Origin of the sequence: Bacillus sp. RC242, from assembly GCF_044908245.1 — a bacterium.
Taxonomy (GTDB): domain Bacteria; phylum Bacillota; class Bacilli; order Bacillales; family Bacillaceae_G; genus Bacillus_A; species Bacillus_A mycoides.
In genome coordinates this window covers 115,344-158,802 of record NZ_JBIYCZ010000014.1, presented here as the reverse complement: position 1 = coordinate 158,802, position 43,459 = coordinate 115,344, and the positions used below count along the sequence as shown (strand labels likewise).

The window sequence follows — 43,459 nt, the reverse complement described above, 5'->3', positions numbered from 1 at the left end:
GTCTTCAAACGAAAAACACCTCCATTGAATTTGCATACTTAGTATGCGAATTCAGGAGGTGTTTTTTTCATGTACCACTATTCGGGTTCACTTCAATATCGCTATAAGGGGTTTTTATTATATTTCGAATATTTATTCCTTCTCAATATTCATCTATATCTTTGTTATAATGGAAAAGTTATTTCTTTCGACTAATACACAAGGAGGATGTTATGGAACAATTTTATTACATTTTAAAATATTTAATTCTTGGTCTATTCCAAGGACTAACAGAACCAATTCCGATTTCTTCAAGCGGTCACCTCGTTTTAGCACAGCATTTGCTAGGACTAAAAATAGAAGGATTTAGCTTTGAGCTACTTGTTAATTCAGCTTCATTATTAGCTGTATTACTTATTTATAGAAATGACTTAATTCGTCTAACAAAGAATGGTCTATCTTATATATTCACAAGAGCAGAAGATGCAAAATCAGATTTTTTCTTTATTATTTACCTTGTTATTGCAACCATTCCAGCAGGTGTAATTGGAGTTTTATTTAAAGATTATATCGACCACTATTTAAAAGGTGTTAAAATGGTTGGGGTTTCCCTTCTTATTACTGCTATCGGCCTTTGGATTATTCGAAACTTGCGTGGACGTAAAAGTGATGGCGACCTTTCTATGAAAGATGCAATCATTATTGGTCTAGCACAAGCTTGCGCACTAATTCCTGGTATAAGCAGGTCAGGTGCTACAATCGTAGCAGCAATGTTACTTGGTATGAAGCAAGAAACCGCTCTTCGTTTCTCATTCTTACTATACATCCCTGTTAGCTTAGGTGGTTTATTGTTAAGTATTACAGACATTGCAAACGATCCAAATTTAGATACATTATTTGTACCTTATATTGTTGCTTTCATCGCAACATTTGTCATGACATATATTTCATTAAAATGGTTTATGAACATTATGGCGAAAGGAAATTTAAAATATTTCTCTTTCTACTGTATTATCGTAGGTGTGCTAACTATCATTTTCTTATAAAGTGAAACTTTAATCAGTGGGGGTTTTGTTCATCCCCCCTGATTATTAGCCCTCACCAATCGGGATTTTACGGGCAGCAGGGCTCCCACCTAACTTCTTTGCTCCGGCCGAATTTTGAGGTGGAAGTTTTACTGCCCACAAATAGCGGGATAAAAAAAGCCTCTTACTGCCCTCATACAGTAAGAGGTTTTTCCTTATGCATAAACTTTCTTTTCCTGACAATACAAGCGAATAACATGTGTATTTTTTTGAAACAAATCATGTGTTAAGCGAATAATAATAAAATTTCGTTTTGTATTATCATCATGAACAAAAATCTGTTCTCCCTCTTGAAAACGCCACGCGCTTTCAAAAGTTGTAATATGATCCCCACTTACAGAAAAAAGCTCATATCGCATGTCTTGTACCCTCTCTCAACTTATAATAATCATAATATCCTTATATTAAATTTAACATAACTTAATTTCGATAAAATTTGTAATTCTTTCTATTTCGAAATATTTTAACTTTGTTTTAAACTCCTTTTAGCGCTATAATGATAAACGAATTTTCATTGAAAGGAGTTTCATTTTGACTGCATATTTATTTCCAGTAAAAACAGCATTTATTTTATTTCCTATTTTAGCAATGTTTCTCTTAATCCCTTTTTTAATATTTAATTATCGAAAATACGGTTATTTAAATAAATGGCGTTCATTTATTTTGTATTCATTACTACTCTATTTATTAAATGCCTATTTTCTTGTTATTTTGCCGTTACCACAAACGTATGATACTTGTAGCCTACAACCCGCTAATACACAGCATATGCAACTCTCACCATTTTATTTCATACAAGAGATTAGTAATCATACATCGGCAATTTTAACGAAACCTACTACTTATTTCTTGTTATTAAAAGAATCTGCATTTTTACAAGTTGCTTTTAACGTTCTATTAACCGTTCCATTCGGTATTTACTTACGTTATTATTTCCGACGTAGTTTCTTCCAAACAGTGTGCATTTCTTTTTGCCTTTCACTGTTCTTTGAATTAACACAAGTAACTGGATTATATGGTATTTATAATTGTGCATATCGCTTATTCGATATCGACGATCTGTTTTTAAACACACTAGGCGGCGTAATCGGTTTTATCATTGCACCAATATTTACGTACTTCCTGCCAAAAACAAGCGAATTAGATAGTCATATTGATTTGGAAACGAAACCAGTCGGATTCGTTCGTCGTCTCCTCGCTATGCAAATTGATTGGATTTTCTTATCTATCGTTGTACCTTTCATTAAAAACAAAGGAAACTCACTATTTATTTCTAACATCCAATCTTATACAAATGTATACGAATTCCTTTTCATTACATGTTCAATCTTAATTTACTTTATTATCATCCCATATTTTACAAATGGAAGAACAATAGGGAAAGCGTTGCTTCGTATTTACATTAAAGGACAAGCAGAGCGTATTACACTAAAAGAATTATTCATTCGTTACGGTATATTCTATTTCATTTTAGGTGGAATCAATTACATTCTTTCTAGTAGCTCTATTTTAAATCATACAGAGCCTTTAGTATTACTAGTTATACTGTTATTCCAATTTGTAATTAACGGGCTATTTATTATTCATGTTTTATTACATGTATTTAGCAGTGATAAATTACTATTTTACGAGCGTATTAGTCATACAAGAAATGCAATTACACTTAAAAAAGCTGACAAATACTAATTTGTCAGCTTTTTTTCATAATCGTAAATAACTTTTCTGTATAAGGGCTTAAAAATATTCCTGTTTCATCTAGTGACTTCCTCACTTTTAGAAACGAATGCAATTCTGGATATATATTTTGCAATTTTTCGTACGTTAACGTATGCATTTTCCCCCAATGCGGGCGCCCTTCATACTTTAGAAAAATTTTCTCCACTTCACCAAAATAAGCGGCATACTTCATACCTTTATACATATGAACAGCTATATACGCTGAGTCTCTTCCATACGCTGGACTGAGCCATATATCATCATCTCTCACATACCGGCATTCAATCGGGAAGTGCACCTTATACTTTTTCTTTTCAATAAGATTTGAGATTTCTTCTACAACAGCCCTCATATACTTTGAAGGGACACTGTACTCCATTTCATAAAATGGAACTGTACGTGATGTAGCGAACACTTCATAGCTTGGTCCAATTATTTTCATGTTCGGTACAGCCTTAGCTGATAATCGGCTTACTCCTTTACTTATAGAAGGAAACCATTTACACCCTTTAGATAATAAAGAGAACATCTTATTTTCAAGTAACTCCACCTTTAGTTTATGCCATTTCAAATCACTTTCTTTACTCGTTGTTTCGTTTGTAAATTTCACTTGCACTTCATCTGAATAAGGAAAAACGAAAAATTCAAAATGACGATTCTTCTTATATTCTTCTATTTTGTTCATTACAGTAGACAATGATTGTTTTCCACTTTCATAAACGAGAGAATACGCTGGGATAACCTTCAATTTTATCTTTACAATGATACCTAGCATTCCAAGTGACAACTGAAATGCTTTCCAATATTCGGCGTTCTCGGTTTCTGAACAAACTATACTCTCACCTGTTGATAAAACTGCCGTGATCTCTATAACTTGTGTTGATAAACTCCCAAATGTAACACCCGTCCCATGAGTCCCCGTACTAATCGCTCCTGCAATAGATTGTGAATCAATATCCCCTAAATTTTCTTGCGCATAACCTTTTTCCTGAAGTAACTTCCCTAAATCATGTAGCTTTGTTCCCGCCCATACTTCGACAACCATCTTCTCTGCATCAATATTCCCAATGCCCTTCAATTCATCTAAAGAAACTAAAATTTCTTCCGTTTGCACAAGAGGTGTAAACGAATGCCCTGAACCGACAACACGAATTTTCTTTCCTTTTTTTCGTGCAAGCCCTACAACTTCTACTACATCTTGTATACTTTTTGGATACATCGTATAATGTGGCGTTCCTTCTACATTCCCTGTCCAATTTCTCCATTTTTGTCCCTTTATAGAAAGCATCGTCCATCCCCCCGATATGTTGAATACTCTCCAACAATTTCCCCTTGTTTAATGCGATACAAAATAGGAAAACGCTCACATAACTCCCCAGCTTTACTATGGCGAAACAAGATAGAATCTCCTATATCCACTCGTTCCTCGCCGTTATAAAAAATTGGCGTTTGCACTTCACCAGCACCTTCTAAAGCTAATAGTTTTGCACCATGCGGCATCCAAACCTCAGGCTCTTTATCTTTACCAACTGCACCTGAGGCAATATATCCGCCACCGAGGCAAGTATAAATAAAAGGATCCGGTTTACGTACAACTGGTAAAGCAAATCCGACAGCTGGCTGAAATTTTACTTCTTTATAATAATCAAATAGTTTCGGGGAATAAAAAGCAGAACCTATTGTAATCTCTGAAACTGAGTTATCTTGCTCAGTTGTTTTTATACTTCCTGTTCCTCCCCCATTTACAAATCTTAGTTTAATACCAAGGTTTTGTATTTCTTTTACGATACGTCCCCTTCTTTCTTTAACCTCTAATACTGATTTCTTCTTTAAATACGAAACCACTTTACTTTTCATCCATTGATTCGGTATATGATCCCCCACCCCGGCAATTTGAGCTTCATATCCCATTACACCATCTAGTATTAAATATGATGAGCCCTTCACCTTTTCTACTATTTTCAAAGCGCTCTGCACATCTTTTACCGGGGATCTTTTTACACCAAAATGAATTTTTAAAAAACGACTACTCATATCAATATCCAAACAAACGCGAAAACACCCTTTAGACTTCTCAGCAATCTTTTCTAAATAAGTAATATGGTCTTCACAATCCACCATACAAGTTATAATGTGCCCTTGCTTTGTTAGCAAACTAATTTCATGTAAAGCTCTTTCATCATAAACAGGATATCCGAGCAATAAATCATTAAATCCTTGTTCAATTAAAAACAAAGCTTCTCTAGGAGAAAAACACATAATACCTTGAAACCGATTATTTGCAGCTAAAATCTTTTTCATAACTGGAACAGAGCGTAATGATTTACTCGCTATACGAATTTTCTTATCTCCACTTAACTCTATAATCGATTGAATATTCCTCTCTAAAGCCACTTCATCTAAAAATGCACACGGTAATGGAACTTCCTTAAAAATTCCTCTATCCACATTTTTCTCTCCTCTTCTATATATGTCTTATACATATTGGAAAGAAAAAATGATTTTCCTGTTTTCAAATAAAAAAAGTTTCTTCTTCACGAAGAAACTTTTTTAAGACTACTCTATTTCATAGAAATAGTCGCCTCTACTGGATAATGATCAGAGTAATCATTATATGTATATTCTTTGAGCCATGACGTAACAGTCCATTGTGGCGATTTCGACTGTAACACCTTATTCTCTATATACGATGGATTAGCATGGTCCTTACTTGTAATAATATAATCTAAATACTCGGCAGGGCTATCGGGGAAGTTATATTTCGCAATACTGTTTGTCGTCGCATCCCAAGTTGCAGTATATCCAGTATAAGATGGAATAGAGGCGTGCAATGTTTTGAACATAGATGCGTACTCTGAGTCACTATTATTCTCAGCATTTATTTTATTTACATTCATATCACCACCAATTAACACATACTCGTTATTTGGTATATTTTTATTTTTAATAAACTCTTGAATTTCTTGTAGCTGTTTTGTACGTACAGATGCTGGCGAAGTATTTCCACACATACTATCTTCAGCTTGTAAATGAGTCCCAATCACATGTACAAAACGATCATTTTTCTTAACTTTTGTGTATACAAATCCTTTATTTGATAAGTTATCTGGTCCACAGCCTTTTTCAAATACATATTGAATCTTTTCAACAATTGGCCATTTACTCACAATCGCTACACCTCCATCTTCAGGAGTCGAAGATGAATAGTTTCCTAACGTCTTATCCCACTCGCTTCCACTACTACGACCTAATACTGCCGTTTGATTTGGATATTCTTTCTTCAAATTTCCTAATAAGCGATTTGAAGCACTATTATCAAACACTTCATTTAATATAACAACATCTTGATTCTTTATATAATCTGCTGCTCCAATTAAATCAGCACGCTCATTTTGTCCCCAGTTGGGATATAGGTTTGTTGATAGCATGTATACATTATGCGTCATAACTTTTAACGTATCATTTTGATTTGTGGACATTTCTGCTTGAACGGAAGATCCGCTATATAAAGCTGCTAGACCAATCCCAAAGCTTAGTACACCTTTTAGCAATTCACTTTTCACAATTCATATCCTCCGTTTACTGTATAGTGATAAAAAGGCCAAATACTCTATTCTGAGATTTGACCTTTCTCCAATACTTAACGATTTCCGTACGTATCAAACCAAAGCTGAATGTATCCAGCAGTTACACGTTGCGCTTCCATTAATCGCTTACCAGTCATTGGTGTAACTTCAGCGCGCCATTTGTCGGCATAACTTTGTGATACAGCAGCTTGCACGAACCAACTTTTCGTATTACTATTTACGATACCAGGGAAATCTTGTTTCGCAGCTACCGCAGCACCATGAATCCAATCTTCAGGGTTTATACCTTTCCAATTCCAATATCCATTTCCGTCCGTTACTTTGTAATTATCTTTAATCGTATCTACAAAGTTTTCATATTTAGAATGGAATCCTTGTGGATAAGAAATATTCGTAAAGTTTGCTGCATGCATCGGTTGATTTACATCACCTAAATAATGAAGAGATAACCCTAAATAGAAGAATGCTTGTTTCATATCTTTATTTTTATAAGATTCACCAGCTAATTTAAAATACTTAGCTCCAGTTTCCTTCGCTTGCTTTGCAAGTGGAATGTATGTACTTCCATCGTCTGGATCATAGAAATGTGACGCAAATGTACTATTGTCATAATAAGGATTTTCATAATCAGCAGAATAAATGCCATTTTCTAAATCTGTGCGCCATTCATTTAATAGTGCAACTTGATCTTGTTTTACAATTGTCGTATTACGGGACATAATATCAATAGCACGGTTTACAATCCATAAATGAGAATTTACACCTTCTGAGTGTTTATCTTCCGCAGACCAATACTGAGTAATAATCGCTCTACTTTCTTCATTCTTTTCATGTGCAAAAGCTACATTTTGTAATGGCGCTACTAACGTAATAGCTGCTGCTAAAGCAAGTACTTTCTTTTTCATCTGAAATCCTCCATTTTATAATAGAATTATTGTAAAGATTTTTGTTAGGATCCTACGATGTCTTACGGTTAACCTATGATTAGAATATCCCACCTTTCGTGAAAATTCTATCAATAAATTAAAATATGCAAATGTTCATATCACTATAACTTTATACATAGCGAACGTAATGAATGAATGCACTTACATTGTAATACAGTATTGTTAAGCTACTGCAAATACTTGTCTAAACTAATGTAAAAAAAGAGTAAAGCGATTAACCGCTTTACTCTTTTTTTCTTTTCGATAATACACTTGGCAGTTGCACATTAACTGCCAATTTATGAATAAATCCAAACACTAATCCAATCCCGATAAATATGTATAAGATCGTAAATACCTTTCCGAAATCAGTTTGCGGACTAAAATTCCCATCACCGACAGTCGTCAACGTAACCACACTAAAATATAGGGCGTCAAGAGGACGTAATCCTTCAACTGTACTATAAAAAATCGTACCAGATGTTAATGTTAAAAATGTTAATACGAATAATACTTGAAATTCTTTATCTTTCCACGCTCGTAAACAAGCTTTTAGCATCCGTTTCAATGTCAACATAAATGAAAGCATTAGACTTCCCCTTCCAAACAAAATACCTGTAGTTAAAGGAAAGTCTATCACCTTTCTGTATAGAAAAAAAGTAGCCCTCTTCTATTTCTAGAAAAGGGCTACTTTTTACTATTCTCTATTATTTAGGTGAAACAAGAATTTTCACTTGTGTTTTATCTTTTACAAGTGCTTCAAATCCTTCTTCAACAACTTGATCCACTGTGATTTTTTTCGTAATTAATTTCTCTGCTTGAATTTGGCCAGAGCTAATTAATTTAATAACAGCTGGGAAGATATGACGGTATCCAAGAATACCGATAACTTCTTTTTCTTTTAGTACAAGGTTGTTTGGCGTAATTGTCGCATCTTTTTCCCACACACTAACAATTACAGTTTGTCCTTCAAAACTTGTACTTTCAATCGCTTGACGAAGTACTACTTCGACACCTGTTACTTCAAAGCTCACATTTACACCTAAACCATTTGTTAAGTTACGAATTTCTGCTAGTACATCTTGAGTTGCTGGATTTAATACGTAATCAGCACCTGCTAATTTAGCTAGCTCTTGACGTTCTTTAGAAAGTTCCACTGCGATAACAGGAGTTGCTCCTGCTGCTTTTGCTGCTTGGATTACAAGAAGCCCAATCGGACCACAACCAAATACCGCTACAGCTTCTCCCTCTTTTAATTTACTTTGACGTACTGCATGAACTGCTACTGCTGCTGGTTCTACAAGCGCACCTTGCTCATACGTCATTTCGTCTGGAATATGATGAACCATATCTTCTGGTACTACTGTATATTCAGAAAAACCGCCGCCTTCTCCGCCAAGACCGTGGAAAACAAGTTGTTCACAAACATTGTAATGTCCGTGTTTACAAGCTTCACATTTACCACAAGAATAAATTGGTTCTACAACGACGCGATCTCCCACTTTATGAGAAGTAACGCCTTCACCGATTTCAACTACCTCACCACTAAACTCATGACCTAAAATAACCGGTGCTTTTACGTGTGTTAATGGGTGCTCTTCTGTTGGAATAAAAATAGGTCCTGCTAAATATTCATGCAAGTCTGTTCCGCAGATACCACACCATTTAACTTTAATCTTAACTGCTCCTGGTCTTACAGTTGGTTCTGGTACTTCTTCTACTCGTACATCACGTTGATTATGCCAAAGTAGTGCTTTCATTTTATACATCCCTCTCTACGTATATACTTAACCTGGTGAAGTTTGCAAATCTATTATAATACTTCCATCCATATATTTCAAAAAAACAATCTCATTTTCACTAATTTTTAACAAATAACGTTCAATATTTTGTCACTTTGTACTTTTTTCCACATCTGTTAATGCTAATTTCATTGCGGTTGAAATTAGCATTATGCCATAATAGCATAGGAGAGGTGAATATCGCTTGAAATATTTTATTTACTTTATTGTTATCGTAGCGTTTTTAGATACATTTTCACAATTACCTATTATGAGTACTTTCGCTCAAAGTCTTGGAGGAACCCCTCTTGTTATCGGGCTAGTTATCGGTATGTACTCATTCGCTAATATGATCGGTAATATTATCGCTGGAGCCGCTGTCGATAAATTTGGTGCAAAAAAAATCCTTTATATAAGCATGGGAATTACGAGTTTCATAGTCTTGTTATACACCGTTGTTCAAAGTGGTGAACAACTATTAGTTGTGCGCTTTATACACGGTTTTAGTGACGGATTTTTAATTCCTGCTGCCTTTACGTTTTTATCAAAGCAAACGAATTCAGCAAGGCAAGGTAAAGCAATGGCTCTATCTGGTGCCGCTGTTGGAACAGCTGCAATCGTAGGACCTGCTTTCAGCGGCATTATGAAAGCAACAGCTGGTATAGAGTGGGTGTTCATTACTATTTCTATTTTAATGGTCCTTGGTACAATCGTATCTCTATTCTTCTTACCAAATAACGTATCAAGAAAAGATACATCAAGAACACAAATGATGAACAAAGAAGATATGATTGAACTATTGAAATCAGAACCGTTATTACAAGCATATATTGGTGCTTTCACACTAATGTTTTCACAAGGGATTGTCACTTATATGTTACCAGTAAAAGTTGAGGCATTAGCACTTAAAGCATCTACAACAGGCATGATGTTAAGTGTATTCGGAATTACCGCTATCCTCTTCTTCTTACTGCCAACAAATCGCATTTACGATCGATTTAATCGTTCCAAACTAATGCTAATCGGGATTGCAGTAATGGCACTAGCGTTATCTTTACTCGGATTATTTGCAACAAAAGGCATGCTCTTTATCGTTATGATAATTTATGGAATTGGATTCGCTATCCTCTTCCCAGCAATTAATGCTTTACTTGTTGAAAATACAACAGATAGTAACCGAGGGAAAGCATTCGGATTGTTTTATGCATTCTTCTCGTTAGGAGTTGTTGCTGGCTCCTTTACAGTCGGAGCAATCGGGGCATCGCCTAGCGTCAGCTTCGTTATCGGAACTGCATTCTTGTTAACATTTGCTGGAATGATTTTTGTAAGAAGCAAAGTAAAAAAGACAATGATGGGTTAATTCCATCATTGTCTTTTTTTAAAATGCATATTGATATAATCCGTAATATAACGGAAAAGTTGGGATAATGCCAATTAATTTAAATACAAAAGGTAATGGCTCATCTTTCTCTTCATATAATCGTAAAACAAAAACTGCAGTTAAAGTCCAAATGATGCTAAATACGAAGATGCATTGCCAAACGATCGGCTTCAATATTTGTACATCAAAAACAAATCCAAATAGTCCTATCCATGTAATAATAGACACTACAAAATCAAACTTTTGAATCGGTGTTTGAAACATCCCTCTCACTAGCGAAGTAATAGCTAATATCGCTACAATTACCAAATAAATTTTCCACAACATAATGATAATCTCCTATTCAATTCAACTTTTAACTTTTAACTTTTAACTTTCAATAAACCATATTTAATGAATAATATGGCATTATATTTTTCATAGAAATAATACAACGGATAACAAAATAAGAAGAAAATAAGTACGGTTGGTACATTGTCTATAATAGAAAAATGTTTTACTAGCAATTCTTTAATACTCTCTCCAATAATAATAAACAGTGGGATAACACAGATTGCCGCTAATATTAAACATGGTGTTATCCTCATTTCTTTCAGCTTCACCTTACAATGCGGACACCTTAATGAAAAAGGATGTGGGATGTCGATAATATGTTGTGCAGTAATATTCTCTTCACATTGTGGACATGCAATTGTTTCTTTCATTTGTCCCCCCTCCTTTCTACTCATCAAAAAAGAGTTCTATTAAATAGAACTCTTTTTATTGCCTAATATATATTACTTTTGTATATAACCAAATATCAATGTAAATAAACTTACATATAAATGCAATACTACTTGCTCCTTTTAAAAAAGAAAATGAATAAATATCGACGATACTTCGACAATTTCCTCGGAAATATTTCTTTTCCACACATAATTTGATACACTACATATGGATAAACACTTGTATTACATAAGCTAAAATAATAACTTAATGTACAAATAAAAGAGCACACTCTTCATATGAAGAATGTGCTTTTATTTTATCCCGCATTAACGTCTAATCCAAACAGCACCTGCAGACTTATCATCTGCTTGTCCAACAACTTGGAATTTAAGGCCAAGGTTTGGAACTTTGCGTCCTGCGTCAGCAATTTGCTTATTACTGTATACCTTTGAATCATCAAACGTTGTAACACCTTGTAATCCAGTATAATTAAACTGTCCTCGTGTAAATGAATTTACACTCCATGAAGGTGTTTGATCAAATGAAAATGCAGCATCTGCAATTTGAATTCCAGTATTACCGTATGCTGGTTTCCCACCTAAATTTCCAACAATCGCTTCTGGATGAGAATCTACAACACCAAGGAAGCCTTCACCTGGATGTAACCCAACCCAGTTATCTTTGAAACTATCATCTGCATACCAAACGACAAGACCTGTATTATATACCGGACCTTTTCCCGCTTTTAATCCATTATCTGATCCAGCATAGTTTCTCCACTCTAGATAATAATAATGGGGTTTCTGTTCTGTCCCATCAGAAACAACGAATCCATTTAACTTCATTTTAGACTGTCCTTCTGCGTCATCTGAAAATACTACTTGTCCATCAACTGTTACATTTACATTATCCATTGCGAAACCTTTATATGTTAAAGCTGGATCTGTAATATAGTCGAATTGTAGTTTAACTTTCTTCCCTTTAAATTGACTTAAATCGTATGATTTATCAATCCATTTTCCATCTGTTGTATCTTTATCTTCTTGGACTATGTTTTCTCCCAATCTATCAATTAATGTTTTCGTTCCATCTTCAGTTACAGCATGTACTTCGATGAAATCACACTCTGCTTCTAGTTCATAATTCGCTTTATAATCAAATTTTGCATTTGTTCCTTTTGTTAAATCGAAGAATGGTGTTTCTAATGTCGTATGAATATCATCGCCTCTTGTACTATAGTATGCACGCTTTCCAAATCCAGGCTTAATTGTTTCAATACTCTTACCTGGTAAGTTGACACGTACGACACCTGGACGATTTGATTTTGTAACACTTTGATCAATATATGTAGGAACGCCTACACCACTCTTAATTTTATCGTAATCTACTTCTAAAATTTTCGCCCAGTTTCCACCCATATTCTTTTGTAAGAAATCTTTATTTTGTGGTGAAAAACTAGTTGGCTCTGTTCCTGCGATTTTTCCTGTCCAGCTACCTCCACTCATTAATGACCAAGCTTCGACAGGTGATCCCATTCCAGTATAATTCGTATCATACTCATCTGGTAAACCAAGGTCATGTCCAAATTCATGTGCAAACACACCTACTGCACCGTCTTCTGGTTCAATTGTGTAATCATGAGCCGCTACTTTTCCATCCCAATAAGGTACTTTAGCTGTTGTTCCTTCAATCGCTACTGGATCCCTTGCTAATTTAGATCGATGTGACCAAATTGCATCATCTCCTAATTTACCACCGCCAGCTTCTTGACCAACACCGGCATGAATTACCATTAAATGATCAATTACACCGTCCGGTTCATTAAGATTGCCATCGCCATTTGTATCATAACGGTCGAACTGATCGAATTGTGATAAATCTAATCCTTTATCCGCTGCAGCTTTTAATGCTTCTTTCACTAAATCACGCGCACCTTTTGGTCCTTTATTATCGTGACCGCTACTACCATCAGCACCGTAATCAGCAGCTTTTCCTGGCACAGTTAGCCACTCCGTTACATATCCGTCTGTCGTATAACTACCACCAGACTGCTCTTCATAATATTGTTTAAACGTTTTTACTTTCGAACCATCAAATAATGTGTACGGTTCATTACCAAATAACATTTTTTGATAATGCTCTCTACTAAAGTCATTCGAATACATATATCCTGGTGTTTGATCAATATTATTATGTTTATAATCACTAAATTCAACGAGTAATACTAATACTTTATCAGTTCGAACAGACCCTTTATACGGCGCTTGCTTTGCTTTAGAAGTTGGGACTTGTCCATTCAGTTGTTTTTTATTTGGTTCTGGCTTTTGCTCAGGACTCACATTTTTTTCAGGTTTCTTTACTTTCTCCTTTTCCTCCATTTTCTTCTCTTTTACTTTTTTCACGAAATCAGATGCCTCTTTAGCAGTATCCGCTGGAAGAATTTCTTTATTTGCCTGATCCCCTTGCTTCTTTTCAATATATTGCTCTACGGCCTTTTTTGTCTCTTCTTTAGACGATGCTGGATTAATTGTTCCTCTTTCTTTCAGCGCTTCCGCTAAACGATCTTCTTGAATTAAGTTATGATCAATTGGCGTTGTAGACACACCTTCTTTTGCTGACGTTTCTGCATATGCTAACGGAGCACTCATTACAGCTGAGCATCCGATGAGTGTTGCGATCGTTAATGATGACAACACTTTAAATGGCGCTTTTTTTCTCATTTTAATCATCCCCTTGTATCAATCTTAAACTTCAGATAAAAATATGTAATCTATCCTCCCTTGTATAATAAAAGACATGATTCTATAAGAAATAAGCTTTCTGTTATAGAATCATGCCCTCCAGTTTTCTGGTCAGACCCTCTATCTTTTTATGTCGAAATGTGAAAAATAAAGAGTGATTTGTATATATTAAATAGCTTATATTAAAAATTTAAAAGACAATATGCACAATTGCATGAAAATTCTTTCAAACAAAAAAAGAACCCAAGTTAATTAAACTTGGGTTCTCCATTTCGTATTATTTCTCTTGTGTTTTTTCCCAATCAGCTAAGAATTTCTCAATTCCTTGATCTGTTAATGGATGCTTCACTAATGAAGCGATTACGTTTGCTGGGATTGTTGCAATATGTGAACCGTTTAATGCTGCTTCTGTTACATGAACACTGTGACGGACAGATGCTGCAATGATTTCTGTTTCAATGCCGTGAATTGCAAAGATTTCTGCGATTTGGCGAATTAAGTCCATACCGTTATGACCGATATCATCTAGGCGACCTAAGAACGGTGAAACGTATGTCGCACCAGCGCGAGCTGCAAGTAATGCTTGCACTGCTGAGAATACTAATGTAACGTTTGTACGAATTCCTAAATCTGAGAATGCTTTTACTGCTTTTAAGCCTTCTGTTGTCATTGGAACTTTTACAACAACGTTTGGAGCGATTTTTGCTAACTCTTTTCCTTCTTCAATCATTTTATCAGCTTCTAAGCTAATTACTTCTGCGCTTACAGGTCCTTCAATAAAGCTGCAAATTTCACGAATACGCTCATGGAAATCTACGCCTTCTTTTGCTACAAGGGATGGATTTGTCGTTACTCCAGCTACTACACCTAATGCATTTGCCTCTTTAATTTCGTTAATGTTTGCTGTATCAATAAAAAATTTCATTTGTTATTCTTCCTTCCTAATTTTCATTTTATATTTATTTATTTTTTCTTAATAAGCTCTAATTCAATCGGAATAAATTTGTCCACTTTTTTACCTTGTGTTATCTCTTTCGCTGTTTCCATCGCCTTCTCTCCGATTAATTCTGGTTTTTGAGCGACTGTTGCTGCCATACGCCCATCTTTAACCGCTTTTACAGCATCATCTGTTGCATCAAATCCAACAACAACCACATCTGTTTTACCAGCAGATTTCAATGCCTCAATTGCGCCTAATGCCATTTCATCGTTATGAGCAAACACTGCTTTTATATCGCTATTTGCTTGCAAAATATTTTCCATAACGGATAATCCTTTTGCACGATCGAAATCAGCTGCTTGTTTTGCTACTACTTTTAAAGACTTATCAGCTACGTTATGGAATCCTTTCCCACGCTCACGAGCAGCAGACGATCCAGGGATTCCTTCTAACTCAGCAACATTTGTTCCTTCACCAACTAACTCCCGAATGTAATCACTAGCCATTTGACCACCTTCTATATTGTTGGAAGCAATATGAGAAACAACTTTACCTGAATTCGCAACCCGGTCTACTGTAATAACAGGAACATTGGCTGCATTAGCTGCACTTACCGCTGAAGCAACAGCATCTGAATCGGTTGGATTAATAACAATTACATCGACACCTTTTTGAATTAAATCTTCAACATCATTTGTTTGCTTCGCCGCATCATTTTGTGCATCAACAGCAATTAATTCAATGCCGCTATCTTTTGCCTTCTTTTCTGCACCTTTTTTCAACGTGACGAAAAATGGATTATTTAAAGTTGAAACAGAAAATCCAACTTTAATAGTTTTATTTCGACCTTTATCGCTAGAATCCTTTGCCCATTCTGGTGGTTCCATTGAACAACCAGCAGTAACTACCATGATGCATGCAACGAGTATCAGTAACCATTTTTTCATGAATTGCCCCTCCATTACGCTTCTTTTCGACGATCAATTAGTACAGCTAGTAAGATTACAAGTCCTTTTACAACTTGTTGGAAGAAAGAAGATACACCTAATAAATTTAAACCGTTATTTAGTACACCAATAATAAGCACACCGATGAATGTACCAACAATCCATCCTCTTCCACCTGAAAGACTCGTTCCTCCTAACACAACTGCAGCAATTGCATCCAATTCGTAAGAAGTACCAGCAGTCGGCTGTGCAGAATCTAACCTTGATGTTAAGACAATACCTGCAAGCGCTACCAAAATTCCGGAAAGACCGTAAATCATTACTTTAATTCTCGTAACATTAATACCTGATAAAGCTGCCGCTTCTTCATTTCCACCAATCGCAAACGTACGGCGACCAAACGTTGTTTTCTTTAAAATAAAGTACAGTACTGCAAAAGCGATCATCATTGTAACGGCTGGCACAGGAATACCAAGGAAATAACCACGGCCAAACATTTGGAACATTAAATGATCACCAAGACCGGTGATCGGACGTCCGTCCATATAAACAAGCGTCAACCCGCGAAAAATAGTCATTGTTGCTAAAGTTGCAATAAACGGAGCTACTTTTCCCTTCGCAATAATAATACCGTTTACAATCCCCATTGCAAGACCTGCTAATAATCCAACTACCATTGCAAGGAACGGATCCATGCCACTTGCCATCATTCCGGCAACAAGTGCACTTGATAATGCTAAAATAGAACCTACCGATAAGTCAATACCCCCTGTTAAAATAACGAAGGTCATTCCAAATGCAATGAGTGCATTAATCGATACTTGGCGCAGTATATTAAATAAATTTGGAATTTCAATAAATGCTGGATTTAAAGCTGTAATTACCACGATAATTAATACTAACCCAATTAAAGAACCAAGTTGTTGTAATACATTCCCCTTCTTAGCCATATCTTACTCTCCCCCTGTAGCTAGTGCCATAATAGACTCTTGCGATGCCTGATCTTTCTCTAAAATACCGCCGATTTTCCCTTCATGAATAACGAGAACACGATCACTCATTCCTAAAACTTCTGGAAGCTCAGACGATACCATAATAACGGCATCACCCTGCTCAGTAAGCTTATTCATAATAGAGTAAATTTCCTTTTTAGCCCCAACATCTACACCTCTCGTTGGCTCATCTAAAATGAGTAACTGCGGATGAATCCCTAGCCATTTTGCAATTACAATCTTTTGCTGATTTCCACCAGAAAGAGATTTTACAGCTTGCTCTCCGTTTGCTGCTTTCACATTAAGAAGCTTCATCATATCCTCTGTAAATTGCTGTTCTAAAGCTTTATTAACAACGCTTCCCTTTGAAAGACTTTCTAAATTTGGTAAAGCTAAATTTTCACGAATCGAAAAATCTAACACAAGCCCTTCAGATTTTCTATCCTCTGTAATAAAGGCAATTTGTTGTCTAATCGCATCAATTGGACTATCAATTTTTACTTCTTGTCCATTCATGAAAATTTTTCCTGAATCGAGCGGTTCATATCCAAATATTGCTTTCATAATATCCGTGCGACCAGCTCCCATCAAGCCCGCAACACCAAGGATTTCACCTTTTCTAACTTGAAACGAAACATTTTCAAATTTCCCCTTTTTCGTTCCGTTACGCATTTCAAAAATCACTTCGCCAATTTGACTATTTCGCTCTGGATAACGTTGACCAATACTGCGCCCCACCATCATGCTAACTACTTCATCAAATGATGTTTCTGGAATTAATCTCTTCCCTACATATTCTCCATCACGCAAAATCGTAATGGCATCACATATTGAAAAAATTTCTTCCATCCGGTGTGAAATATAAACGAATGAAACGCCCTCTTTACGTAATTTATTAATAACAATAAACAGCGTTTCAATTTCGCGATCTGTTAATGCTGCTGTAGGTTCATCCATAATAATAACGCTCGCCTTTGTCATTAATGCTTTAGCAATTTCAATAATTTGCTGTTGTCCAACTGATAATTCACCTGCTAGCATAGCACCTCTCACATGTAGACCAAGATCTGCTAATTGTTGCTGGGCAATCGCATTCATTTGACGCGTACGTAAAATGCCCGTTTTCCCATACATTAACTCTTTTCCAAGAAACATATTTTCAGCTACCGTTAAATTCGGTAATATGTTCAACTCTTGATGGATAAATGCAATACCATACTCTTCAGCTTCTTTCGCATTTTTAAAAGTTCGTTCTTTCCCATCAATCATGACTGTTCCACTGTCTTTTTTATATACACCTGTTAAAATCTTCATGAGCGTCGATTTCCCCGCTCCATTTTCCCCCATCAATGCATGGACTTCTCCTGTTTCAATCATAAACTGTGCGTTTTTTAGAACAGGATTACCACTGAACGCTTTTGAAATGTTCTTCATTTCAATATGCATTCTCATCACATCCCTCTATTAAAAAATCACGCCTGCATGTAAAATAACATTCGCATAAGGCGTTGCTTCTCCTGTACGAATAATCGCCTTCGCTCTCTTTGTATGCTCTTTAAATTCCTTATGAGACACATATTCAAATGCTGGCTCTATTAAACGCATCTCAACTTCTTTATTTACCACGTCATTATTCATAATGACTTCTTCTGCCAGCGTCACTTTTTCAATTGCCATATCATCAGCAACTACTTGTAATACGTCTAAAAAGCTAGGCTTTCCAATTTCAACTGCTAAATCAATTCGTTTTACTCCATCAGGAATCGGCAACCCGCAGTCTGCGATTACAATCGTATCTGTATGCCCAAGTGAAGCAAGGACTGCCGCGATTTCACTATTTAATACACCGTGTTTTTTCATCCAACAATCACCTGCACTTCACGTACTCTATCTCTCGTCGGCATACCGCCCTGTGCCCCAAGTTTCGTTACAGAAAGACCACCAGCAATATTAGCAAAACGAATAGCCTTTTGAAGTGTTTCTCCTTCAGAAAGCGCAACTGCTAACGCACCGTTAAATGTATCACCAGCTCCAGTCGTATCTACTACATCTACAGCAATACTTGGAACTTGAACAACTTCCGTTCCATTATGGAAACGAACACCATTAGACCCTTCTGTCATCAATAGCTTATTTGGATATTTAGCCAGTAACTCTTCAATTGGTGATGTGAAATCATTTAATACGATGCGACATTCATGTTCATTCGGCGTAATATAAGTCGCTTTTTCTAAAATATCTTCTGATAAAAATTGTGCTGGAGCTGGATTCAACATAACTGGAATTTTATGCTCCTCACAAATAGCTAGAACGTATTTTACTGTTTCAAGCGGAATCTCTAGTTGAAGAACAACCATATCTGCTTTTACAAGAAGGTCTTTTGAACGATCTACAATCGACTCATTTACAAGAGCATTTGCTCCTTGTACGACAACAATACTGTTATCCTCTTCTGCTAAAACGATATGAGCGATTCCTGTCGTCCTATCTGTAACCGGTACCACATAGTCGATAAAAATGCGTTCGTTCTCCAAATTTTTTCTAACTACTGTTCCGTAATCATCATTTCCTACTGCACCAACCATCGCTACATTTGCTCCTAATCTAGCTGCAGCAACTGCTTGGTTGGCCCCTTTTCCTCCTGGTATCGTATGAAACGCTTCACCAATTACTGTTTCTCCTGCTTTCGGCCGTATTTTTGAAACAGCCACTAAGTCCATTGAAATGCTACCTACTACTGCAATATTTGGCATCTGTCTCATCTCCTTACTTCGTTGTATTTCGTTCTATAATTTCAATCGGTAAACGATAATGTTTCTCTTCTAATGGATTTCCTTCCATCTGCTCTAACAACAATTCTGTTGCAATTTTCCCCATTTCATAAATTGGCTGTGCAACAGTCGTAATAGATGGATACATCATTTCAGTTAAAGAAATCCCATCGAATCCAATAATTTGTAAATCGTCTGGAATAGAAATTCCCTTTTGAAGTGCAGCCTTTACAACGCCGATTGCAATTAAATCATTCCCAGCAACAATTCCATCAATATGCGGATATTCTTCTAATAATTCCACCGCGACCTGTTCACTATTAGCTGGATCGAATGTACTCTCTGCAATCATATAAGAAAGATTATTTTGCGTAATAACGTCTACAAAACCTTCAAAACGTTCATTAGCTGTGCTCACATCACGCGGTCCGCGAATATGTGCAATATGTTTACACCCTTTGTCTATTAATAACTTTGTCGCCGCCTGGCTCCCTGCATAGTTATCTGCATATACAGTAGGAATGCGCTCATTAAACATACGGTCAATCGCAACAACTGGAATAGACAAATTCATGTAATTAACACTATTTTGTGGATTCGTTGCTACAATAAATCCGTCCACATTATTTTGTCTAAGCACATCAATGTATTGCTTCTCTTTTTCTAAATTTTCATCAGAGTTACAAAGTACAACTGTGTAACCTTGCTTATGTGCTACATCTTCTACAGCACGTGCAACTTCCGGAAAGAATGGATTCACGATATTTGGAACAACTAAGCCAATTAAACGAGACTTTTTATTATATAAAGAACGCGCTACTGTACTAGGTTTATAATCTAGCATTTCAATTGCTCGCTCTACTTTTTTTAATGTATCCTCATGAACATATCCATTTTTATTTAACACTCTGGAAACGGTCGCAACAGATACCCCTGCTAATTTTGCAACGTCTTTAATCGTACTCATTCTCTTTTCTCCTCACTTCATGTAACCGTTTACAGAAAATAATATAACGCATTTATAAAAATACGTCAATCATTTCTAACTAAAAAGCTTTTAAGGTTATACTCAAAAAAAGCATCGCCTTATGGCGATGCTTTTTTATTACGAATATGATACAGTTTTTTCCTTTTCTTCTACAGCAGGCTCTTCAGCACCTTTTTTACGATCAGACAGTTTAATTTTCTGTAAGAAAATCGTAAAGATAGCACCTACTACGATAAATACCAATCCTGTTAAGAATACAGTATGAAGTGAGTCCACTAAAGAGCTTTTCAAAATTGGTACGATGCTATTAGAAAATGCTTCTGGCATTTGTTTTAATGCCTCTGGACTAAATAGCATAGAATATAAACTTTGTGGATCGGTATGAATCATATCTTTAAATTTTGTTACCATTTGTCCCGCTTCTTTTGGGAATGTGTCTAATACAGGTACTAATTTATTTGTTAACGTTGTGCCTGAAGTGTTATTCATAATTGATCCTAAAATTGTAATCCCAAACGTTCCACCGATTTGACGGAAGAATTGACTTGATGATGTTACAACGCCAAGATCTTTTTTCGGGAAGCTTTCTTGTAATGCTAATGTTAATATCGGCATAACAAGACCCATTCCTAAACCGATAACCATCATATAAGAAGTAGCGGTAAGCTTAGTTGTGTGCATATCCATCGTTGTTAATAACCAGAAACCACTAGCCATAATAAGCATCCCTGTAATAATTTGTGGTTTCACACCAATTTTTAATACAAGCTGACCACCAATAATACTCATAACGATCATTGTAATCATCATCGGTGTCATAATCGTTCCTGATTCAGCAGCACTTACGCCTACAATTCCTTGCATAAAGAACGGTACGAACATAATTGCTCCAAACATTCCGATACTCATAAAGAAACCGATCGCATTCAGTAGTGTAAATGTGCGGTTTTTAAAGAAGTGCATCGGTAAAATTGGTTCTTCAGCCTTCGTTTCAACGATAATAAAGCTAACAATACCAATGGCAGCTAGTGCAAATAACCCGATAATTTGCCAAGAACCCCATGCATAATCTTTCCCGCCAAACGTTAACGCAAGTAATAAACTTACAACACCGAGAATCATCGTGAAGATTCCAGCGATATCAATTTTAATTGGTCCTGTTTGTTTATGTGCTTTTAATCCCATTGCAATAAAGATTGTCGCTAAAATACCAACTGGTAAGTTAATATAGAATACCCATCTCCAGTTCACTGCGTCTACAATCCAACCACCAACTTGTGGTCCAATTACAGAAGCAAGACCGTATAAAGCACCAAAAATCCCTTGCCATTTAGCACGTTCTTTTCCCGTGAACATATCTCCGATAATAATCATAGCCATTGGCATCATAATACCGCCACCAAGACCTTGAATACCACGGAAAATAATTAATTCTGTCATACCGTTGGCCATACCACATAACGCTGAACCAACCATAAAGATAATTAATCCTGCTATATATACGTTACGACGCCCAAGTAAATCCGCTAATTTACCTGCAATCGGTACAACCGTTGTTGATGTTAACATATAAGCTGTTGTTAACCATGTCATTAAACTTAATCCACCTAGTTCACCGACGATACGCGGCATTGCTGTACCAACGATTGTTCCGTCCAATGCAGCAAATAGCATTGCGATTACTAAACCGATTAACAACAACTTTCTATTCTGATTTTCTTGTTGCTCCATGTAATCTCCTCAATTCCTCTTAGTTTTTCTCTTTTTTCTCTTTTTTCTCTGGTTTCCCGCAAATAATTGTTTCTAGCTTTTCAAAGAGGCGCAACAAATCTTCCCTCTCTTGTAATTCTAAGTGTGAGAAGTATTTTGCAATATGCTCATTACGAGCCGCCATCGCTTCTTCTACTGTAGCTTTCCCCTTCTTCGTTAGCTCAATGACAACAACGCGGCGATCATTATCGTCGTGATAGCGCTCTACTAACCCATGATCAATTAAACGATCAGTCATTACTGTAATCGCGCTCGGTTTCACGTACATTTTCTCCGCCAATTGTGTCGCTCTTGAAGCTCCGTAATGATCTAAAATCTTTAAAATATAAAACTGCGGTGGTGTAAGTCCTGATGCTTGCATTTGTTCTAATAGCTCTGTTTGCATTTTCTTTCCTATAGCGAATGTAAGAGCTTGAATCTTATCAATATGAGTCATATCATTTGGCATGTTATCCACCTCTTATTTAAGCAATAAAATATTTAACGTATTTAAATATTAATCCCACAAACAAAATACGTCAACAACTTTCTTTATAAAAACGTTTACATTCTTGTCACAAAGTTGTATAATTTTCGTCGAAGTTAATATTGACAGTCACGGAGAATCGGAGTATATGGCTATGAATCATAAAGAAGGGAACTTTTTTATATTTCATAGCCTTTTTGTATTCTCTCTGTCTTAAAACGCTTCCAATTAATTAGGGGAGGATTTTCATTTTATGTTTTTCACACAATTATTTAAACCTGCGCCCCACGCAGAACGCTTACCAGCTGATCGCACTGATAGCGAATACCGCAAATTGCGTTTGCAAGTATTCTTAGGCATCTTCATCGGTTATGCGGGTTACTACTTTGTTCGAAAAAACTTTTCACTCGCAATGCCATACTTAATCGAACAAGGCTTTAGTAAAGGGGAACTTGGGGTTATCCTTTCAGCAGTATCTATCGCTTACGGATTAAGTAAATTTCTTATGGGTATCGTATCCGATCGTTGTAATCCTCGCTACTTTTTAGCAGCTGGGCTATTTTTATCCGGTATCATTAATATTATTTTCGGCTCATTTTCTTTCATTACAACGAGCATTATACTTATGTTTGTACTTCAGTTTTTAAATGGATGGGTACAAGGTATGGGATGGCCTCCTTGTGGTCGTACGATGGTTCACTGGTTCTCCATTAGTGAACGTGGTACAAAAATGTCTATTTGGAACGTCGCTCATAATGTCGGCGGCGCGCTTATGCCTTCTCTCGTTACATTAGGCTTATATTTCTTTGCAAATGACTGGAAAAGTATATTTTACTTCCCAGGTATTCTTTCAATTTTGGTGGGGATTTATGTATTAATTACGATGAGAGATACACCTCAATCTTGCGGATTACCTTCTATTGAAGAACATACTGGGGAATATCCATCAGATGAAAAAGTAGCGGACCGTGAACGCGAACTTTCGGTAAAGGAAATTTTATTTACATACATATTAAACAATAAGTTTTTATGGTACATCGCTATCGCTAATGTCTTTGTTTATTTCGTTCGTTACGGCGTTGTAGACTGGGCTCCTACTTATTTAGTAGAAGAAAAAAGCTTTACTCACAGTAGCTCACGTACAGCTTATGCTCTATACGAATGGGCTGGTATTCCAGGTACACTTCTTTGCGGATGGATGAGTGATAAACTATTTAAAGGGCGCCGCGCACCTGCTGGCATTCTATTTATGGTCGGTGTATTCATTGCCGTTCTTGTTTACTGGCTAAATCCTGCTGGGCATCCAATCATTGATAGTATCGCACTTGTTTCCATTGGATTTTTAATTTACGGACCTGTTATGCTAATTGGTCTTCACGCGCTTGACTTAGCACCCAAAAAAGCTGCTGGAACTGCCGCTGGGTTAACTGGGTTCTTCGGTTACCTAGGGGGAGCTACTTTTGCTAGCGCAGCTATGGGCTTTATTGTAGATGGATTCGGATGGAACGGCGGATTCATTTTGCTCCTTGCTTCTTGTGTGCTTGCAATGTTCTTCCTTGCTCTTACTTTAAATACAGGATCTGCTAAATCAAAAGAAGTTTAAACAAAATATAATGTGTAGAAAAATAAACATAAAAATAGCTCTTAGCATGTAAGTAAATGCTAAGAGCTATTTTTTATTTATCGTTCTTCTCTTGCTATTTATATTAATCATTTCCCTTCTATTCATGCGATTAAAACATTTGCTGAAACATCTTTATTAAAACAGCTAACATAACAGATCCAGCAAATCCACCTAAACAAATTAAACTTACCCCTTGGCTATAAGACAAATTTTGAAATGATTTCATACCTTCCATCCTCCCTATATCCCCATTGATATTCTTATTGTATCAATGGGGAAAATTTCATAACATCGATTTCGCTGACAGGTAACTTACAAATTTGTAAGTTAACATTTTTTTAAACTTATATATATTCTGTCCACATTCTCCCTCTTAATACATCAAAAAAGACCTCGAATTATATCAAGGTCCTGCTTACACTACAGAATATCTCACTTTATTTTATAATCATAACCGGGCATTTCACACGCTTTGCTATTTTATGACTTACACTACCAAGCACCATCTCTTGCAGTGTATTTAGCCCTCTACTCCCAGCAATAATAAGATCTATATCTCCTGTATTTACATATTGAACAATCGTATCTCCTGGATCGCCATGTAGAATCGTAATTTTGTAGGAAATGTTCTCTTTCTTTAATAAACCCTCAATCTCTTTTAATTTACCTTTTCGACTAGCTGATATTGTTTCTAAATCCGTTTGTCCTTGTATAATATCTGACTTTGCCGTTCTATTATCTACTACGTACACAACTTCAACATGTGTTTCTTCGTTAAATTTCGCAATATATGTTGCATGCTCGGCTGCTCGAAGTGCATGTTCAGAACCATCGCATGCTAATAAAATTTGTTTGTACATATGCTGAATCCCCTTTTCGTTATCCTACCCGTATTATATAATAAAGCCCCCTAAAAAGGAGGCTTCTAACTAGCAATTCTCTTATTATAAGTAGCTAAATTCGCAACGAGCTTCGAGCTACGTTCATTTAACCCTGTGATCCTTACTTTCACACCGTTCTGTTCATACTTCATTATAACTTTATCAATTGCCGCTACTGCTGAATCATCCCATACGTGTGCGTTAGTAAAGTTCATCTCAATTTCTTTCACATCTTCATTGTATGAAAAAGCATTTATATACTCTGCCGTAGATGCGAAGAATAGTTGGCCGTGAATTTCGTATATTTTCTTATTTTCAATATACAAATGTTTCACGTGAATCTTTGCCATATTGAATGCAAATAAAACTGCACTAATTATCGTTCCGATAATTACACCTAATCCTAAATTATGTGTAATTAGGACAATCACAACTGTTACGATCATAACAAATGCGTTTCCTTTTGGTACTTTATGAATCGTCGCTACAGAGTTCCAATCAAACGTCCCAATCGAAACCATAATCATAACTGCAACTAAAGCTGCCATCGGAATATGAACAACGTAATCACCTAAAACAAATAGCAATACGATTAAAAAACCACCGGCTACAAACGTCGATAATCTCCCGCGACCACCTGATTTAATGTTAATAACAGATTGTCCAATCATTGCACATCCTGCCATTCCTCCGAAGAAACCAGCAACAACGTTCGCAATCCCTTGTCCACGTGCCTCTTTATGCTTATTACTTTCCGTATGTGTCATATCGTCTAAAACCGACGCCGTTAATAATGACTCTAGTAAACCTATAACCGCTAGCATAACTGAATACGGTAAAATAATTGCTAATGTCTCAAGTGTAAATGGAACATCAGGAATACTAAAGAACGGTAATTCTTTCGGTAAGCTTCCCATATCCCCTACTGTTTTTAACTGTAATCCGCTCATAAGTGCAATGCTTGTCACAATAATAATTGAAATAAGTGTAGACGGAACAGCCGTCGTAATACGTGGAAATAAATATATAATTGCAAGTCCTAATGCGACAAGTGCATACATTTGCCAAGTTACATTTTTAAAATGTGGCAGTTGTGCTGTAAAAACTAAAATTCCAAGTGCGTTTAAAAAACCACTCATAACAGATTTAGGAACAAACTTCATAAATGAGCTAAGTTTGAACACTCCGAAAATAATTTGAACAATACCTGTTAATATTGTCGTAGCAAATAAATATTGCAAACCATGATCCTTTACAAGAGTGACCATTAATAACGCCATCGCACCCGTTGCCGCCGAGATCATCCCTGGTCTTCCGCCGACAAACGAAATTGTAACCGCAATACAAAAAGCGGCGTATAACCCAACGGTCGGATCTACACCTGCAATAACAGAAAAAGCTATCGCTTCAGGAATTAATGCTAAAGCAACAACAACCCCCGATAGCACGTCCCCTCTCATATTTGAGAACCATTCATTTTTTATAGTTTGAAACAAAGTAACACTCCTCTACTCTTTTATCATTTGATTTTCTCCATAAGAAAATCAGGGCCGACTGCACGAAGGCTATTATATAACGAGCAAAGGATGTTGTGCTATGTAAAAGTTTCCTAAAGAAAAGACGCTACCTTAGCAGCGTCTTTTCTCATTTCATTAATGTCCACCGTGACCTTGACCACTTTCCTGAACAATTTCTAACCTCTCATCCAATATACCTTGTGTTTCAAATGAAATATCACTACTACTTCCTAATAGGAAACCATGGTTATATGGTCCAAGTGTTGGATCATCTTTAAACTTCGGCTGAATAGTAGCAAGGAAGTCATAAACTGGTTGTGAAGCTTTTCCTTCCTCAAGCAAAACAACAGGGGCATGTTTACCCATATGTGAAAACGGTGCTCCCGCAATTGCTAAGTCTGGTGTTTTGCTTGAAACAAATGACAAACCGTGACCTGGTTTTGTGAATCCCCAGCCAAATTTCGTTTTTTCATCTTTAAATTTCGCAAATGCAACCGAATTTTCTGTTGGAGTCTCCCCACTAATACGGGTCACTTTTCCGTATTTATTTAACTCTTTTTCTACTTCTTTCGAAACGATTTTTTCTGGTCCTAACACATATATATTTGCTTTATCTTTTCTCATCTTTAATGCCTCTATTGTCGCTTCTGGCACTTTATTTTTTTCAGTATATAGAAGAGGTTCTGGCATATGAGAAATCCAATTTACAGCTGGTGTTGTATATAAACGTCCTTCTTCTTCAGACGAACCGATAATAACGCTATTTGGATAATTCCCTGTTATATCGGCATATTCTTTATCAACATCTTTAGCAAATTTAGCTGGGTCCGTTTCTTTTATTTGCTTTACTTTATATTCTTTTAATTGCTCTAGGCTAGATGCCCCTATATCCCCCATCACCATAATTTGCGTTCCATCTTTCGTTCCGAGCGGATTTAATCGTTTTATTTCTTTTAACGTCATTTCGGGTACCTTTTCTTTTTCTATAAATAAAATCGGTCCGTTATTCGGGTGATGAATAAGATCCGCACTTGCAATACCTAATTGCCACTCGTTCACTGGCACTAAAATAATAGCGCCTGGCTGATTCTCTTTATGCGTTGCTGGCCATATCGTTTGCGAAGTTAATACTGCCATTTGCAGAGGATCATTTGTATTTAATCTCGTTACATTTTTTAAACTTGTCGTTAATAAATCATTCGATGCACCTTGATTCATTTCTTTCGGCGCAGTTACCTCCTGATTCATTTTCATTTCCTTTTGCTCTGTTTTCTTCTCTTCTGTAGATTCATGATTTTTATGATCTGTACTCGTTTGTCCGCATGCCGCAAGACCGACTGCTGCAATTATTGTTATCCCCAAAATTCGGATCATCTTTTTCACTATATCGCCTCCGTATTATTCGTTTTCGAGCCAATATTATTACCTAAAATGGAATTTCAACTTTACAATAACAAGCAATTCTGAAGAAATTATGCAGATGCATTATAATCTGCACCATTTCTTCATGATTTTGACTTACAATTTAAGTAATAACTACAAATGCGGAGGTACTCTATGATCGATATACTACTCGTAGATGATGAACCGAGAATGCTTGAATTATTAACGCTTTATCTTACTCCAATCGGATATAACTGCGTATGTGCAGTATCCGGAGAAGAAGCTATTTCACATATAGAAAATCGAAACTTCAAATTTGTTTTACTCGATATTATGATGCCAAAGATGGATGGGTGGGAAACTTGCAAAAGAATTCGATCATTTAGTAACGTTCCTATCATTATGGTAACTGCTCGTGATCAAACGGTAGATGTCGTTCAAGGGTTAAAACTTGGAGCAGATGATTACGTGACGAAACCATTCCACGAAGAGGAGCTCTTCGCAAGAATTGAAGCTGTTTTACGCCGAACCAATCAACATGCACAAATCCAATATCACGGCATTTTATGGGATGAGGCCAAGCATTTCATTTCTGTCCATAATGAAGAACTTCTTCTCACCCCAATCGAATTCTCTTTACTCGGATTATTTTTACGTCATGTGAACTACGTATTAAGCCGTGATCAGCTCATTGAACGAATTTGGGGATTAAATACAAATACAGAAGATAGAACAGTCGATTCACATATTCGTAATTTACGTGATAAATTACGAAAAGTAAATTTCCCCATTGATCACCATTTAAAAACTGTTTACGGAGTAGGATATCGATGGATTGATATTGAAAACTAAGGAGCAAAACGATGAAGCGAATTTCTATTCAACTCGGATTTTATTTTCTAATTGTTACACTTTTAATCGAAAGTGTTCTATTTGTCTTGCTCTATTATAGCCTTGTAAACAATAGAGTGAATGAAGAAATGACTGCTTTATTAAAGCGTGGAAATAGTCACCGAGATGTCCTTGAAAAATATTTTGACAGGCAAACAATCTCCCATGTTGCTTTAATGGAATCCGAAGCTGAAACAACTGTTATTATTACAAATGCAAATAAGGAAATACTAGCTAAATCCAATGAAATAAATACTACTATAAAAAAACATATTGAAGGAATGCAAACACGAACAGATCATGATGGAGCAATTATAGAGAATCATTGGAAAACATCTAATTATATATGTACAGTTAGCCCAATTGTAGTGGCAGGAAAAACGGAAGGCTATGTATATATGTTTCTCGGGACGGAATCAATCGAAGAAATGGTTAACGGGCTCACACGGCAATTCATTATCGCTGGAGTCATTACTTTCCTATTAACAGCCATCACCATTTTTCTATTATCACGTTTGTTAACAAAACCATTGTTACACATGAAACAAGCGACTGAAAAAATGAGTAAGGGCGATTTATCCGTTTCATTAACAACTACTCGAAATGACGAAATTGGTGAACTAGCACAATCTATCCAAACTCTCGCAAATGATTTACATTATATGAAAACAGAGCGAAGTGAATTTCTAGCAAGTGTTGCTCACGAATTACGAACACCATTAACGTACGTAAGAGGTTATGCTGACATTGCATTAAAAGAAAACACACCCCCAGAGCAACGTTTACGATACTTATCCATTATAAAAGACGAGTCTGATTATATTACAAACTTAGTTCAAGATTTATTTTCACTCGCTCAAATGGAAAAGCATAACTTTTTCATTCAAGTACAGGAAGTGTATTTACACACCTTCCTTACTCGCATCACTGAAAAAATAAATGTGATGTACGGAGAAAAACAAATTAAAGTTGTTTTCACATGTCCTTCCTCACTCTTAGTAAAGCTAGATGAGCAACGCTTTGAACAAGTTATGGCTAACATTTTAAATAACGCGTATAGACATTCAAAAGAACATTCTCATATTAATATTTCTGTTACAGAAGAACATAAACATATTTCCATCAAAATTAAGGACAAGGGAGAAGGTATTCCCCCTGAAGACCTCCCTCACATTTTCAATCGCTTTTACCGTGTTGATAAAGCGCGCTCTAGAGCTACAGGAGGCACTGGTTTAGGGCTCTCCATCGTAAAAGAAATCGTAGAACTACACGGCGGGAATATTACTGTCACAAGTGAAATTGATCACGGATCTTGCTTTACAATTTCATTGCCATCTATATAGAAACACGACTATCATCAATAGTCGTGTTTTCTTATCCTTTAGGACTTTACTTTATAATATAAATTTACGAATTGGCCAAAACGTTTCGTATCCGTTAAAGTTAAATGAATTTCCGGGTCCTTTTCTTTAAATAACGGAACTCCAGAACCTAATATGTGAGGTGTAATCGTAACAACATATTCATCAATTAAATTATTCTTAAAAAATCCTCTCAGTAGACTCCCTCCACCGACCATCCATATTTTAGATCCTTCCTGCTCTTTCAACCTTTTTGTAAACTCTAATACATCTTCATTTACAAACTCTACATGTTCGTTTGAACCTTTTTCTGAATTAGAAAAAACATAACATTTTTTATCTAGGTACGGGAATGTTTCCGTATGCTCTACCACATAATCGTACGTTCTCTTTCCCATAATTATCGTATCAATTGTTTCGTACATTTCTGTATAACCGTTGTCTCCCTCACCTTCTGTTTCCATTAACCACTCTAAATCATCATCTTCTTTCGCGATAAATCCATCTAAGCTCGCTGCAATAAATAAAACAATTTCACGTGACATATCTTTTCCTCCTTACAGCTTCTATTGATAAAATCATCTTATAAGCACTATACTAACCATAAAACATGACAACTTATGTCATGTTAAAAAAGAAAAAGGTGATATCCTTGTCAAAAGCAAAACGTTTACTAGACATTCTTATATTTGCTTCTACGAAAAAAACATTTACAGCTCAAGAAATAGCTGATGAATTTAATATTTCCGTTCGTACGGTCCATAGATATATTTTAGATTTAAGTGATATGGGGTTACCCATTTACGCTGAACAAGGTCGCAACGGGGGATATAAAGTATTAACAAACAGCATGCTTCCCCCCATTTTATTTACCGAAGAAGAAGCGGTCTCCATCTTTTTTGCTTTCCAATCTTTAAGCTACTACCGTAACTTGCCTTTTAATACAGAAATCAATTCTGTTACTCATAAACTGTATAGCTCTCTACAAAATGATGCGAAAGCTAAAGTTGATAAAATACGTTCTTATATCGCTTTTTGGAATCCGAAAAGAACAATTGAGACAACTTTTTTAAACGAAGTATTAACAGCGGCTATTGAAAATAAAAACTTACACTTTCAATACGAGTCTAAATCGGGGATTAAAACAAAACATGTTCATCCTATCGGTGTATATGCTCACGACGGTTTATGGTATTTGCCATCCTATGACTATAGTCGAAACAAAGTATTACTGTATCGCGTGGATCGTATTCTTTCCATATTATCGACCGAAGAAAATAAAGATAAGTTTATGAATTTAGAAGAATGGTTCGCCTCTAACTCTAACGTAATAAACATTCCTACTCGGTTACATATTTTACTAACGACAGAGGGTGTGCGCCAATGCAAAAGCGTTCCTTACCTTGAAGAATTCGTTGTAGTAAACGAAGATGGGGCAGGATATATAAATTCAACAATTGATAAAGGTGAAATTAATTTTATTACGCCCCTATTTTATCGGCTTGGAAAAGATGCGCAAGTTTTAGAACCGAGAGAATTAATAGATGGTTTACGTATACGTGCGAAAGAAGTTTTACATATGTATGAAGACTGAAAAAGCTGCTAAATATAAGCAGCTTTTTAGTCCCGTTGTTCCTATTATTTTATTATTGACGAATATCAAACCACCAACGATTTTTCGAATTCATATTTTCAGTGTCACCAATCCCTCTGTAATTGAAAGCATCCAAAAAGATTGAATCTAGTTTATCCTCATCTACAAAATAACCTAAATTAACCTTTACCGTTTGTCCTGGTGTAATACTACCAATATTATAAAAGCTTTTCCCGTCTCCGTGAGGTTCCAAGTAATCAACTTCGCCCGTCATAATACGCGTTGCGTCCATTCCCTCTTCTTTAGCGTAGTTCCATGCATTCCCTTCAAATTTAAGCTGTTTTATAGATGGATGCATATAGATTTCTTCTGTCACCTGTTTACCTATATTTTTCACTGTTGTTGTCAAGTAGACAAATTTAACATTAACTAATTTCGAATCTACTAATGTATCAATTGAATCTTTACCATTCCCTAATTTATATACATCCCGTCTGATCTAAAGCCTTCTTCTTGCTTAATATCCCTAAGCCAAGTTCATTAAAGTTCTCTTGTTTAAAATCTTTAATCAAATCAAAAACTTCAACTTTTTCTATCACATATTCAATTTGGCTGTTATCCATAGATATCGTTACTGGAACCTTTTGTCCTATGTGAAATAGTCGTTTACTATCTTTTTTCAAGGGAATCACCTTAGTTTTTTTAGGCTCATCCGCTTCACTAAAATACTTTTTATCATAATCTGTTATATGTGCTGCCTTTTCTTTTGACGTAGGCTCAAGTGAAATGTTCCCTAACACATCCATCATTTGTTCTTCATTTACATCTGATCCAATAAAACTTTCTAACATAATCCCTTCTTTCTCAAAAAAGAGAAAGACCTTCCTATCAAACATTACATTGTTGTTTCCAGTTTCTTTATGAACAATTACTGCTTTCCTGCCATTTATCTCTTTTTCTTCATAGCTTTTTGAATATAAAGTTTGAAAGTCCGCATTTCCCCCCACTCTCCAAAGAGCGAATGAAAATCCCCCCATTGCGTCGTTATCTTTAAATGAATATTTCATAGCCGAGTCATCAATTGCTTCCATATTTTCTGGTAATTTACCAACCTTCAACTTATACCACTTATCAATATTTTTCGATTCCTTATTCGTTACTGAAACATTTACTTCGTAATTTTGTTTTTGAACAATCATATTGTAGACTTTCACTGCACCAAAAACTGTTGTCGGCATGCCAATCAATAAGCAGGCAGCAGCGATTAACATGCGATGTCTTTTTCGCTTTGTCTGTGGTTTTCCATCTTTCAGCTTCATTTCCTCCATAAACAATTTCTTTTTGCGCGTATATGTATGTGAAAATTCATGTTGTTCTTCGAGTTTATCAAAATCATCTAAAGCAATTTTTTCAGCAAGTTCATATATTTTTTTGGAGTTCTTTGAATTCGTCATGTTGTATACCTCCTATAATATTTTGGACTCGTTTTCGAGCGCGTTCAAACTGCTTGCGGGCATTAGCCTCGGTTATTCCCATAACACTTGAAATCTCTTGATACGTTAAGTTATAGAAGACTTTATACTTAAACACCTGTCTGTTAGATTCACTTAATTCTGTTAGCAATGTATCAATTTGAACCTCAGACATTTTACGTTTTTCCCACTCTTCAATATTTTCATCTACTGCTTCTATTGATTCTCTTTCATATTCTTCTAAAAATGTTTCATGTCGTTTATTTTTCCGGTAACTATCAATCGCCTTGTTTTTCGCGACCCTCAAAATGTATCGTTTAAGCTCTTCTGTGCTCAAGCTATCGAGCTTTTCCAAGTTCTTATAAAGAGTAATAAACGTCTCTTGAACCGCATCTTCAGCCTGCTGAATATTATTTAAAATAGAATAAGCTACATAATAAATTTTTTGTTCGTACAACTCATATAGCTCTTCCATCTTTTCGTAATCTTTGTTTGTAACTTTCATATAATTCCTCCTCTCATTCTATATAACGAATGAGCGATATACTTTGTGACACTGCAGAATTCTTTAATAGATAAAATTAAATAATAGAATAAAGAAAAGCCCAATTTCTCTATTTTAACTGAGAAATTGGGCTTTTCTTTATTAATATTTCCCTAACTGTCCCCCTAAGAAAACTCCTCTTACACCTTTTCGCTATGTATTATTTTCTCTATTGCTTCTTTTAATAAATTCTTTGTCTCTTCAAAGTTATGATTCTGCTGTTCTCCAGGTTGTACCGTATAAAACTCAGCAAACGAACGCTCTTTATATCTCGGCACAACATGCATGTGATAATGAGTTAACTCGTTAAAGATTCCACCATTTTGATAAAGTGAAACTTTAATCAGTGGGGGTTTTGTTCATCCCCCACTGATTATTAGTTGAACCAATCGGGCTTTTACGGGCAGTTGGATTCCCAACTAACTTCTTTGTTTTCACTGAATTTTGAGGTAGGGGATCTTACTGCCCCGTTAATGCGGGGCAAATTGTAACTCCGTCTGGTTTATATAATGATTTAATAGCCTTTGCGATAACCTTAGAAGCATCCATAATCGCTTTTGCTACACAATCATCTAATTCGTCCACTTCTACAACATGCTGCTTTGGAACGATTAAAGTATGCCCTGTATAGAAAGGCGCATGATCTAAAAAACAAGTTACATAATCATCTTCATACACTTTATATATAATTTCTTCTTCATTTACTAATTTACAACCTAAACATTCCATCATTCTTCCCCCTCTGCCAAAAACATAAAAACGTGAGCGCCCTATTCTCACGTTTTTATGTTTCACTTTACTAATTCAATTGTTTCTGTAACTTTTATACTATCCTTTACAGATTGAACAATTGTGCAATTTTTCACCGCAAGTTGCAGCGCCTTGTCTAATTGTTCTTCTGTAATGTTTTGCGCTTTAATTTTATAGTGCAAATGAACACTTTCAACTGGTTTTGATAAAGCTTCACTTCTACCAATTTCAGTTTCAATTGTAAACGTATCGTATGTAATACGTTTCTTTTCTAAAATTGTTCGGAAGACAATTGCACTACATCCTGCGATAGAAGACACGAGTAATTGTAACGGTGAATATCCGTTTTCTTTTCCAATCGCTAATTGACCATACGATAAATCCGCCTGTATATCATCGTGTTTGATTGTTAGTTTCATTTGGTGTCTCCATCTCCACTTTCATCGGTTTCTGCCGTTTCTTATTTATATAATAATATATGTAGCAGAAAATGATAAATGGAATACCACAATATAACGCCATTCGTTGTTCTGGAATAAACGCTAAACTAATAACAACGATGCTATTTGTAATTAAAGCTAAAATTGGAACAAGCGGGTATAGTGGTGTTCTATACTTTAAGTCCTCTAATTTTCCTCCGCCTTTTAAATACTGACTTCTAAAGCGAAGTTGTGATAAAGCAATAATGATCCAACTTGAAACAGCCGATAAACCAGCTATAGATAATAAATACATATATACTGTATCTTCTGCAAGGAAACTTGTTAATAAAGATAACGCCGCTACAGCAATCGTTACGACTAACGCTGTAATCGGAATACCACGTTTATTTACTTTCTTGAAAGAAGCTGGTGCCATTCCTTCATTTGCAAGTGACCATAGTATACGCGTTGCTGCATATAACCCTGAGTTCGCTACAGATAGAAGAGCTGTAATAATAACGAAGTTCATAATATCAGCTGCATATGGAATACCGATTTTATCAAATACAACTACGAATGGGCTTTCAATTATCCCTGCTTCTTTCCAAGAAATTAACCCTACTAAAATTGTCATTGTTAAAATGAAGAATAACATAATGCGCCATACTGTATTACGAATCGCACGTGGAATTGTTTTTTCAGGATTCTGACTCTCTCCTGCTGCAATCCCGATTAACTCTGTTCCTTGGAAGGAAAAGTTAACTGTAATCATCGTAAGAAGCACTGCAGCTAGTCCATTTGGGAATAGCCCACCATCACTTACAAAGTTAGAGAAAAGAGGCGCTGCTTCTTTTCCATCGTATGGTAAGAATCCTAGTAATGCGCTACCACCAAGTAAAATGAATGCAATAATTGTAACTACTTTAATACTAGAGAACCAAAACTCTAATTCAGCATAACTCTTCGCTGATATTGCATTTGAAGCATATAAAATAACTCCGAATACGAGACACCATACCCAAACATCAACATTCGGAAACCATCTTTTCATCATTAAACCGATCGATGTTAATTCTAATCCTACTGTTACTGCCCATCCAATCCAGTATAGCCAACCGATCATAAATCCAGTTCCTGGTCCAATAAACTTCGTCGCATACTTTTGGAAAGATCCTGAAACTGGCATTGCTACCGTTAGCTCTCCAAGACAAAGCATTGTTAAATACATAATAAATCCGCCCACTAAATATGAAAGGATGGCTCCCCCTGGTCCAGCCTGATTAATGGTGTAACCTGAACCTAGAAAAAAACCAGTTCCGATTACACCACCTAGTGCGATCATAAATAAATGTCTACTCTTCATCGTACGATGTAATTGCTCATTCGTTGTTTGCTGCATCTTAATCCTCCCCCTACAAGTACCCCTATCTCTTTTTAAAATTTTCTGATAATAAAAATATACACGAAAGCGATTACAATTTCTATATAAAATTAAAACTTTTCTGATAAAACAATATAAAAATTCAAATATTAAGAGCTCGCAATACTAATTTGAGGAAAAAAAGGATTTATAAGGAAAAAACTCTTACATTTTTTTGTAAGAGTTAACGTATTTCTAATCTTCTAGATAAAATTGATAAACCGTAGTTTACAACAAAATACATACAGGCTGCTAGTATAAATGTCGGAATCATATAATTTACATTCTGCCCGCTAATAATTTGAGCATTATGCATAAGCTCTGGCAATGATATAACAACCGCTAATGACGTATCTTTTAACAATGAAATAAATTGACTAACAAGCGGGGGGACCATTCTTCTTAATGCTTGCGGCAAAATAATATGCCAAAGCGCTTGCACATACGTTAATCCAGAAGACCTTGCAGCCTCAATCTGCCCTTTTTCGATAGATAATAGACCGCTTCGAACAATTTCAGATATCATTGCCGCTTCAAATATTGTTAAAGCAACAATTGCAGCTGTTATAATTTCTAACTTCAATCCCGCTTCCGGAAGTGCAAAATACGTAAAAAATATAATTAAAAGTAGCGGTAAATTTCGAATGACTTCCACGATAAAGCCTAATATTTGTGAGACGACAGGTATTTTCGTATAGCGCAATATTCCTATTACACTACCAATAATAAAGCTAAGTACAATTGCTATGAGCGCTACCTCTAACGTTATGAGTAATCCTTTTAATAAAAAGAGGATATGATCACCTGTTATCGCTCCTTTAAAATCCATTTATACCGCCTCCTTTGCCAAGCGTTTTTCTAAATAACGCACTAGCATACTTAGCGGAATTGTTAATACTAAATAAAACATCCCGACAAATATATATACATCAAACGTAACGAACGTCTTCGTTGAAATTAAGTCTCCTTGATACATTAAATCCGTTCCAGCAATAATTCCGAGTATTGAAGAGTTTTTTACTAAATTGAGAAATTGATTTCCTAGAGGAGGAATGACGATTTTCATCGCTTGAGGTAAGACGACATGATACATCGCTTGCGTATAAGTTAATCCTGAAGAACGTGCTGCTTCCATTTGACCTTTCGCGACTGATAAAATACCAGCACGAATTACTTCCGCAATAAAAGCCGCTGTATAAACTGTAAGCGCAACTGTCCCTGCTACAAAACCGTTGAAAGTAATTCCTATTACAGGCAAAGCAAAATAGAAAATGAATGCAATTAATACGAGTGGAATATTTCTAACAAACTCTACATAGGCAGAGCCAATCCAATTCAAAATACGAATAGGTGAAATTCGCATCACTGCCATAACAATTCCTAAAACAAAACTTCCTATTAGTGCAACTACACTAGACATAACCGTATATTTAAATCCTTCTAAATACATATCAATGTTATTCGTTAATATAGAAAAATCAGGCACATATTCTCCCCTCTTTCTTTACAAGAAGAGGATGAGTACTCTCATCCTCTCACTCTTACTATTTATCATGAGAAATAAAGTTTCATTTTACTTCTCTTGTTTTTGACCAATCCATTTTTCATACAATTTATCGTATTCTCCATTCGCTTTCATATCTTTTAATAAACTATTAATCTCTTTCGTTAAATCGTCTGCACCTTTTTGTACTGCAATTCCATACGGTTCATCCGTGAAAATTTTCCCTACAACTTCATAATTAGAATCTTGTTTTGCCATTCCGTAAAGAATCGCATTATCTGTAGTTAAAACATCGCCTTTACCTGCTTTTAACGCTGTAAATGCCTCACTATAATTCTCAAACTCTAATACTGTTGCTTCTGGTGATTTTTGGCGAATGTTATTTGTAGATGTTGATCCTTTTACAGCTAATACTTTAACGCCTTGTTTTATATCATCAATGCTCTTAATATTGCTTCCTTTTTTCACAAGTAACGATTGTCCTGCTTTAAAATATACATCTGAGAAATCTACTTCTTTTTTGCGTTCTTCCGTAATTGTCATTGTCGCAATAATTGCATCAATATCACCATTTTTCAGCATCGGAATACGTGTTTTAGACGTTACTTCTTTCAGCTCTAGTTTCTTTTCATCACCAATAATTTTTTTCGCAAGTGCCTTCGCGATATCAATATCGAATCCCTCTACTTGCCCTGTTGAAGGGTTTTTCAATCCAAATAAATTCGTATCATTCTTCACTCCAACTACTAACTTCCCGCGCTTCTTAATTTGCTCAACAGCTCCGCCTTGCTTCGTATTCGTTTCTTTCGCCTCGTCTTTTTTCCCCCCGCACCCAGCAACAATAAACACGAATAAACATGAGAATACGATTAGGGTAAACAACTTTTTCATCTTAAGCATGAAATTCCTCCTTTAATGATTTAATACCCGGCTTAAAAATAGACGTGCTCTTTCTTGTTCAGGATTTGCAAAAAATTGTGATGGTGTTGTATCTTCGATAATTTGACCGTCATCCATAAATAAAATTCTATCTGCTACCTCATGTGCAAATCCCATCTCATGTGTGACGACGACCATCGTCATTCCTTCTTTAGCCAGCGCTTTCATAACATCAAGCACCTCTCCGATCATCTCTGGATCAAGAGCGGACGTAGGCTCATCAAATAGCATAATTTTCGGTTGCATCGCGAGCCCTCTAGCAATAGCTACCCTTTGCTGTTGACCTCCGGATAATTGATGAGGGTATACACCTGCCTTCTCCGAGATTCCTACTTTCTCTAAATAAACCATCGCTGTTTTTTCTGCTTCTTCTTTTGAAGTTTTATTTACTTTAATTGGTGCTAGTGTAATATTTTGCAGAACTGTTTTATGTGGGTATAAGTAAAAATGCTGGAAGACCATACCAATATTTCGGCGTAATTCATTCATATCTGCTTTTTTATTGTGTACATCTGTATTTTGTACGATTAACTCTCCATCAGTAATCGCCTCTAACTGATTTATACACCGAAGCAATGTACTTTTTCCTGATCCTGAAGGACCAACAACTACTACCACTTCACCTTTTTTCACTTGCACATTAATATTTTTCAAAACTTGGAAGTTACCATAATATTTATTTACATTACGAAACTCTATCACCATACTCCCCCCTCTCCTAAACAAAGCATGTACATTCTTTTTATATTCAAAAATAGGCAAAAAAATAACTTTCATCTTCATTTTGTCCATAAAAAAGAGCAAAGGGATTTCCCTTTGCTCCTTCATTTCTATTCTCTTAAGATACTTCTTCTTTCTTGTCTTTCCCGTATTCATGCTCCCAGAAATCAGCATTTTTAATTCCTAATTTCTGCGGATCGAATACTGGATCTTTTCCTTCTTTTTTCTGCTTTTCATAATCCTTTAATGCGATCAATGCCGGTTTTTGTAATAATAGAATCGCAATAATGTTAACCCATGCCATAATTCCTACACCAATATCTCCTAAAGCCCATGCTGTTTCTGCTGTTTTTACACAACCGTAGAATACAACTCCTAAGAATACAAACTTTAGTACGATAGACATCCAAGGACGGTCTTTATCACGATTTAAGTAAGCTATATTCGTTTCTGCAATGTAGTAATAAGCCATAATTGTTGTAAATGCGAAGAATAGTAAAGAGATTGCTACGAAACCGTTTCCAAATCCAGGGAAAACAGATTCTACTGCTGCCTGTGTATAACCAGGACCTGGCTGTGCACCATTTAATTTATTGACGATAAAGTTTTTTCCGCTTGCATCAAATACGTTATACATGCCTGTAATAATCATCATAAATGCTGTTGCTGAACAAACAAATAATGTATCAATGTAAACGGAAAATGCTTGTACTAACCCTTGTTTAGCTGGATGCGATACTTCAGCTGCTGCTGCTGCATGGGCCCCAGTTCCTTGCCCTGCTTCGTTTGAATAAATACCACGTTTTACACCCCAAGAAATTGCTAAACCAATAATCCCGCCAAAAGCTGCTTCTAATGCAAATGCACTTTTTAAAATTAACATGAAAGCGTCTGGTAATTTTTCAATATTCATAGCTACAATTACACAAGCTACTAAAATATAGCCAAGTGCCATAAACGGTACTACAACTTGCGCTACGTTAACAATTCGCTTAACTCCACCAAAAATAATAAGTGCTAATGCCGCTACTAATACCGCCCCGGATACAGAAGTATTAATACCAAAAGCTGTTTCTAGACTTACAGCAATACTATTCGCTTGAACACCTGGAAGCAGCATTCCTGTTGCAAGAATTGTCGCTGCAACGAATACTAAAGCGTACCATTTAACACCTAGTCCTTTTTCAATGTAATAAGCAGGTCCACCGCGGAATTGTCCTTGATGTTTCGTCTTATATATTTGTGCTAATGTAGATTCTACATAAGCCGATCCTGCTCCTAAAAAGGCCACCGCCCACATCCAAAAGACAGCTCCTGGACCACCAAAGGCAACAGCCGTTGCAACACCTGCAATATTTCCTGTTCCAACGCGCCCTGATAATGAAAGTGCTAAAGCTTGGAACGAAGAAACACCCGCATCCGATTTTTCCCCTTGAAATGTAAGTTTCACCATTTCTCCTACATGTCTTACTTGTAAAAATCTTGTTCGAATGGAGAAATATAGACCTACTCCTAAACATAAATAGACAAGTGCTGGACTCCAAACAATATTATTTATCCAACTTACGATAGCTTCCAACTTTCCCCCTCCTTCTTTATAAAGAATATTCAGAATATATATAAAATTATAAGTGTATACCGAATCTATAACAATATTATTTTAATAAAATAAACATATTTTTGTATAAAAAAACAAAGTATATATTTATTTTATATACTTTGTTCCCTTATCTCTGTATTATATATTCACTATTGCCTCTTGCTTTATAATTCTTTCATACAACTCATCTGATAACTTTTGAAAATCCTCTGGCATATCTTTCCCCTTAAATTTCTTTTGAATCGTACCGTATAGGCCTATATCACGTAACCGTAAAAATAACGGTAACGATTCATACCAACTATCCGCCAGCCTGTGCTCATATTCGTACCCCTTTCTTAACACTTGTAACTGTTTACGAGCAAATTCCGTCTTTTTCTCCAATGTCCACGGTGTAAAAAGAACAGAGTAATAAAGAACCATTGCCAAATCATGAATGAAGTAATTATAGGCAGCGTCATCAAAATCAAAGATTGTTAGCCCTTTTCCATCATAATGAAAGTTACCTGGATGAATATCACCATGCATAAGCCCGAATGTTTCTCTTTTAACCGGAAGAGCCTTTATTTCCTCCATTAATACAGTGGCAATCCCTTTCACCTTCTCATCTTCTAATCTATTAACAATGCTACTTTCATCCTCTTCCCACGTATCACGGTAGTCTGTTTTAGGATAATCCATTGTAAGGCGGTGCAGCTGTCCAATCGCTTTTCCCCACGCTTCAAAGTAAGCATCTCCCCAATAAGGCGATTCTTCTCCTTTTACTTGCTCACCTTGTGCATATGTAAATAAAGACGCAAAAAAGAAAGTGCCATCTTCCGCTCCAATTTCTTCTACAAGGTTTTGAGATATTGAATTACGAGGTCCCGCCACTTTTGCCCCATGCTCCGCAACATACCGTAAAAAATCTAGTTCGGCCTCTACCTCTTTTTTAGAACGATGAGAAGAATGGGTTAAGCGTAATACGTAACCTTCATTATTTTTACCCTTCGCCTTAAAAATATAATTTTCAAAATCACCAAGTGGCTTTTCTTCCACCGTTACATGATATACCTTTGCTGCTCTTGTTAAAATCTCTTTTGTAAAAACACGTTCTACCGCTATTTCCATTTGTATCCCTCCTATATATCTTCTTAATTCGACATAAATGTAAGAAGTACTGCTATGAAATTAAATAGTGCGTGTGCAATCATAGCCGATAAAATAGAATTTGTTTTTTCATATAACCACGCGAATACTACACCGCTTAAAAAATTCACCGGTAATGTGTTATATGTTGGAATATGAACAACGGTAAATATTATTGAACTTATAATCACCCCGCCCAATATGCCATATCTATCACGAAAAAACGTATAAAAAACACCTCGATATAAAATTTCTTCATAGATTGGTGATATAACTGCTGCTCCAATTACCGCGATACAGAACGCATATATTGATTTATCATTTTGGATCGTCTCCGTTTTACTATTTTCGAAAGAAATCCCCAGTTTCTCCATTATCATTAATACTCCAACACTCACTACAATCAAACAAATAACCGCTACAAATGTCCACCATAAATCTTTCCATGAAAGCTTCCGAATTCCAATATCTTTCCACGACAGTTTATATCTTTTTATGCAAAAAAGATAAACTACAAATGTAAATATCACTGCCATTATAAGTCCCATTAATACTCCAGCATATAATGAGTTCCCTAGTATTTTTAAAGCATAATCGTAAAAAAGAGATTCAATCATTACTGGTACAATCAGAAATACGAAAACAAATAAATATAAAATTTCTTTCCATCCCCACATACATTTTAAAGTCATCTACACCATCCCCCTATATCCTATTTTCTTTAGTATAAAAGATGACGTAACGTAACTTTCAAGCTACTTTTTTTAAAAGAATATAAGCATAATTTTTTCATAAAAAGCAAAAATTAACAGTGATAATTCAATTCTAAAAGGGTGGGCCTTATGACAGAGCAAAGCAATAACCAACAAAAAAATAAAACGAAGCATATGTTTCCATCACTTCCGGAAAATATTAATTACATTGAAAATAA

At 35.8% G+C, this 43,459-nt stretch carries 42 protein-coding genes and 3 pseudogenes (1 of these 45 running past the window's edge); 8 read left to right on the top strand and 37 right to left on the bottom strand.

Features of this window, described 5'->3' with window-relative positions; translation table 11 throughout:
- Window positions 1–212 precede the first annotated feature (212 nt).
- Window positions 213–1,025 carry an undecaprenyl-diphosphate phosphatase gene (locus ABH957_RS23085; RefSeq protein ID WP_113937922.1) on the top strand — a complete coding sequence of 271 codons (813 nt, stop codon included), beginning with the start codon at window positions 213–215 and terminating at the stop codon, window positions 1,023–1,025.
- A gap of 194 nt (window positions 1,026–1,219) precedes the next feature.
- Here the strand turns inward: ABH957_RS23085 and ABH957_RS23080 are convergent, their stop codons facing one another.
- A complete protein-coding gene (locus ABH957_RS23080) occupies window positions 1,220–1,423 on the bottom strand; it encodes a hypothetical protein (RefSeq protein ID WP_002134416.1) in 204 nt (67 codons plus the stop codon).
- A gap of 172 nt (window positions 1,424–1,595) precedes the next feature.
- On the opposite strand from ABH957_RS23080, the gene ABH957_RS23075 reads away from it, so the two are divergent.
- On the top strand, window positions 1,596–2,750 hold the full coding sequence (locus ABH957_RS23075) for a VanZ family protein (protein ID WP_404448986.1): 1,155 nt from the start codon (window positions 1,596–1,598) through the stop codon (window positions 2,748–2,750).
- A gap of 4 nt (window positions 2,751–2,754) precedes the next feature.
- Here ABH957_RS23075 and ABH957_RS23070 read toward each other — a convergent pair whose 3' ends face one another.
- The 6 genes from ABH957_RS23070 to bdhA all read right to left on the bottom strand — a co-directional run bounded on the left by ABH957_RS23070 (window position 2,755) and on the right by bdhA (window position 9,053).
- Window positions 2,755–4,068, bottom strand: coding sequence for a D-arabinono-1,4-lactone oxidase (locus ABH957_RS23070; RefSeq protein WP_404512274.1), 1,314 nt, complete (start codon window positions 4,066–4,068; stop codon window positions 2,755–2,757).
- On the bottom strand, window positions 4,056–5,228 hold the full coding sequence (locus ABH957_RS23065) for an amino acid deaminase/aldolase (RefSeq protein WP_404457189.1): 1,173 nt from the start codon (window positions 5,226–5,228) through the stop codon (window positions 4,056–4,058). The genes ABH957_RS23070 and ABH957_RS23065 overlap by 13 nt, the downstream gene beginning before the upstream one ends.
- Before the next feature lie 113 nt (window positions 5,229–5,341).
- The gene (gene sph / locus ABH957_RS23060; RefSeq protein WP_404457187.1) at window positions 5,342–6,343 is read right to left on the bottom strand and encodes a sphingomyelinase C; all 1,002 of its coding nucleotides are present in this window, start codon (window positions 6,341–6,343) and stop codon (window positions 5,342–5,344) included.
- A 77-nt stretch (window positions 6,344–6,420) separates the two neighbouring features.
- Window positions 6,421–7,272, bottom strand: a complete 852-nt coding sequence (gene cerA / locus ABH957_RS23055) for a phospholipase CerA (protein ID WP_404448994.1) — start codon at window positions 7,270–7,272, stop codon at window positions 6,421–6,423.
- A 265-nt stretch (window positions 7,273–7,537) separates the two neighbouring features.
- Window positions 7,538–7,882 carry a potassium channel family protein gene (locus ABH957_RS23050; RefSeq protein ID WP_002090921.1) on the bottom strand — a complete coding sequence of 115 codons (345 nt, stop codon included), beginning with the start codon at window positions 7,880–7,882 and terminating at the stop codon, window positions 7,538–7,540.
- Window positions 7,883–8,000: 118 nt separating this feature from the next.
- Window positions 8,001–9,053 carry a (R,R)-butanediol dehydrogenase gene (bdhA, locus tag ABH957_RS23045; RefSeq protein WP_000645834.1) on the bottom strand — a complete coding sequence of 351 codons (1,053 nt, stop codon included), beginning with the start codon at window positions 9,051–9,053 and terminating at the stop codon, window positions 8,001–8,003.
- A 226-nt stretch (window positions 9,054–9,279) separates the two neighbouring features.
- Here bdhA and ABH957_RS23040 point away from each other — a divergent pair, with 226 nt between their 5' ends.
- Entirely contained in the window at window positions 9,280–10,434 is a 1,155-nt protein-coding gene (locus tag ABH957_RS23040; protein ID WP_404457185.1) for an MFS transporter, read from the top strand.
- A gap of 18 nt (window positions 10,435–10,452) precedes the next feature.
- On the opposite strand, the gene ABH957_RS23035 is transcribed toward ABH957_RS23040, so the two are convergent.
- The 12 genes from ABH957_RS23035 to ABH957_RS22980 form a co-directional block, all read right to left on the bottom strand.
- Window positions 10,453–10,782: a hypothetical protein gene (locus ABH957_RS23035; RefSeq protein WP_404449001.1), complete on the bottom strand. Its 330-nt coding sequence runs from the start codon at window positions 10,780–10,782 to the stop codon at window positions 10,453–10,455.
- 35 nt (window positions 10,783–10,817) lie between these two features.
- Window positions 10,818–11,159 carry a hypothetical protein gene (locus tag ABH957_RS23030; RefSeq protein WP_002029794.1) on the bottom strand — a complete coding sequence of 114 codons (342 nt, stop codon included), beginning with the start codon at window positions 11,157–11,159 and terminating at the stop codon, window positions 10,818–10,820.
- Window positions 11,160–11,489: 330 nt separating this feature from the next.
- On the bottom strand, window positions 11,490–13,883 hold the full coding sequence (gene inhA2, locus ABH957_RS23025; RefSeq protein WP_404457183.1) for a M6 family metalloprotease immune inhibitor InhA2: 2,394 nt from the start codon (window positions 13,881–13,883) through the stop codon (window positions 11,490–11,492).
- A 298-nt stretch (window positions 13,884–14,181) separates the two neighbouring features.
- Window positions 14,182–14,829, bottom strand: coding sequence for a fructose-6-phosphate aldolase (gene fsa / locus ABH957_RS23020; protein ID WP_000667669.1), 648 nt, complete (start codon window positions 14,827–14,829; stop codon window positions 14,182–14,184).
- A gap of 38 nt (window positions 14,830–14,867) precedes the next feature.
- Complete coding sequence (gene rbsB / locus ABH957_RS23015) at window positions 14,868–15,791, bottom strand: ribose ABC transporter substrate-binding protein RbsB (protein WP_002125255.1); 924 nt, start codon at window positions 15,789–15,791, stop codon at window positions 14,868–14,870.
- 14 nt (window positions 15,792–15,805) lie between these two features.
- Window positions 15,806–16,741, bottom strand: coding sequence for an ABC transporter permease subunit (locus tag ABH957_RS23010; protein WP_404512272.1), 936 nt, complete (start codon window positions 16,739–16,741; stop codon window positions 15,806–15,808).
- A 3-nt stretch (window positions 16,742–16,744) separates the two neighbouring features.
- On the bottom strand, window positions 16,745–18,229 hold the full coding sequence (rbsA, locus tag ABH957_RS23005; RefSeq protein WP_113937946.1) for a ribose ABC transporter ATP-binding protein RbsA: 1,485 nt from the start codon (window positions 18,227–18,229) through the stop codon (window positions 16,745–16,747).
- Between the two features lie 18 nt (window positions 18,230–18,247).
- Window positions 18,248–18,643, bottom strand: a complete 396-nt coding sequence (gene rbsD, locus ABH957_RS23000) for a D-ribose pyranase (RefSeq protein WP_113937914.1) — start codon at window positions 18,641–18,643, stop codon at window positions 18,248–18,250.
- Window positions 18,640–19,536, bottom strand: a complete 897-nt coding sequence (gene rbsK, locus ABH957_RS22995; protein ID WP_113937913.1) for a ribokinase — start codon at window positions 19,534–19,536, stop codon at window positions 18,640–18,642. Before rbsK ends, rbsD begins: the two co-directional genes overlap by 4 nt.
- A gap of 13 nt (window positions 19,537–19,549) precedes the next feature.
- Window positions 19,550–20,521 (bottom strand): ribose operon transcriptional repressor RbsR, encoded by a 972-nt coding sequence (rbsR, locus tag ABH957_RS22990; RefSeq protein WP_113937912.1) that lies wholly within the window; start codon window positions 20,519–20,521, stop codon window positions 19,550–19,552.
- 138 nt (window positions 20,522–20,659) lie between these two features.
- Window positions 20,660–22,273 carry an MDR family MFS transporter gene (locus ABH957_RS22985; protein ID WP_113937911.1) on the bottom strand — a complete coding sequence of 538 codons (1,614 nt, stop codon included), beginning with the start codon at window positions 22,271–22,273 and terminating at the stop codon, window positions 20,660–20,662.
- Between the two features lie 19 nt (window positions 22,274–22,292).
- A complete protein-coding gene (locus tag ABH957_RS22980; protein WP_002029807.1) occupies window positions 22,293–22,760 on the bottom strand; it encodes a MarR family winged helix-turn-helix transcriptional regulator in 468 nt (155 codons plus the stop codon).
- Window positions 22,761–23,031: 271 nt separating this feature from the next.
- Between ABH957_RS22980 and glpT the strand changes: the two genes are divergently transcribed.
- Window positions 23,032–24,381: a glycerol-3-phosphate transporter gene (gene glpT, locus ABH957_RS22975; protein ID WP_404449012.1), complete on the top strand. Its 1,350-nt coding sequence runs from the start codon at window positions 23,032–23,034 to the stop codon at window positions 24,379–24,381.
- Window positions 24,382–24,511: 130 nt separating this feature from the next.
- On the opposite strand, the gene ABH957_RS22970 is transcribed toward glpT, so the two are convergent.
- From ABH957_RS22970 to ABH957_RS22955, 4 genes are all read right to left on the bottom strand, one after another.
- Window positions 24,512–24,628 (bottom strand): DUF4027 family protein, encoded by a 117-nt coding sequence (locus ABH957_RS22970; RefSeq protein WP_002125236.1) that lies wholly within the window; start codon window positions 24,626–24,628, stop codon window positions 24,512–24,514.
- Window positions 24,629–24,839: 211 nt separating this feature from the next.
- Entirely contained in the window at window positions 24,840–25,262 is a 423-nt protein-coding gene (locus tag ABH957_RS22965) for a universal stress protein (protein ID WP_404457179.1), read from the bottom strand.
- A gap of 65 nt (window positions 25,263–25,327) precedes the next feature.
- Window positions 25,328–26,779: a SulP family inorganic anion transporter gene (locus ABH957_RS22960; protein WP_404491754.1), complete on the bottom strand. Its 1,452-nt coding sequence runs from the start codon at window positions 26,777–26,779 to the stop codon at window positions 25,328–25,330.
- A gap of 156 nt (window positions 26,780–26,935) precedes the next feature.
- The gene (locus ABH957_RS22955; protein WP_113937908.1) at window positions 26,936–28,183 is read right to left on the bottom strand and encodes a cell wall-binding repeat-containing protein; all 1,248 of its coding nucleotides are present in this window, start codon (window positions 28,181–28,183) and stop codon (window positions 26,936–26,938) included.
- Between the two features lie 174 nt (window positions 28,184–28,357).
- Here ABH957_RS22955 and ABH957_RS22950 point away from each other — a divergent pair, with 174 nt between their 5' ends.
- Window positions 28,358–29,035: a response regulator transcription factor gene (locus ABH957_RS22950; protein WP_002029819.1), complete on the top strand. Its 678-nt coding sequence runs from the start codon at window positions 28,358–28,360 to the stop codon at window positions 29,033–29,035.
- Between the two features lie 11 nt (window positions 29,036–29,046).
- Complete coding sequence (locus tag ABH957_RS22945; protein WP_404457174.1) at window positions 29,047–30,417, top strand: sensor histidine kinase; 1,371 nt, start codon at window positions 29,047–29,049, stop codon at window positions 30,415–30,417.
- Window positions 30,418–30,455: 38 nt separating this feature from the next.
- Here the strand turns inward: ABH957_RS22945 and ABH957_RS22940 are convergent, their stop codons facing one another.
- Window positions 30,456–30,980 (bottom strand): dihydrofolate reductase family protein, encoded by a 525-nt coding sequence (locus ABH957_RS22940; RefSeq protein WP_404512270.1) that lies wholly within the window; start codon window positions 30,978–30,980, stop codon window positions 30,456–30,458.
- Window positions 30,981–31,045: 65 nt separating this feature from the next.
- Here ABH957_RS22940 and ABH957_RS22935 point away from each other — a divergent pair, with 65 nt between their 5' ends.
- On the top strand, window positions 31,046–32,029 hold the full coding sequence (locus tag ABH957_RS22935) for a helix-turn-helix transcriptional regulator (protein WP_404512268.1): 984 nt from the start codon (window positions 31,046–31,048) through the stop codon (window positions 32,027–32,029).
- Between the two features lie 52 nt (window positions 32,030–32,081).
- Here ABH957_RS22935 and ABH957_RS22930 read toward each other — a convergent pair.
- The 13 genes and pseudogenes from ABH957_RS22930 to ABH957_RS22870 all read right to left on the bottom strand — a co-directional run bounded on the left by ABH957_RS22930 (window position 32,082) and on the right by ABH957_RS22870 (window position 43,220).
- Window positions 32,082–33,483: pseudogene (locus ABH957_RS22930) on the bottom strand (anti-sigma factor).
- Window positions 33,449–34,006, bottom strand: a complete 558-nt coding sequence (locus tag ABH957_RS22925; protein ID WP_002167092.1) for an RNA polymerase sigma factor — start codon at window positions 34,004–34,006, stop codon at window positions 33,449–33,451. The pseudogene ABH957_RS22930 and the gene ABH957_RS22925 overlap by 35 nt, the downstream one beginning before the upstream one ends.
- Before the next feature lie 179 nt (window positions 34,007–34,185).
- Window positions 34,186–34,371, bottom strand: a pseudogene (locus ABH957_RS22920) (HIT family protein); the annotation flags it as partial.
- Between the two features lie 154 nt (window positions 34,372–34,525).
- Window positions 34,526–34,774, bottom strand: a pseudogene (locus tag ABH957_RS22915) (HIT family protein); the annotation flags it as partial.
- A gap of 62 nt (window positions 34,775–34,836) precedes the next feature.
- On the bottom strand, window positions 34,837–35,214 hold the full coding sequence (locus ABH957_RS22910) for an OsmC family protein (RefSeq protein WP_000778855.1): 378 nt from the start codon (window positions 35,212–35,214) through the stop codon (window positions 34,837–34,839).
- Window positions 35,189–36,616, bottom strand: a complete 1,428-nt coding sequence (locus tag ABH957_RS22905) for an amino acid permease (RefSeq protein ID WP_002010506.1) — start codon at window positions 36,614–36,616, stop codon at window positions 35,189–35,191. The genes ABH957_RS22910 and ABH957_RS22905 overlap by 26 nt, the downstream gene beginning before the upstream one ends.
- 205 nt (window positions 36,617–36,821) lie before the next feature.
- Complete coding sequence (locus ABH957_RS22900) at window positions 36,822–37,466, bottom strand: amino acid ABC transporter permease (protein ID WP_002134376.1); 645 nt, start codon at window positions 37,464–37,466, stop codon at window positions 36,822–36,824.
- Window positions 37,467–38,123, bottom strand: coding sequence for an amino acid ABC transporter permease (locus ABH957_RS22895; RefSeq protein WP_002090963.1), 657 nt, complete (start codon window positions 38,121–38,123; stop codon window positions 37,467–37,469).
- A gap of 87 nt (window positions 38,124–38,210) precedes the next feature.
- Window positions 38,211–39,041, bottom strand: coding sequence for a glutamine ABC transporter substrate-binding protein GlnH (gene glnH, locus ABH957_RS22890; RefSeq protein WP_404512266.1), 831 nt, complete (start codon window positions 39,039–39,041; stop codon window positions 38,211–38,213).
- A 12-nt stretch (window positions 39,042–39,053) separates the two neighbouring features.
- Window positions 39,054–39,908: an amino acid ABC transporter ATP-binding protein gene (locus ABH957_RS22885; protein ID WP_309473018.1), complete on the bottom strand. Its 855-nt coding sequence runs from the start codon at window positions 39,906–39,908 to the stop codon at window positions 39,054–39,056.
- A gap of 10 nt (window positions 39,909–39,918) precedes the next feature.
- Window positions 39,919–41,379, bottom strand: coding sequence for an alanine/glycine:cation symporter family protein (locus ABH957_RS22880; protein WP_002010512.1), 1,461 nt, complete (start codon window positions 41,377–41,379; stop codon window positions 39,919–39,921).
- Between the two features lie 159 nt (window positions 41,380–41,538).
- Window positions 41,539–42,510, bottom strand: a complete 972-nt coding sequence (locus ABH957_RS22875) for a phosphotransferase enzyme family protein (RefSeq protein ID WP_404449030.1) — start codon at window positions 42,508–42,510, stop codon at window positions 41,539–41,541.
- Window positions 42,511–42,533: 23 nt separating this feature from the next.
- Window positions 42,534–43,220 carry a CPBP family intramembrane glutamic endopeptidase gene (locus ABH957_RS22870; RefSeq protein ID WP_113937901.1) on the bottom strand — a complete coding sequence of 229 codons (687 nt, stop codon included), beginning with the start codon at window positions 43,218–43,220 and terminating at the stop codon, window positions 42,534–42,536.
- Window positions 43,221–43,370: 150 nt separating this feature from the next.
- On the opposite strand from ABH957_RS22870, the gene gerKA reads away from it, so the two are divergent.
- Window positions 43,371–43,459, top strand: the 5' portion of a protein-coding gene (gene gerKA, locus ABH957_RS22865; RefSeq protein WP_113937900.1) for a spore germination protein GerKA. 1,414 nt of this gene lie beyond the right edge of the window; only the first 89 of its 1,503 coding nucleotides appear in the window; the start codon lies at window positions 43,371–43,373; its stop codon lies beyond the right edge, outside the window.

Excerpts from the sequence above, each read along its gene's own strand:
- ABH957_RS23085 (WP_113937922.1), top strand. The coding sequence starts at position 213 with ATGGAACAATTTTATTACATTTTAAAATATTTAATTCTTGGTCTATTC.
- ABH957_RS23080 (WP_002134416.1), bottom strand. The coding sequence starts at position 1,423 with ATGCGATATGAGCTTTTTTCTGTAAGTGGGGATCATATTACAACTTTT.
- ABH957_RS23070 (WP_404512274.1), bottom strand. The coding sequence starts at position 4,068 with ATGCTTTCTATAAAGGGACAAAAATGGAGAAATTGGACAGGGAATGTA.
- cerA (WP_404448994.1), bottom strand. The coding sequence starts at position 7,272 with ATGAAAAAGAAAGTACTTGCTTTAGCAGCAGCTATTACGTTAGTAGCG.
- ABH957_RS23050 (WP_002090921.1), bottom strand. The coding sequence starts at position 7,882 with ATGCTTTCATTTATGTTGACATTGAAACGGATGCTAAAAGCTTGTTTA.
- bdhA (WP_000645834.1), bottom strand. The coding sequence starts at position 9,053 with ATGAAAGCACTACTTTGGCATAATCAACGTGATGTACGAGTAGAAGAA.
- ABH957_RS23035 (WP_404449001.1), bottom strand. The coding sequence starts at position 10,782 with ATGTTGTGGAAAATTTATTTGGTAATTGTAGCGATATTAGCTATTACT.
- ABH957_RS23030 (WP_002029794.1), bottom strand. The coding sequence starts at position 11,159 with ATGAAAGAAACAATTGCATGTCCACAATGTGAAGAGAATATTACTGCA.
- inhA2 (WP_404457183.1), bottom strand. The coding sequence starts at position 13,883 with ATGAGAAAAAAAGCGCCATTTAAAGTGTTGTCATCATTAACGATCGCA.
- fsa (WP_000667669.1), bottom strand. The coding sequence starts at position 14,829 with ATGAAATTTTTTATTGATACAGCAAACATTAACGAAATTAAAGAGGCA.
- rbsB (WP_002125255.1), bottom strand. The coding sequence starts at position 15,791 with ATGAAAAAATGGTTACTGATACTCGTTGCATGCATCATGGTAGTTACT.
- ABH957_RS23010 (WP_404512272.1), bottom strand. The coding sequence starts at position 16,741 with ATGGCTAAGAAGGGGAATGTATTACAACAACTTGGTTCTTTAATTGGG.
- rbsA (WP_113937946.1), bottom strand. The coding sequence starts at position 18,229 with ATGCATATTGAAATGAAGAACATTTCAAAAGCGTTCAGTGGTAATCCT.
- rbsD (WP_113937914.1), bottom strand. The coding sequence starts at position 18,643 with ATGAAAAAACACGGTGTATTAAATAGTGAAATCGCGGCAGTCCTTGCT.
- rbsK (WP_113937913.1), bottom strand. The coding sequence starts at position 19,536 with ATGCCAAATATTGCAGTAGTAGGTAGCATTTCAATGGACTTAGTGGCT.
- rbsR (WP_113937912.1), bottom strand. The coding sequence starts at position 20,521 with ATGAGTACGATTAAAGACGTTGCAAAATTAGCAGGGGTATCTGTTGCG.
- ABH957_RS22985 (WP_113937911.1), bottom strand. The coding sequence starts at position 22,273 with ATGGAGCAACAAGAAAATCAGAATAGAAAGTTGTTGTTAATCGGTTTA.
- ABH957_RS22980 (WP_002029807.1), bottom strand. The coding sequence starts at position 22,760 with ATGCCAAATGATATGACTCATATTGATAAGATTCAAGCTCTTACATTC.
- glpT (WP_404449012.1), top strand. The coding sequence starts at position 23,032 with ATGTTTTTCACACAATTATTTAAACCTGCGCCCCACGCAGAACGCTTA.
- ABH957_RS22970 (WP_002125236.1), bottom strand. The coding sequence starts at position 24,628 with ATGAAATCATTTCAAAATTTGTCTTATAGCCAAGGGGTAAGTTTAATT.
- ABH957_RS22965 (WP_404457179.1), bottom strand. The coding sequence starts at position 25,262 with ATGTACAAACAAATTTTATTAGCATGCGATGGTTCTGAACATGCACTT.
- ABH957_RS22950 (WP_002029819.1), top strand. The coding sequence starts at position 28,358 with ATGATCGATATACTACTCGTAGATGATGAACCGAGAATGCTTGAATTA.
- ABH957_RS22945 (WP_404457174.1), top strand. The coding sequence starts at position 29,047 with ATGAAGCGAATTTCTATTCAACTCGGATTTTATTTTCTAATTGTTACA.
- ABH957_RS22940 (WP_404512270.1), bottom strand. The coding sequence starts at position 30,980 with ATGTCACGTGAAATTGTTTTATTTATTGCAGCGAGCTTAGATGGATTT.
- ABH957_RS22935 (WP_404512268.1), top strand. The coding sequence starts at position 31,046 with ATGACAACTTATGTCATGTTAAAAAAGAAAAAGGTGATATCCTTGTCA.
- ABH957_RS22925 (WP_002167092.1), bottom strand. The coding sequence starts at position 34,006 with ATGAAAGTTACAAACAAAGATTACGAAAAGATGGAAGAGCTATATGAG.
- ABH957_RS22910 (WP_000778855.1), bottom strand. The coding sequence starts at position 35,214 with ATGAAACTAACAATCAAACACGATGATATACAGGCGGATTTATCGTAT.
- ABH957_RS22905 (WP_002010506.1), bottom strand. The coding sequence starts at position 36,616 with ATGCAGCAAACAACGAATGAGCAATTACATCGTACGATGAAGAGTAGA.
- ABH957_RS22900 (WP_002134376.1), bottom strand. The coding sequence starts at position 37,466 with ATGGATTTTAAAGGAGCGATAACAGGTGATCATATCCTCTTTTTATTA.
- glnH (WP_404512266.1), bottom strand. The coding sequence starts at position 39,041 with ATGCTTAAGATGAAAAAGTTGTTTACCCTAATCGTATTCTCATGTTTA.
- ABH957_RS22885 (WP_309473018.1), bottom strand. The coding sequence starts at position 39,908 with ATGAAGGAGCAAAGGGAAATCCCTTTGCTCTTTTTTATGGACAAAATG.
- ABH957_RS22875 (WP_404449030.1), bottom strand. The coding sequence starts at position 42,510 with ATGGAAATAGCGGTAGAACGTGTTTTTACAAAAGAGATTTTAACAAGA.
- ABH957_RS22870 (WP_113937901.1), bottom strand. The coding sequence starts at position 43,220 with ATGACTTTAAAATGTATGTGGGGATGGAAAGAAATTTTATATTTATTT.